This is a genomic window from Thiorhodococcus minor (genome assembly GCF_010820565.1).
Taxonomy (GTDB): domain Bacteria; phylum Pseudomonadota; class Gammaproteobacteria; order Chromatiales; family Chromatiaceae; genus Thiorhodococcus; species Thiorhodococcus minor.
This window is the reverse complement of the sequence record NZ_JAAIJQ010000029.1, coordinates 1-56580: the sequence shown is the minus strand read 5'-3', so window position 1 is coordinate 56580 and position 56580 is coordinate 1. Positions and strand designations below refer to the sequence as shown.

The following is a 56580-nucleotide window of genomic DNA, read 5'->3' as shown; positions in this document are numbered from 1 at the left end:
ACGCCAATCATGGCGGAATTCCGAGCGGCTCCAGGTAGACGACGCGAGGATCGATGGGAGGCATCGAGATGCACGTCCGCAAGACCTCCTGCAAGACCCCACTCAGAAGCATCGGCGACAGCCTGAGCGCGCGCGGCGTCAGCCGCCGCAGCTTTCTCAAGCTCTGCACCACCATGGCCTCGCTGCTGGCACTCCCGACGAGCGCCGTGCCGCGCATCGCGGCGGCGCTCGAGCAAGCCAAGCGCCCCTCCGTCATCTGGCTGTCCTTCCAAGAGTGCACCGGCTGTACCGAGTCACTGACCCGTAGCCACGCCCACCCCCTGGAAGACCTCATCCTCCACCTGATTTCACTCGACTATCACCACAAGCTGCAAGCAGCCTCGGGCGAGGCCGCCGAGGAAGCGCGGCTCGCGGCGATGGAGGACAACGCTGGCAACTATCTGGCGATCGTCGACGGCGCCGTGCCGGGTCCCTCTGCCAACCCCGGCTTTTCAACGGTCGCGGGGCACAGCAACGACCAAAGGCTCCTGGAAACGGTCGCGGACGCCGCCGGGGTCATTGCCGTCGGCACATGCGCTGCCTTTGGCGGCTTGCCGCAGGCGAGCCCGAATCCGACCGGTGCCTGCGCCGTCATGGATTTGGTGACCGACAAGCCCGTGGTCAATCTACCCGGCTGCCCGCCCATCCCCGCGGTCATCACGGGCGCTTTGGTCCATTACCTCGCCTACGGCGCCTTTCCCGAGCTGGACGACGAGGGCCGCCCGATCGCCTTCTACGGCGACTCGATCCATGACCACTGCAACCGCCGCGAGCACTTCGATCGTAGACGCTTCGCCAACAGCTTCGACGACGAGGGTGCCAAGGCCGGCTGGTGTCTCTGCAAGCTCGGCTGCCGTGGCCCGACGACGCACAATGCATGTGCGACGCTGCAATGGAACGACGGCACAAGCTGGCCGGTCGGCTCAGGGCACCCATGCCTCGGCTGCTCTGAGCCGGGCTTCTGGGATCGCGACCGCTTCTATGTCTCGCGCGGTGGATGCGCTCGACGGTGACGACTCGAGCGGATACCGCGCGGGGCTCGCCTTCGCGCGGCGAAGCGCGTGAGCGGCTAGCGTCAGATTCAGCGGAAGGCGGGTTGGCGGTTTCGTGAAATCCACCACGAAAGCATATTCGAGAATACTAACTTCCCGATCGAAGCTGAGCTGAATCAAGAAGGACCAGAGTCAAACGGCCTAGAATCCTCGAATCACAAGCGAGGCCCGCCATGCCAGAGTCTGACCGAGCGAAAGAGCAACCGAGCGCTGCCCAGGACTGCCAGGGCGCCCCACGCAGTTTCGGAAATGCCTTTCCGGTCCTCAATGAGATTCGTCACGCCCTTCAAAGATTCGTTCAGACCGGCGAGGAGACGCGCATCGACCTATCCGCGATGCCCTTCGGACCTGGTGATCTGGACCGCTTGACGGATTGGCTGGGCACGGGCGAGGTCCAGGCCAGGGTCGACGCCTTGGGACCCACTCGGGTCCAGGAGACCGCGATCGCCGGCGTCTGGCTGGTCGACTATCGCAATGCCGAGCAGCAACGGCTCACCCTGCACCTGGAGGTCGCGTCCGTCCCGGAGATCTTACGCCCGCAGCCGCAGGACCTCGCGGATGCGCTCACTCAGCTCGATGCCCGCCTGGAGCAAGCAACGGGCACCACGCCACTATCGTCCTGACACCCCCCATAGGAGGGCCCATGGCTACCCCAAAGCGCCCTGACAAGACCCTTGGCGAGAGCCTGCGAGCGCATGGCCTCTCGCGCCGCGGCTTCCTCAAGCTCTGTGCCGCAACAGCCTCCATGATGGCACTGCCCGCCAGCATGGTGCCCCGCATCGCGGCAGCGCTGGAGCAGGCCAAACGCCCCTCGGTCATCTGGCTGTCTTTTCAGGAGTGCACCGGCTGCACGGAGTCGTTGACGCGCAGTCACGCGCCGACCCTCGAGAATCTCATCCTTGACATGGTCTCCCTGGATTACCACCACACGCTCCAGGCGGCCTCGGGAGACGCCGCGGAGGCCGCCCGCATGACGGCCATGGAGGCCAATGCAGGTGAGTATCTGGTCGTCGTCGACGGCTCTATCCCTGGACCTGACGCCAACCCGGGTTTTTCGACCGTGGCTGGGCACAGCAACTACGACATCCTGATGGAGACGGTCGAGCATGCCGCCGCCGTCATCGCGGTCGGCACCTGCGCCGCCTTTGGCGGCTTGCCGCAGGCGAAGCCGAACCCAACAGGCGCCATGTCGGTCATGGACTTGGTCAAGGACAAGCCTGTGATCAATGTCTCCGGCTGCCCCCCGGTTCCCATGGTCATCACCGGGGTCCTCGCGCACTACCTGACCTTTGGAGCCTTGCCCGAGCTCGACGGCTATGGTCGGCCCATGGCCTTCTTCGGCCAGTCCATCCATGACCGCTGCTATCGCCGCCCCTTCTACGATAAGGGGCTATTCGCGGAGACCTTCGACGATCGCGGCGCCCAGGAAGGCTGGTGCCTCTACCGGCTCGGCTGCAAGGGGCCGACCACCTACAACGCCTGCGCGACCATGAAGTGGAATTCCGGCACCAGCTGGCCCATCGAAGCCGGGCACCCCTGCCTCGGCTGCTCGGAGCCGAGCTTCTGGGACGGCGGCAGCTTCTACGAGCCCGTCTCCGTGCCGCTCACGGCCAACGCGAGAACGCTGCTAACGGCTGGCGCCGCCGGCGCGGTCGTCGGCGGCACAGTTGCGGCAGTGGCGAAGCATCGCGTCAAGAAGGCGGACGCGAACCGACAGCCCGTTACCATCGAAGAGCTGGAGAAGAAGCTATGAGCGACGCGATGGACTTCCTGCTGTGGACCAAGGGTCCCATGTTCAACATTGCCATGGCCATCTTCGCCATCGGCCTCCTCGCCCGTCTGGTCGAGATCTTGGTGCTCGGCCGCTCGACCAATTACGCCGAGCCGCGCGCCAACGAGTGGATGCCGGGCTTCCGCACGGTGCTGACACGCACGGTCGCCGATCCGGGAACCTTCAAGCGGGCGCCCTTCAACGTGGTGGTCGGCTGGGTCTGGCACATCGGCTTCCTGATCGCGCTGCTGCTCTTCATCCCGCACATCGAGCTGATCAAGGGCGTGCTCGGGATCTCCTGGCCGGGACTCGCGAACCCAGTGGTCGACTTCTTCACGGCCGTGACCCTCTTGAGTCTGATCGCCACGCTCGTCCACCGTATGACCCACCCGGTCAAGCGGCGCATCAGCACGGTCGAGGACTATCTGGTCTGGACCATCGTCTTCCTGGTGGTGCTGACCGGCTATCTCGCCTACCACCGGCTGGTGAATCCCTACCCGCTCGCGCTCGGGATGCACATCCTCTGCGCTGAGATCTTTCTCATCATGCTGCCCTTCACCAAGCTGACGCATATCTTCACCGCCTTCATCGCCCGCTGGTACAACGGCGCCGCTTTCGGTCGCAAGGGGGTTCAGTCATGAGCGCACAAGAGAGCACATTGTCGTTGGAGCGCGGGCTCGCCGCCTTCCGCGCCGAGATCGACGCGCCGACCGCGGCCTTCTTCTCGAGCTGCGTCCATTGCGGAATCTGCGCCCAGTCCTGTCCCTTCTACCTCGAGACCGGGGATCCGAAATACACGCCCATCCTCAAGCTCGAGCCATTGCGGCGCGTCTGGGAGTCCGAATTCACCCTTTGGGGACGCATCAAGCGCCTGCTCGGTCTGGAGCAGAAGGTCACAGACGAGATGCTCGCCGAGTGGGAGGAGCTGCTCTATGACTCCTGCTCCATGTGCGGGCGCTGCTCCATGGTCTGCCCCGTCGGCAACGACCTGGCCTACATGATCCGCAAGACGCGCGAAGGCATGGTGCAGTCCGGCCATGCCCCGGAAGGCCTCATCAACGCCTCGATCCGCGCCATCACCACCGGCAGCCCCATGGGCCTGCAGTGGAAGACGCTGGCCGTACAGATCAAGCACGTCGAGACCAGCAGCGGCTTGGAGGTCCCGGTCGACAAGGCCGGCGCCGAGTACATGGTGCTGCTCTCCTCCATGGAGGTCATCAACTTCCCCGAGTATCTGGAGGCCATCACCAAGATCTTCCATCACGCGGGTGTGACCTGGACCCTCTCGACCGAATGCTTCGAGGCCACCAACGCCGGCATCCAGATCGGCAACAAGGACATTGCGGCCCAGCTGGTCGAGCGCGTCGTCGCCGCCGCCGAGAAGCTCAAGGTGCCCAAGGTCATCAGCCCCGAATGCGGGCACGCCTTCACCGCCATTCGCTGGGAAGGCCCCAACCTAATCGGCCGGCGCTATCCCTTCCGTGTCTTCCACATCGTCGAGGTATTGGAGGAGCTGCGTGCGACCGGACGCATCAAGACCGAGGGCAAAGAGATGGATCGGCTCTCGATGCACGACCCCTGCAACCTCGCCCGCAAGAGCGGCGTGATCCAACAGCAGCGCAACCTCATGGACCTGGTCGCGGACAACTTCGTCGACCTCGAGGAGCACGGCCGCTACCAGTGGTGCTGCGGCGCTGGCGGCGGCGTCAGCTCCAACGAGCGCGCGGAGCCGCTGAAGATGGCCGCCTTCAAGCGCAAGAAGGCACAGATCGAGCAGGTCGAGCCGGAGCGCATGGTGACCATGTGCGCCACCTGCAGGACGCAGCTCGAAGAAGGGCTGGAAGAGTTCAACATGGACATCCCGGTGGTCGGCCTGACCGAGATGATCGCGGATCATCTCGTCGAGAAGGAGCCGGCCCCCGAGGAAGATGCCAAGGCCTGACGCAAGACGGCCTTCACCGATTAAGGCGGGGTCGGCGCGCCGACTCCGCGCAGGAGATTCACGAACATGAGTGAGCGTCTAGTCGTCGACCCCATCACCCGCATCGAGGGGCACCTTCGCATCGAGGCCCAGATGGAGGGGGACCAGATCGCCCAAGCCTACAGCTCGGGCACCTCAGTACGCGGCATCGAAACCATCCTCAAAGGCCGCGATCCGCGTGACGCCTGGGCCTTCGCCCAGCGCATCTGCGGCGTCTGCACCCTGGTGCATGGCATTGCCTCGGTCCGCTCCGTGGAGGACGCCCTGCAGGTCGAGCTGCCGCTCAATGCACAGCTAATCCGCAACCTCATGATCGGCGCTCAATACGTGCACGATCATGTGATGCACTTCTACCACCTGCACGCACTGGACTGGGTCGACATCGTCAGCGCCCTGAGCGCGGACCCGGCGGCGACCTCTGAGCTGGCCCAGTCCATCAGCAGCTGGCCGAAGTCCTCGCCCGGCTACTTCTCGGACACCCAAAAGCGCATCGAGACCTTCGTCGAATCCGGGCAGCTCGGCATCTTCGCCAACGGCTACTGGGGCCATCCAGCCTACAAACTGCCGCCGGAGGCCAACCTCATGGCGGTGTCGCACTACCTCGAGGCGCTTGCCTGGCAGCGCGACGCGGCCCGGCTGCACGCCATCTTCGGCGGCAAAAACCCGCACCCCAACTTCCTGGTCGGGGGCGCGCCCTGCCCGATCGATCTGAATTCGGACTCCGCGATCAACGCCTCCAAGCTGGCGCAGGTGCAGGACATCATCCAGTCCATGCTCACCTTCGTGGATCAGGTCTATGTGCCAGATACCCTGGCCATCGCCGGCTTCTACAAGGATTGGAGCACGCGCGGCGAAGGGCTCGGCAATTTCCTCTGCTATGGTGACCTGCCCGGCGAGGGCGGCATCATGAATCCCGACAGCTTCCTCTTTCCGCGCGGCGTCATCCTCGACCGGGATCTCTCGAAGATCCACCCGGTGGACCTGCACGAGGACAGCGAGATCCGGGAGTTCGTCGCCCATTCCTGGTACGACTACAGCTCCGGCAACGACCAGGGTCTGCATCCCTACGCGGGCGAGACCAACCTGGAATACGACGGCAGAGGCGGCGTCAAGCCCCCCTATTCCCAGCTCGACGTCGCGGACGGCTACTCCTGGATGAAGGCGCCACGCTGGAATGGCAAACCTGTAGAAGTCGGCCCCCTCGCGCGCGTCCTCATGCTCTACGCGACAGGTCACGAGCAGACGCAGGATCTCGTCCAGATGACGCTCGACAAGCTCGACCTGCCCATCGAGGGGCTCTTCTCTACGCTTGGCCGGACGGCTGCCCGAACGCTCGAGACCAAGATCGTCGTCGATTCGATGCAGGGCTGGTATGACGCACTGGTCGCCAACATCGCGACCGGCGACACCAAGACCTTCAACGAAGCCTTATGGGATCCCTCCTCCTGGCCACGCGAGGCCAAGGGCGCGGGCTTCATGGAGGCACCTCGCGGCGCCTTGGGGCACTGGATCGTCATCAAGAATGGCCGCATCGGCAACTACCAGGCCGTGGTTCCCTCGACCTGGAATGCGGGGCCGCGAGACGCGCAGAGCCAGGCCGGCGCCTATGAGGCCGCCCTGCAGGACAATCACCAGCTCGCGGACGTCAAGCAGCCGGTCGAGATCCTGAGGACCATCCATTCGTTCGATCCCTGTATCGCCTGCGCGGTCCACCTGACGGATCCTGACTCGGGCGAGGACCTCGAGATCAAGATCACCTGAGCCGCACAGCGCGCTTCTTGTTCGGCGCCCTGGCAGGCACCGGACGAGAAGCGCCTCGGCACACTCGCCAAGCTATTCCGCGCACCCCTGCGGCTCGCCCGCCGCGGCGACGTCCATCAAGACCTCGACCCGCCCGTCGGATTTGATGCGGGAGATCGGCAGATCCTTCCCCGAGCGCCATTGCGCCAGGGCCTCCCGCTTACCTGCCCCTGAGACGAGGACGAGAACCTCATGACTGGAGGCAATGGCATCTGGGGTGAGCGAGACCCGATCCGGCGGCGGCTTGGGCGCATCATGCACGGGCATCGCCAAGACGCCCTCGGGGATCTCCTGTCCTGGAAAGAGGCTGGCCGTATGACCGTCCTCGCCAAGCCCCAGCAGCACCAGATCCAGGGGAAGCTGAGGCGCGATCAGCTCGGCGTAGGCTTCCGCCGCGGACTCAGCGCCCAGCTCGGCGGGAATGGGGTGAATGTTGGCTGCCGGAATGGAGACACGGCTCAGGAAATGCTGATCCGCGGCATGGCTGTTACGCTCCGGATCGCCTGGGGGAAGACAGCGCTCATCACCGAAGAAGATGTGCCATCTGTCCCAGTCTGACGTCGCGTCTACGAGTAAAGTGTAGGCATTCAGAGGGGTCCGACCGCCCGCCAGGACCAAGCGAAAACACCCACGCGTCGTGATCGCGCGCCGCGCGGATGTCAGGATTCGCTGCGCCGCGAGGCGGGCCAGCTGCCCCGAGGACTCGCAAAGGTGGAAATCGATCTGTGTGTCCGGCATCGCAAAATCCGCCTCATGATGTCCTAGAATCCCAACGGCTAGCAGCCTGGATCTCCAAGGGCTGCCCGCGATGCCAATGAGGTCCAGTGGCATCGCCTTCGCCCTCGGTCATCGAGCCGTTCAGTCGGGTGGACGAGCGAGAGCTTATTCCACCGAAGCCTGCGACGGCCTTGGCGGACAAGTGCAGCGCAGTCCACCCTACGCAAGACGGCTGACCGAAACAATGATCGACGCATGGCTTTCGTTTTCGCGGAATCCGAAGAGCCCGCGGGCCGCTTCTACCAGAGCGCGCGTGAAGAGTATTGCGGGATCCGAACGTCAGCGCTGCAAACCCGGCCGGCCATCTCCGGTCAGCCATTCAACACAATCATTGGAAGTGATGTGACCGATGAAGATACTCCTGGTCGACGATTCTAAATCCGCGCGCTATGCGCTAAGACTCCAGCTGCAGCGCCACGGCGTCGAGGTCGATACGGCCGAGTCTGCTGAGGCAGCCTTCGTGAAGCTCAAGGGCGCCTTGCCGGATGCCATCTTCATGGACCACATGATGCCCGGGCTCAACGGTTTCGAGGCCCTGGAGGTCATTCGCGAGGATACCCGCACTTCCAGCATCCCAATCATCATGTGCACCTCGCACGAAGAGCCTGAGTTCGTCGCCCAAGCCAAGAAGAAGGGGGTCTTCGGCATCCTGCCCAAATCCGCCGCGCCCGAGCTGCTGCCGGAAATGCTCGAAAAGCTGCAGGGCGCACTTGGCGTAAGCGCGCCCGAGCCTGCGGCACCTGCCGCCGGCAAGGCCGAGGTAGCGGCGGGACTCTCCGAGGAGGCCATTGTCCAAGTCGTCGATGGACGGCTCGAAGGCCGTCTGTCGAAGATCCTGCCGGCGCTCATCGAGGAGCTGCGCCGCGACCTGAGCGCAGGCATCCTCAAGGATGCGCACCACGCCATCGAAGAGCGCTTCGCCGCCGAGCAGGCCGCCAAGCGCAAGGCGGCGCCCCTGCCGACGATGGCGGACCTCCAGGCGATCTCCACGCGCATCGCCACCGAGACCGTGCCGGATCTCATCAAGCGCAGCCTCCAAGCCGAGCGCACGCAGATCATGGAGCTTGTCGACAAGCACCTCCGCGACGCACTCCCCAAGGCGGGAGGCGGCCACGCGGCCGAGCAAGCAGAGGAGATCGCAGCCAAGGCGGCAGCCATGGCCAGACGCGAGTCACAGGAAGCAGTCGATACGGCAATCGCCGCATCTCACGAGTCGGTCCAGGCGCTCGAAGTCTCACTGAAGAAGGCCAAGAGCACCATCTTCGGCCTCATCGCCTTGGCGGCCATCCTAGGCGTCGGCGCCGCTGGTGCTGTTTTCCTCGTGCTCAGCGGCGGCTAGCGCAAAAGACTGACGGGCGGGAAAAGCTCCTGCCCCAGCCCAGCCTTTCAGCGGACTGTCCTCGGGCTCCACCGGGGCCACAAGCGGCCCAGCGATGTCCCTGACATCGGCACACTAGAAAGAGAGGGCGCATGCGACTGCGCTCGGCGTCGCCAGCCAGCTCGCCGACCTATCCGCTCCAATCTCGCGCGGCCCCGCTTAGACACCTTCGCCCGATCTTTGCAGATAGGCACGGATCGGCGCTTGACGCGACACTTTGCAAAATCGACACTGATCGTGGCTCTTCGATCCCGCAATGCCGAGCGATCGCGCTAGGACAGGAGAGTCGAATCACAGCGAGCGATGCGCAGCCAACTCATCTGGAGGACACGACATGGCCGAGACCATGACCGAGATCATGAATCCAGGCACGGCGAGCAAAGAGCCGGGCTTTCCCCATGCGCCCCAGGACTGGAGCACCAGTGCCGCCGAGACGGCCGCCCAAGGAGATGGCATCAGCCTATCGGACGATCATTGGGAGACGCTCAAGGCACTCCAGGCCTACTTCGACCGCAAGGAGCAGCCCAATGTGCGGGAGCTGCACGACGCCTTGGACGAGGCCTTCCACGAAAGAGGCGGCATCAAGTACCTCTACGAGATCTTCCCCGGCGGCCCAGTGGCTCAAGGCTGTCGTTTCGCTGGACTGAAACCACCCGCGGGCGCCGTCGATCCCTCGTTCGGCAGCGTTCAGTAAGGATCCAACCAGAAAGAGCTGCCAGCCGCCAGCGATCAGCTTCCAGCTGCTGGCTTGCCGAGACGCTTGCTTCTTGGCGCCTGATCCCAGGGCGACCCCAGGCAAGCGACGCGGCCGGCCGCTGCCTGATTGCGAAAATGCTGATGGCTGGTCGCTGACAGCTCTTTTCGAGCTCGAGCTTGGAGAAGCAATGCAGGACTTCGAGGACTTCCACGATCAGGACAGGCTCCATGCGCTCACTGAGCTGGGTGACGAGGAATGCGTCGACATCGCGTTTACGAAGCCACTGGAGCCTCAGTCGCTAGAGCCGCAAATGCCGGAGCGCGACGAGGACGGATTCTTTCTCGATCGACGCCAGTTTCTCGAGGCGCTTGCGGCCACCTGCGCGGGCCTCTTGCTCGGCTCACCCAGCTACACGGCGGAGGCGTCCTCCAAACATCCGTTGCAGTACAAGGTGAACGACCTCGTCAAGGGGATGCGTCGGCAGGGACTCATCCTTCCCAGCGAGCGGACCTCATGGTCGGTCTACGACTTCACGACAGGTACCAAGCTCGTCTCGATCAACGAGTCCGTACCGCGACAGGCCGCCAGCATGATCAAGCCCTTCGTGGCACAGGCCTTTTTCTTTCAAGCCTCACATTCGCGCAAGGTACGCTATACGGCCGAGGTGAGACGCGTGATGGAGCGCATGATTCAGAAGAGCTCCAATCCCTCGACCAACCGGCTGATGGATATCGTCAGCCGAAACGGCTCCGGACGGGGACCGCGCGACGTCGAGGCCGTCTTGAAGAAATACGCGCCCGGCGTCTTCCAAGACACGCGCATCGTCGAGAAGATTCCGCGCGGAGGCGGCACCTATGCCAATAAGGCCTCGGCCCACGACTACAGCCGCTTCCTCTATGCGTTGAAGCACGGCAAGCTGCCCTACAGCAGCGAGATCAGACGCATCATGCGCCTGCCGAACCACGACCGCATCGTCGCCAAGGTCCCCAGCATGCCGGACAACATCCGAGTCTGCGACAAGACCGGCTCGACAGCGCGCCTCTGCGGCAACATGGGCATCATCGAGGCACGCGATAGGCGCGGCCGCATCCACGCCTATACGATGATCGGGATCATCGAGCGCAGGAGCAGGGCCAAGAACTACGGACGCTGGATCACGCGGCGCAGCGACGCCATCCGCAAGGTATCGAACCTTGTCTACCTGGAGATGAAGGATCGCCACAACCTGGTGTGAGCCAGGCAATCGATCCAAGCCAAGCGGTGCCCAGACCGAGCTCGGCTAGGCGGTCCCCTGTCCCAGCTGCTCCAGAAAACGCTTGACCAGTGTGAGCAGCTCGGCCGCCTCCGAGCGCCCTTGCCAAACGGCGAGAAGCTCCTTGCGACGGACCTCCATCACCTCGGGCGGATTTGAGAGATAGCCCATCGACCAGCTCCCGAAGAGGCGCTGCTTGATTGGCGCCACGCCAATCAAGACGCTGTCGTAGTGGCGCCGATCGTTGAGGATGTCGCCATAAAGCCGAAAGAGATCTTCTTGCTCGCCCTCCAGCACCTGGATGAAATGGCCGCCTCCACCACAGAGGACGCCAGTCACCTTCAGCTCCTTGTTCTTGCGTCGGGCGCTTTCCAGGATCTGCTTCAACTCATCTTCACCGACGCCACCGCTGACGCGGCTCACGTACATCATTCGGGTCAAATTTCTCATGCTCTCCGTCCGTCATGCCGAGGCTGCTTACCGGGAATCGACCTGTAACGGGAATCGATCTGTAATCCGTCCCTAGTCTAGGCGGCGATCATCGATTGACCCAACCTCCGGCTGTAGGGTGGACAAGCGCAGCGCAGTCCACCAACACAGGCGCGGGATTCGGCGGACTTCGCTCCCGCTCGTCCACCCTACGGGTCCAACTGACGATCGAGGCCCTAGTCTAGCAATGGTTGAGCACGCAGTCTGAGCACGCATGCGCGGCATGCCTTCGCCGGACGTCACCCAGCCCAGACGCGCGCGTTGCGGAAGAGCCGCATCCAAGGGCCGTCTTGACCCCAGTCCTGCGGATACCAGGAATTCTGGACGGCACGGAAGACGCGCTCGGGGTGCGGCATCATGATGGTCACGCGGCCATCCGTCGTCGTCAGACCGGCGATCCCACTGGGTGACCCATTCGGATTGGCGGGATATGACTCAGCCACGCGACCGTCGTTTTCGATATAGCGCACAACGACATGGGGCTCGGCCGCGAGGAGATGCTCGGTATCGCGGAATTCCGCGCGCCCCTCGCCGTGCGCAACGGCGATCGGGATGCGCGAGCCTGCCATCCCGTCCAGCAGCACCGAGCCCGCCTCCCCAACCTCCAGCATCAGCGTACGGGCCTCGAACTGCTCGGAGCGGTTGCGCACGAAGTGCGGCCAATGGTCGGCACCCGGAATCAGCTCTCTTAGGTTCGAGAGCATCTGGCAGCCGTTGCAGACGCCTAGCGCGAAGGTATCCGAGCGCTCGAAGAAGGCCTGAAACTGGTCCCGCGCCTTGGCGTTGAAGAGAATGGTCTTGGCCCAGCCCTCACCAGCGCCCAGCACGTCACCGTAGGAAAACCCGCCGCAAGCGACCAAGCCACGGAACTGGGCGAGGTCGACGCGCCCGGCGATGACGTCGGAGAGGTGGACATCCACGCAGGCGAAGCCGGCCGCGTGGAAGGCAGCCGCCATCTCGACCTGACCGTTGACGCCTTGATCCCGCAGAATGGCGATGGGCGGACGCGCCCCGCGCTCCACGTAGGGGGCGGCGATGTCGTCGTCAGGGTCGAAGGTCAGGACGGCACTCAAGCCCGGATCCGGACTGGCGATCCGGCTGAAGGCCTCTTGCGCGCACTCAGGATTGTCGCGCAGCGATTGCATCCAGAAGCTGGTCTCGGACCAGGCTTGCTGCAAGTCCACGCGACTCGCCTCGAACAACACCTTGCAGCGGCGGCAGATGCGGATCTCGTCGCTGTCGTCCAGCATGGCGATGACCGGGCTGAACTCGGCGAGTCCATAGTAATCCAGGATCCGCAGCACGATGTCCGTTTCGCTATGCCGAACCTGGATCACGGCACCGAGCTCCTCGCTAAAGAGCGCCGACATATCGTCCGGCCCCACGGCCGCTAGGTCGAGGTCCACGCCACAGCGTCCGGCAAAGGCCATCTCGCAGAGGGTCGCGATCAGCCCGCCGTCGGAGCGATCGTGATAGGCGAGGATGAGATCGTCCTCGCGCAGCTCCTGGATGGCCGCAAAAAAGCGCCTGAGCAGCTCCGAATCGTCCAAATCCGGGACCTCACCGCCGACTTGGTTGAAGACCTGTGCCAGGCAGGAGCCGCCCAAGCGATTCTGTCCGCGGCCCAAGTCGATGAGGATGAGATCGGTGTCGCCCTCGTCCGTTCGCAGCTGCGGCGTCAGCGTCCGCCGCACGTCCACCACAGGCGCAAAGGCGGAGACGATGAGTGACAAGGGCGCGGTCATCTCACGGCGATCGCCCTCGGCGCCCTGCCAAACCGTCTTCATGCTCATGGAGTCCTTGCCGACCGGAATGGCGATCCCGAGCGCCTCGCACAGCTCCATGCCGACGGTCCTTACGGTGTCATAGAGCCGGGCGTCCTCCCCAGGATGCCCTGCGGCCGCCATCCAGTTCGCCGATAGCTTGATGTCGCCCAAGTGCTCGATGCTGGCAGCCGCGATGTTGGTGATGGCTTCGGCCACGGCCATGCGGCCCGATGCCGGCGCATTCAGCAGCGCGATGGGTGTCCGCTCGCCCATCGCCATGGCCTCGCCGGTAAAACCGCGAAAATCGCTGACGGTCACCGCGCAATCCGCAACCGGGACCTGCCAAGGCCCCACCATCTGATCCCGCGCCACCTGTCCGGTGATGCTGCGGTCGCCAATGGTGATGAGAAAGCTCTTGTCCGCAACCGTCGGGAGCCGCAGGACGCGGTAGAGCGCCGCGCCAATGTCGATCTCGCTCGGGTCGAAGTCGTCGCGCGGCGGCTCCACCCGGGCCACATCACGCACCATCTTGGGCGGCTTGCCCAGCAGCAGCGAGAGCGGCATGTCGATGGGCCGATCCTGGAAATGCGCATCCTCCAGGCTCAGATGCGCCTCCTCGGTCGCCTGCCCGACGACGGCATAAGGACAGCGCTCACGCTCACAGATCGCCTTGAAGACATCGAGACGCTCGGCGGCAATGGCCAGGACATAGCGCTCCTGCGCCTCATTGCACCAGATCTCCATGGGCGACATGCCGGGCTCGTCATTCGGGATCTCGCGCAGCCCGAAACACCCACCGCGCCCGCCGTCATGCACCAGCTCTGGCAAGGCATTGGAGAGTCCGCCCGCACCCACGTCGTGGATGAAGAGGATGGGATTCTCCGTGCCGCGTGCCCAGCAGCGGTCGATGACCTCCTGACAGCGGCGCTGCATCTCGGGATTGGCGCGCTGCACCGAGGCGAAGTCCAGATCCTCCGCCGAGGTGCCGGACGTCATGCTCGAGGCCGCGCCACCACCGAGCCCGATGAGCATCGCCGGGCCACCCAGCACCACGAGTGGCGTGCCAGCTGGGAACTCGCCCTTCTCGACATGCTCCGCACGGATATTGCCGATGCCACCAGCCAGCATGATCGGCTTGTGATAGCCACGCAGCTCCGACGCCCCGCCGGCGCGGGGAATCTCCTGCTCATAGGTGCGGAAGTAGCCAGCCAGGTTGGGACGGCCGAACTCGTTGTTGAAAGCCGCGGCTCCGATCGGACCTTCCAGCATGATCTCCAGGGCCGAAACGATTCTGTCCGGTTTGCCATGGTCCTGCTCCCAGGGCTGCTCTGCCCCCGGGATGCGCAGGTTGGACACGGAGAAGCCACAGAGACCAGCCTTGGGCTTGGCCCCTTGCCCGGTGGCGCCCTCGTCGCGAATCTCCCCGCCCGAGCCCGTCGCGGCGCCCGGATCCGGCGCGATGGCGGTCGGATGGTTGTGCGTCTCGACCTTCATGAGGAGGTGAATCTCCTCCTCCGACTCGCAGTAGACACGGGTATCGGGACAGGGGATGAAGCGCCGGCCGTCCCACCCCTCGAGCACCGCGGCGTTGTCCTTGTAGGCCGACAGCACGCCCTTGGGGGCCTTCTCTGTCGTGTTGCGAATCATGCTGAACAGCGAGCGGTCTTGGCGCTCACCGTCGATGACCCAATCGGCATTGAAGATCTTGTGTCGACAGTGCTCGGAGTTGGCCTGGGCGAACATCATCAGCTCGACGTCCGTCGGGTTGCGGCCCAGGCCATTGAAGCTGTCGACCAGATAGTCGATCTCGTCGTCCGAGAGTGCCAGGCCGAGGTCCAGATTCGCCGCATCCAGCGCGGGACGTCCGCCTCTCAGCACATCCACACGCCCGAGGGGACGCGGCTCCGCCACATCGAACAGACGACTCGCGGATGCCATGTCGAAGAGCGCGACCTGCGTCATGCGATCATGCAGCAAGGCCGCGGCAGTCTCGAGCCCCTGCTCCGCGAGCACATCGCCGGACGTGGACAGATAGTAAGCGACCCCACGCTCGATCCGCCGCACGGCCATGAGTCCGCAGTTGTGCGCGATATCCGTTGCCTTGGATGACCAGGGCGAGATAGTCCCGGGCCGCGGCACGATCAGGATCAGCCTGCCTTCAGGCGCGTGCGCCGGCAGCGTCGGCCCATAACGCAGCAGACGCTCGAGCACGCCGCGCTCCTGCTCGCTCAGCTCGGCGGACAACTGAGCGAAATGGACGTATTCCGCATAGGGTTGGACCTGGGTCCCGGTCTGCTCCCTGAGACGATCGGCAAGCTTCTGGAGACGGAATTCGGAGATGGCGGGGGCGCCACGGAGGACCAACATGGGCGATTGCTCTAGGTGCTAGGGATGACGGGTACATCATAACTTGAGTGCGAGCATCGGGGCGCGCACCGGATACGTCGCGCAACCGGTGCGCGCCGGGACGCGCGGCACACTGGCCGCACTCAGCGGGCCTGACGCTGCCGCAATGCCTCGAAGAGGCAGACCCCGGCCGCGACCGAGACGTTCAGACTCTCGACCTTGCCGCACATGGGCAGCTTGACCAGGGCATCGCAGCGCGCGCGCGTCAACCGGCGCAGCCCGCTGCCCTCGCTACCCATGACCAGTCCCAAGGACCCGGTCAGGTCGGTCGCGAAGAGGGTCGCATCGGACTCGCCCGCGGTCCCGATCAGCCAGATGCCGCGCTCCTTGAGCGCGTCCATGGTCCTGGCCAGATTCGTCACCTGGATATAGGGCAGCGTCTCCGCCGCCCCGCTCGCAACCTTGCACACGACGGGCGTCAAGCCCACCGCATTGTCCTTGGGCGCGACGACGGCATGCACCCCGGCCGCATCCGCCGTTCGCAGGCAAGCACCAAGATTGTGTGGATCCTGAATCTCGTCCAGGAGCAGAAGGAAGGGCGGGACATCAAGGGTTTCGAGCAAGGCGAGGAGATCGCGCTCCGAGCGCGCGGCCGGCACGCTGACCCAGGCGATCGCCCCCTGATGCGACGCACCTTCCGCCACGCCGTCGAGCGCGTCGCGGTCCATCTGGCGGATCTTGACCCCGGCCGACTTCGCCAGCTCGGCGAGATCCCCGAGGCGGCGATCTCGCCGGCTGCGCTCCAGCCAGATCTCGCGCACGCCGTCCGCGCCATGCTTGAGCGCGGCGCGGACGCTGTGAATGCCCGCGACCGGCGTCTCATCCCGCATCGTCAAGACGCCGACTGGGATCCGCCAGAGCGGCGCTTGCGCTTGGAGCGGCTACGGCTCTTCTTCGCGGCGGCCGGCTTGGGAGACGCTGCCGGCGCCTCCTTCTTCGCATCCCGGCGCTTCCCGCGCCCGGCCGAGTCGGCTGGAACGAAGTCGATCTTGCGGTCGTCGAGATTCACCGCGGCGACCTGCACGCGCAGGCGGTCGCCGAGACGGTAGACCATGCCGGTCCGCTCACCATGCAGCCGATGCCCGATGGGGTCGAAATGGTAGAAGTCGTTGTCGAGCGCGGTGATGTGCACCAGGCCGTCGACATAGACCTCGTCGAGCTCGACGAAGATACCGAAGGAGTTGACGCTGGTGATGGTGCCGTCGAAGCTCTCGCCGAGCTTGTCCTGCATGAACTCGCACTTGAGCCAGTCCTCGGCATCGCGCGTGGCCTCGTCGGCACGGCGCTCAGTCCCCGAGCACTGCTCGGCGACCTGCTGCAGGTCCGTCTGGGACAGCTCGAGGTCAGCCGCCTTACCGCCCGCGATCAGGTGCTTGATGAGCCGGTGGACGATGAGGTCCGGGTAGCGGCGGATCGGCGAGGTGAAGTGGGTGTAAGCGTCGTAGGCCAGCCCGAAGTGGCCGGCATTGTCCGAGCTGTACATGGCCTGCTGCATGGAGCGCAGCAGAACCGTCTGTATCAAGCGCCGGTCGGGGCGGTCCTGGACCTGCGCGAGCAGCTCGGCATAGTCCGCCGCGGTCGGCTTGGCGCCGCCGGGGAGCTTCAGAGCCAGCTGCCCCAGGAACTCGCGCAGATCCGTCAGCTTCTCTTCGCTCGGGGTATCGTGGATGCGGTAGATCGCCGGAATCCGCTTGCGCTGGAAGAGCCGGGCCGCGGCAACATTGGCCGCCAGCATGCATTCCTCGATGAGACGGTGGGCATCGTTGCGCACCTGGGGAACGACCGCCTCGATCCGGCCCTGCTCGTTGAAGGCGAATTTCGTCTCGGTGGTATCGAAGTCGATTGCACCACGCTCGGCACGGCGCGCTTGCAGCACCTGAAACAGCTGATAGAGCTCGTGCAGGTGTGGCAGAACCTCGGCGAAGCGCTCGCAAAGCGGGGCATCGCCGTCGACCACCATGGCCGCAACCTGGTCGTAGGTTAGGCGCGCCTGAGAGCGCATCACCGCCTCAAAGAAGCGCGTGCGCGTGACCTTGCCTTCGAGGCTCACGTAGATCTCGGCCGTCATGCACAGCCGGTCGACCTGCGGATTCAGCGAGCAGAGCCCGTTGGACAGCACCTCGGGCAGCATGGGAATCACGCGATCGGGGAAATAGACCGAGTTGCCGCGCTTCTGGGCCTCGGCATCGAGGGCAGTGCCCGGACGCACGTAAGAAGACACGTCCGCGATACAGACCAGCAGCTTCCAGCCCTTGGGCTTGCGCTCGCAATAGACGGCGTCGTCGAAGTCCCGCGCATCGGCGCCATCGATGGTGACCAATGGCAGCTTGCGCAGATCGGTACGGCCTTCCTTCGCCGCTTCCGGCACCTCTGCGCCCAGACCGGCGATCTCGGTCTCGACCTCGGCGGGCCACTCTACTGGCAAGTCATGCGTGCGGATGGCGATGTCCGTCTCCATCCCAGGCGCCATGTGATCGCCGAGCACTTCCTGCACACGCCCGATCGGCTGGGTCCGGTGCGTCGGCTGATCCGTGATCTCGGCCATCACGATCTGACCTTGCTCGGCACCATTGATCCGATCGCTAGGGATGATGATGTCGTGGGTCAGGCGTTTGTTGTCCGGGGCGACGAAGCCGACGCCGCTCTCCTGATAGAGGCGGCCGACGACGCTGCGCGTGTTGCGCTCCAAGATCTCGACGACGGCCCCCTCCAGCCGCCCGCGGCGATCACGGCCGCTCACCCGAACGACGACCCGGTCGCCATGGAAGAGCGCGCGCATCTCCTTATGATAGAGATAGAGGTCGTCACCGCCTTCGTCCGGTCGCACGAAGCCGAAACCGTCCGGATGACCGATGACGCGCCCGGCGATGAGATCGCGCTTGTTGACTGGGCAGTAAGCCTGATTCCGATTACGGACCAACTGGCCGTCGCGAACCATGGCACCGAGACGGCGCTCGAGCGCGATGACATCCTGCTCTTCCTTGAGGGCGAGGACTTCGGCGAGCTCCTCGAACAAGAGTGGAGCACCCTGCGCCGTCAGTGTCTCCAGGATGAACTCCCGGCTGGGGATTGGGTTGGCGTACTTCTTCGCCTCGCGCTCGCGATGCGGATCCCGGGTCTTTCCTGGGGCTGATGGTCTGCGGCGTGCCACGTGATCTCGTTCTTTGATTGAAAGCCCTAGTGTAGCGTTGACAACCCCAACCTGTCTCGCTAACATTCGCGCTCCACTGGCGGAGGGCATCTTCCAAAGGGCTTTTCCCGCTGGTACTGCCGAGGTGGCGGAATTGGTAGACGCGCATGGTTCAGGTCCATGTGAACGAAAGTTCGTGGAGGTTCGAGTCCTCTTCTCGGCACCAGATTCCGAAGCGGTGGCGTCATTCCAGTCAGGAAACGGCACCGTTCAATAGCAAAGCGATCAAGGCCGACTGGGGGCTACCCGGTCGGCCTTTTTCTTTTCCCCAAGCCTGATTTGGCTCACACCGCAATGCCGCGGGAGACCCGACAGGGAAAACCACCACGCGCACCCTGGGGGAAAGCCCCGATTCGCGCTCGCTGGCGTCGATCATCGGCTCGGCCAGTTGTCGCCCAGGGTGGACAAAGGCAGAGACTGTGAGAGTCATCCAAGCGCACCGCGAAGATCGCAGATTGGTGTAGGTTGGGCCGACGCAGGAGACCCAACAATCAAAGCGTTAGGCTAGCCGCCATGTTGGGCTTCGTACCTCAGCCCAACCTACGCAGAATTTCTTCAAAGTCTCGCAGCTCAGTCCACCCTACCAGTCCAACGAACGACCAAGGCCCGCTCGCCCTGCCCGCCCAGCGCGTCGCCAAGCCCGCTTGAGCGCCGAGAGAAACGGGCCGGACCCTGCGCCACCCAGGGCGCTTGATTCCTACCGCTGACGCGCTAATGGCTGTCTTGACTCAGGAGGAGCGCCACGCGGCCAACAGCCAGACAAGCTATTGACCTCGGCAAAGCGGCAGCGGAGCACTCCGGGGTGCAGGGTGATTGCGCTTGTATTCGGCAATCCTCGGCCCGAGGCGCTCCTTTGGCCAGTATTTCGGAGCACCGATCTCCTTCAGACAGGACGCATTCCAATACAGTCCTTGCCGTGATGGCGATCGGCCACCAGCGATTGCGCGCGCCACGGCCTCGATGTCGGCTGCCTCGGGATAGATGTACAGGGTGGTCGGATTCGTTGCCGTGATCTCGACGATCTCCCGAGAGGCCGACGGCGACCAGCTGGTGCAGCCGCTGCTGCGCCCCCCAGAGTAGTCAACCAGTTTTCCCAGAGGCACGTACCCTTCGTCATTCGCATAGGGGCTGCCCGGGTCCCGCAGCAGACAGGCGCCCTTAATCAAGACCGCCGCGTGTCCGCCGATCGCGCGCTGCTCGGCGTTGGCCGTCTCGCCTTCGCCGTCGAACGGAAGGAAGGTGCGCACCAGCGGCGCTTTCCCTTTCCCCGAGAGGCGGTAATAGCCCTTGAAGGATGTCCTCGCCTCGCCGGTCACATAGACGCCACCGGCCGTCAGTCTCGAGCCTAAGGCATTGCTGAAATGCTTCGCACAGCGTCTGCCGTTATTGAAATCCCCGACACCCTTTAGACTGCGCCCCCCACCGTGCCCCGACGCGATCGCGCGAAACGATCGCTCTGCTTCACAGATGATGTAAAACCGCCGTCCCAGCCCACCCTTGCTTGCACCGTGGGGACGCGTCGCGTCCATGGCGAAGTAGCAGGGATTCCTGACAGCACCTTCCCTGACTTTGCGCAGGTAGAGCGCACGGGCCCTCTGCAAGACCGGAGCTGCGATCTGCCCCTCCCGCTCGCCAACATGGGCCTTCAGCCAAGTCGGGATGCCCGATCGCGTCTCAGCGGCAAAGGGTCGCGCCGAGGCGGTCAAGGCGATGACGGCGATGAAGAGACAAACCATCGTCAAAAGGCCGGATCTGAGTCGCATCGATCAATCCTCGTTCCACAGGGTTTTGCGATTGATTCAGGGCTCGACCCCGGCTTGGTGCCGCTATCTGCCCCTGGCTGTTTCGCGCTTCGGCTCGCGATGGGCGCGCGCGAGCGCGACGAAGGCGCTTAGGTCGTCTGTCTCGGCATCCGCCGCACGAATGCCGAGGAAGATCTGCTTGGCGATGCCCAGCGCCCCGAGCCGAACCGCCATGGGCGGGAGCTTAGCGGCAACTTCATCCACCAGCCAGCGCGGCAGGGCCGCGACACCGCATCCGCTTGCAACCATCCGCAGCATGATGTCGGTCGTCTCGATCGGCTTGTGGCGCTTGGGCCGGATCCCGGCGGGCAAGAGGAGCTGGATGTAGATCCCGAGCCTGTCGATGGCGACCGGATGGGTGATCAGGGTCTCGCGCGCGAGCTGCTCCGGCTGCACCAAGGGGGCCTTGCCCAAGGGGTGCCCTGGGCCGACCACCAGCACCTGCTCACCGTCGAGCACTGGCTCGAGCCTCAGCCCCGTCTCATAGAGTGGATCGGGCGTCACCAGCAGGTCGATCTCATGACCGAAGCGCGCACCGACCCCGCCGAACTGAAACTCTTGCCTGACATCCAGGTCCACCTCCGGCCAGGCCGCGAGATAGGGCGAGACCAGCTTGAGCAGCCATTGGCAGCAAGGGTGGCATTCGCTGCCCAAGCCGATGAAGGGCATGCGGACCGGCCCGGTCACCATCCTCAACGGGTCCTCCGCGCGCGACCACCAGCCGCGCGCGGCCTTCTGCCGGCAGCTGGCGTTGGCAATCAGCGAGGAAGTGCTGGATCTGGAGCACGCCGGCGTGCGCGCGCCCAGATCGCCGAGGCGGCGCTGCGCGAGGGCCTGCCGCTGCGCCAGTCGCAATGGGGCGATTGTCTCGACTGGGTCGTCGAGTCCTTCCGCATCAGCGCCATTCTCGATGCGGTCGAGCGGTGCCGACCCTGAGGTCAATCAGGCGGCTGTCGGCGCGTTTCCGCCTCCAGTCCGCCCCCTGAAGGTCAAGCCAGATCGAAGCGATCAGCGTTCATGACCTGAGTCCATGCGGCCACGAAGTCCTGGACGAACTTCTCCTGGCTGTCGTCCTGCGCATAGACCTCGGCGTAGGCGCGCAGGATGGCGTTGGAGCCGAAGACCAGGTCGACGCGGGTCGCCGTCCATTTGACCTCACCCGTCTGACGGTCACGGATCTCATAGAGGTTGCTCCCCGTCGGCACCCAGGTGTTGGCCATGTCCGTCAGGTTGACGAAGAAGTCGTTGGTCAGCGCCCCTTCGCGATCCGTGAAGACACCATGCTTGGAGCCACCGTGGTTGGTGCCCAAGACGCGCATGCCGCCGACCAGGACCGTCATCTCCGGGGCAGTCAGTCCCATGAGCTGCGTTCGATCGAGCATCAGCTCCTCGGCGCTGACGACATAGTCCTTCTTCAGCCAATTGCGGTAGCCGTCGTGGATGGGCTCCAGCGGCTCGAAGGACTCGCCATCCGTCATCTCCGCAGTCGCATCCCCACGTCCAGGCGCAAAGGGCACGCTGACGTCGATGCCCGCCGCCTTGGCCGCCTGCTCGATACCGACATTGCCGGCGAGGACGATCACATCGGCCAGGCTCGCACCGCTCTCGGCCGCGATCGGCTCGAGAGTCGCCAGGACCCTGGCCAGGCGCTCGGGCTCGTTGCCCTCCCAGTCCTTCTGGGGCTCCAGGCGGATACGCGCGCCATTGGCGCCACCGCGCATGTCCGAGCCACGGAAGGTCCGCGCGCTGTCCCAAGCGGTCGCGACCATGTCACTGACACTCAGGCCACTGGCCGCGATCTTTGCCTTGACGGCGTTGACGTCATAGTCCGCACGGCCAGTGGGGACCGGGTCCTGCCAGATCAGATCCTCTTGCGGCACCCAGGGCCCGATGTAGCGCGACTTCGGCCCCATGTCGCGGTGCGTCAGCTTGAACCAGGCCCGCGCGAACGCCTCCGAGAGGGCGTCGGGATCCCGGTAGAACCGCTCGGAGATCTTGCGATACTCAGGATCCATCTTCATGGCCATGTCGGCATCGGTCATGATCGGGTTGTAGCGGATCGACGGATCCTCAACGTCGACCGGCTTGTCTTCTTCCTTGATATCGACAGGCTCCCATTGCCAGGCGCCGGCCGGGCTCTTCCGCGATTCCCACTCGTGCTCGAGCAGCATGGCGAAGTAGCCGTTGTCCCACTGGGTGGGATGTGTCGTCCAGGCGCCTTCGATGCCGCTGGTCACGGCGTCACGCCCGATGCCGCGGGCGGTCTTGTTGATCCAGCCCAGGCCTTGATCCTCGACCTCGGCCGCCTCGGGATCCGGGCCGAGCAGGGCCGCATCACCATTGCCGTGGCACTTGCCCACCGTGTGTCCGCCGGCGGTCAGGGCAACGGTCTCCTCGTCGTTCATCGCCATGCGGGCGAAGGTCTCGCGCACGTCCTTCGCCGTGCGCAAAGGGTCCGGCTTGCCGTCGACACCCTCCGGGTTCACGTAGATCAGCCCCATCATCACCGCGGCCAGCGGATTCTCCAGATTCCGATCGCCGGAATAACGGCTGTTCGGGTCGTCGCTGGTCGCCAACCATTCCTTCTCCGAGCCCCAGTAGGTGTCCTTCTCCGGATGCCAGATGTCCTCGCGGCCGAAGGCAAAGCCAAAGGTCTTGAGCCCCATGGACTCATAGGCGACGGTGCCGGCCAGGATGATGAGGTCGGCCCAACTGATCTTGTTGCCGTACTTCTTCTTGATCGGCCACAACAGCCGCCGCGCCTTGTCCAGGTTGACATTGTCGGGCCAGCTGTTGAGCGGTGCGAAACGCTGATTGCCGGTGCCCGCGCCCCCACGGCCGTCGGCAATGCGGTAAGAGCCGGCCGCGTGCCAGGCCATGCGGATCATGAGGCCGCCGTAGTGGCCCCAGTCGGCCGGCCACCAGTCCTGGCTGTCGGTCATCAGGGCGTGCAGGTCCTTCTTGAGCGCCTCGACATCCAACCCCTTGACCGCGTCCCGATAGTCGAAGCTCGCCCCCATCGGATCGGTCTTGGTGTCGTGCTGATGCAGGATGTCGAGGCTCAGGGCGTTCGGCCACCAGTCCATCACCGAGGCCCCAGTGGCCGTGTTCCCACCATGCATTACCGGGCACTTGCCCGCAGTCGTCGTTGTCTTGTCCATTTCTCTCTCCTCGTGCCGCGTCATCGACTGACGCTATCCGGTCTCGAGTGCTCGTCGAGCCTGGTTTGAGAATAGGAATTGATGACGCTGACAGCCAATCGTTTGGGTGGATGCCGGTGATCGTGATAGCCAATCGATATAAAAAAAAAGATCGACATCGACAATCACAAGATTGTCGCGAGTCGGGAGTGCCGCGCAAGGGTGCTCCAGACTGATTGGGCGACCGACATCCTGCTCGACGGCTCAGGCGGGACAGGAGGACGGAGCAGGCAAGGCACTGGATGCCGGTGCCCGCGAAGGCAGCCGATTCTTCGGCATCAGGCGAGCGCCCTCCGTTCGATCGAGGTGCTCGACGAGACGAGGCCGAGCACTGTCGCCGCGCCTCAATCGCCACGCAGGGTCGGGATCCAAACCGTCCGGTCACGCAGACGTCTCACCCAGAGATCACGCCAACAACGCCAGAGGTCAGACAAGAGCCAGCGCAGGGCCTTGAGCTTCAAGTGGCAGATGACACAGGGCGCAGAGCCTTGCGGGTGCGCGCTGGCCGGACGCCCGATTGGCGGACTGGCCGGCAGCGGCCGCGCCCGCTCGGAGCGCTTCCTGGGCTCGGGCGACGCTGGGGAGAGCACCGCTCTCAACGCCTTTGAGATCTGCCTTTCCGAAAGCCCGGATGCACCTGGATGCCTCAAGGTGAGACTGCCGCAAGCGGCATTGACGCGGACGTCATCGACCCCCTCCAGCCCTCGCAGGGTCGCGGCGATCGGTGCCGCCAGCCTGGAATTCCTCATCACGGCAGGGATGCGCAGCCGGGTTCTCCCCGAAACCTGGTGGCAGACAGTAAACAAGCGCCTGTCCGCGAGCTGACCGCTTGAATGCAACATGGTCTCGCCTCTTCGACCGACCTGGATGGAAACAACCCCAGGAAAGATACGTGACTCAGGGAAAAATTGTAAATAGGAATTGTTACGATCTAAGCTGGAGCAGCCCAGACGAAACAAGAGCGCATGATAACGAGTTGCATTTGCAGGCCAGGCAGAAATAGAATGCGAACCAGTCGCATTAACAAGCCAATCCTGTGTCAACAGAGGGACGCCCATGAGCCACTCGATCCATCACCTTCCCGGACGCCTGCGGGTTCGCTCGACCGCCTTTCGCTGTCGGCCCGCGGAGGCACGCGCCGCACAGACGCAGCTGCTCGGGCTTGAGGGCATCCGCCAAGTCCGGCTCAACGGCCACGCCGGGAGTATCACCGTCCATTACGACCCGGAGCAGCTCTCGCATCTGGAGCTGCTGGCCGCGATGAAGGATCTCGGCTGCCCGGAGCCAGCGCGCAATGGCACGAGTCCCGCGATCGCCGGAAAGGCCGGCGCGATGTTCGGTAAAGCGCTCGTCGGGGCCGTCATCAATAAGGCCGTCGAGCGCTCCGCCTTCAAGCTGGTGGGCGCTTTGCTGTAGCAGACCGCGACGTTCTAATCAGACCCAGGCGGCGCTCGGCTGAACGCAGGCTCCGCCGCGACGGTTTGTCGACAAAGGGCCACCTCTTCAGCCGCGCCTTCGTGGGATCTTGTCGAGCGGATCCCGCCGGGGCAGCGGCACAAAAATCTTAAGAAACGTGGAGATATCGACATGAGTGAGCACCCAGGTGGCGCATCCGGCGCAGGGCCGAGCCCTGGCCCCCAGGGACCCGAGCCGTCACGCCATGCCGGAGACGATGCACAGGGGCCACGGGGCGCGGCCGACCGGCCAGGTACGGGCGGCTCGGCGGCGCCTGAGGGCATGATGCACGGCCAATCCTACGGCCACGGCGACCCTTGGAGTGGCCAGCACCCAGGCGCGAGCGCGGCTCATCCGGCCCACCCGGCCCACCCGGCCCACCCGGCGTTCGCTCAAGGTGCTCCCGCGCCTGTCGGCCCCTACGGCTCCGGACCTGGGCAGGCGACGCCTCCCGAGATGGGACCCTGGGCGGGACAGCCGCATTCCGCGCAGCCATACCCCCCGCAGGTCGCGCCGCCGGGCATGCATCCAGGGCAGGCGCCCTACTGGGCACCGCCCTACCCCTATCCGCCGCAGGCCTTTTACAGCGTGCCGCCCGCGCATGACGGAGGCGCTGGCCCGGGTCACAGGGGCGGCCAGGGGCCTGGCATGAGCGACCTCATGGAAGAGGTCTCCAATGGCGGCAACGGTCTCTCCACGCTCTCCAAGATGCTGAATTTCGACGATCCGGATTTCTGGAAGGGCGCGCTCGTCGGTGCCGCGGCCGTGCTGCTCCTATCCAGCGACTCGGTCCAGGGGCTGTTCGGCGGAGGCGGAGCGGGAAACGGTGACGGCAAGACGGAGCAGGCGACATGAGCAGTCCCTACCCAGCCGAAGGCGCCTTGACGCCATACAGCCCCGGCTATCCGGCACAGTCGGTCGGCGGGCTGGATTGTGCAGCCTTGATGCGCATGGCGACCATGGGCGCCATCGTCGGCGGCAGTGCCGCGGCGGCACAGCGGATCCGGCGTGCTCAGGCCGGCGCGCAGACCCCGACGGCCGCGCTCGCGCAGACCGGCAAGGCGGCGGTCACGGCGGGTCTCGCGACCGCGGCGGCTGGGGCCGTGGCCTCGAGCGTCGCCGAGCAGGGCGCGACGCGGCTCGGGCTGATGTTCCTCATCGGTACCGCCGTGGTCTACGGCCTCCAGAGCCGTCTCGGCAGCGAGGTGGACCATGAGTAGCGGGGCGCGCGGACAAGCCCACCGCCATGGTGTGACGAAGAACCTCGTCGAGGGCATTGGCGGCCTCCTGACCGGCGCGGCCCTGGTGCTCTTCTTGCGCGGGCTCATCAAAGGCCGTTCCGCAGCAAGCGCGCAGCCCCTTCCAAACGCATCCAAGACGCAAACAGATACGGGAGACTCAGCATGAGCCAGAACGATAATCAGCAGGGACCCTGGGCTGGCCAGTACACCAGGGGCGCCGCGCCCGGAGGCTATCTCGGCCAGGGTCAAGCTCAGGGCATGGGGCCAGCGCAACCTGGCATGCCCCATCACCTTGCCTATCAGCCTTACCAGCAGCCCAGCGGCTCGCTGCTCAACATGCCCAACGACAGATTCCTGAAAGGCATGCTAATCGGCGTCGCGGCCACCTATTTGCTGACCAACGAGCAGGTCCAGCGCACCGCCATCAAGGGGGTCGTCAAGGCTTGGTCGCTCTTCCAGGGCGGTATCGAAGAGGTGAAGGAGAAGTTCGGCGACGCCGCCGCGGAGCTACACCACAGCAGTCAGGAGAAAGGCGGATAAGCCGCCGCGCACCCTGAGCTCAAGAAGGCCGTTGAACCGCAAAGGGCACGAAGCGCGCAAAGGACCTCAGTGTGCTGCAGAGTCGCTCTTGCTCGCCCAGCAGATGAGCGCCATGCAGCGGACAAGCCCTATTCTTCATGGCCTTCACGCCTTTACGCCTCGAATTGCCGCTCTTGGGCTTACTGGCTTTCCAGGTGCCATGGTCTGGCTAGATCAAGACCCGCGGCTGGCCACTGATTTTGGAACAAGAGATGCCACCGCTGCCGTACCGCATCGTCCATGAGCTTCCCGGGCGGATCCGGGCCCGAATCCCACCACTCGCTCGAAGCGGAGTTGGAGAAATCCTCCACTCCTGGCTCGAGCGGCAGGATGGCGTCGAAGACGTCCGCATCAATCGCCACGCACGCACCCTGGTCATTCACTACGACCCGGGATTGGTCTCGCGCAAGGAGATTCTGGTGCGTCTGGTCGCCTTCCAGCCGCAGAGCCGCACGGAGCTGGATGCCCAGTCCGAGTCGAATGACGCGACAATCACGCCGCTGGTCAGGAATCTGCTCACGCTCCTGCTGCTGCCGCTGCTGCCGCGACCGGCCCAGCATGTGGTCACCTATCTGAACATCGGGACCAAGCTGCTAAGAGGCGCGGACACCCTCATTCATCAAGGCGTCAAGATCGAGGTCTTGGACGCCCTGGCGGTGGGGCTCTCGGCGGGGCGGGGCAAGCTCTACACGGCCAATGCCACCGACTTCCTGCTCACGCTTGGCGAGTACATGGAGGACCGCACACAGCAGCAGTCGGACCGCTCGCTCCGGCGCCTGCTGCGCCCCGTGCCCACGACCGCCTGGGTCGAGCGCGGCGGCGAGCTGATCCAGGTCCCTGGCGATCGGATAGGCACCGACGAGACGGTTGTGGTCGGCGTCGGCGAAACCATCCCGGTCGATGGCGTAGTCGTCGATGGCGTCGCCCTGGTCAATCAAGCCGCCGTCACGGGCGAAGACGTCCCCGTCGCCCGCGAGGCACACAAGCGCGTGGTCGCGGGATCCGTGCTCGTCGAGGGCCGTCTGCGCATCCGGGCCACCCGTGTCGGTGAAGACACCACGGCCGCGCGCGTCGCCCGCTTCATTCGGACTTCGCTCGATCAGCCCTCGGAGACACAGCGCTTGGCCGATACCCTCGCGGATCGGCGCGTCTATCTCACGCTCGGCGCCGCCGCAGCCGTCTACGCCCTGACCCGGGATCTGACGCGCGTGCAATCGGTGTTCTTGGTCGACTATTCCTGCGCGCTCAAGCTGGGCACGCCGGTCGCCTTCAAGTCCGGTCTCTATCAGGCCGCCAAGCACGGCATTCTCATCAAGGGCGGCGAGGCGATGGAGCGTTTGGCCGAGATCGATACCCTGGTCTTCGACAAGACGGGCACCCTGACCGAGACTGTGCTTGAGGTGACCGACGTGGTCGTGCTCGACCGCAAATGCGGACACTCCGAGGAGGGGCTGCTCGCGCTGGTCGCCTCCGTGGAAGAGCACGCGACCCATCCGCTGTCTCAGGCGGTCGTCGAGGCGGCGCGCGAGCGCGACCTGCAGCATATCTCCCACGGCGAGGTGGATTATCTGGTCGCGCACGGCCTCTCGGCCGAGATCCGGGGCGGCCGCATCATCGTCGGGAGCCGCCACTACCTCGAGGAGCACGAGGGCATCCGCTTCAGCGCCCACGCCGCGCGACAGGCTGCGCTCATCAACGACGGCAAGATTCTGCTCTACGTCGCCAGCGAGCGCGGTCCTATGGGACTCATCGCACTGCGCGACACGGTCCGCGCCGATGCGACCGCAACGCTTGGGAGGCTCCGTACGCTCGGCATCGACCGGCTGGTCATGATCTCCGGCGACCGCCGGGAGAAGGCGGAGGCGTTGGGCCGCGCGCTCAGGCTCGATGAGGTCCATGCCGAGGTCCAGCCTGAGGGGAAGGCCGCGCTCATCGAGGCACTGCAGCGGGAGGGCCGCCGGGTCGGCTTCGTCGGCGACGGTATCAACGACGGGCCGGCGCTGGTCGCCGCGGACCTCGGCATCGCCATGTCCGGCGGCGCCGACCTCGCCCGGGCGAGCGCCGATGTGGTGCTCACCGACGACCGCCTGCTCGCCGTCGCGGACGCCCGCGAGATCGCCCTTGGGACGCTCAGCGTCATCCGCACCAACTTCAACGCCACCGTCGGCATCAACACCGCCATCATGGCTGGTGCTCTGATGGGCCGGCTCTCGCCGGTCGCCAGCGCACTCCTGCACAATGGCACCACGCTGGCGGTGCTGGTCAAGGCGCTGCGCGGCGCGCGTCCGACGGGTACCGTGAAACTGGGTTGAGACGCCGGTCGTTGTCGCGCGTCTCGGCGACCGCCAACGCGAGGCTTTCCCTCAGCTTGAGGCCGACGGCTAGAAACCGACTGCTCCATTCAGGCGCATCGACGGATCAGATGGCGCAGCGCCCCCAGGGGCGTGCGCCCCCTCACCCGCTTAGACAACCTTCGCCTTGCGCTTGGGGCACTTCTTGCAGCGCTTCTGCTCGAGGTACTTCTTGCAGCACTTTTCGGATTTCTTGCTCATCGCGAACCCCGCATGGCAGGCGAGCTTGGCCTAGGCGGCCGTGGTGTCCTGTGCTTGCCCAATCTGCTTGGCGACATCCGCCAGCTCGTTGTCGATCAGCATCAAGGATTGGCCCTGATCGCCGAACAGACGCACACGGCCGAGGATGTCGTTGACGGTCGCCTCCTCCTCGATCTGCTCGGTGACGAACCAATGGAGGAAGATATTGGTCGCGTGGTCCTTCTCCGAGAGTGCATGGTCGACCAGGTCATTGATATTGGCCGTGACGCCGCGCTCGTGGCTCAGGGTGCGCTCGAACATCTCGATGACGCTCGGCTCGACCGCCTCGGGCGCGGCGACATCGCCAATCCGCACCACGGCATCCTGGTCGATGAGGTAGCGATACATCTTCATGGCATGCTCCAGCTCCTCGCCGTGCTTGGCGAAGAACCAGGCCGCCACGCCCCTCAGGCTCATGGCCTCCGCCTGTGCCGAGAGCGCGAGGTAGAAATTGGCGGAGTACATCTCGCGGTTGATTTGGGCGTTGATGCGGCTGGCCATCTCTTGGGAAATCATCGAGGCTTGCTCCTAGTCGTCTGGGGGGCTGATTTGCAATTGCTTGTTGAAACGAGATGATGCCATGAGGCCCATCGGGCAAGGGTGCGAGCCCGGAAGCAGGCGATCTCGAGCGCGCGCCCCTGCCCACTGCACCCAGTGGCGTGCGAGGCTCAGAAAACCGCGTGCTCGCCGCGCTCGACCGTCTCGGAGCCATCGACGAGCTGCCGGTAGTAGTCGAACAGGGTGTCCTGGCCGGTCTCGGGCGTGGCGTCGGCATCATAGCGATGGGTCTCGGGGTCGAGGACCAGCATGGATTCCGTTGCGTAATAGTGGCCGATCCGGGCCAGCTCGGCCTTGACGGCCAGACGCGGAATCACCTTCCCCAGCGCTGCCAGGACCGCCGCGATGCCGCTGATGAGCGCAACCGGCACCTGCTTGAAACGCGGCTCGCGGCCAAGCAGCTCGAACAGAAACTGCCCCTGCTCGAGCGGCGTGATGGCCGGGCCAGGTCCGCCGATCGGCAAGATCCTGTCCTGCAGCCCTGGGTCTTCCAGGCAATCCGCGAGATAAGCCGCCAGATCCGCGTCGCTGATCGGCTTGCAGGCGGTCAGGGTGCCGTCGCCGAACACCAGGTAGGGCTTCCCCTGCTGGACCCGCGCCACCTGGCCGGACAGCGATTTGAAGAAGGCGGTCGGACGGACGATCGAGTAGGTCAGTCCGGACGCCATCAATGCCTTCTCGAACGCGAGCTTGGCCTGTTGAAAGGCCAGTCGCGGCCGCTGTACGCAGATGGCCGACAACAGCACCATCTGGGTCGCGCCCGCGGCCTTCGCCTGCGCGAGCAGGCCCATGTGGGCCTGATGGTCGATCGCCCAGGCATCGCGCGGCTCGCCGGTCCGGGATGCGAGGCAGGACACCACCGCATCGAAGTGCTCGTTGCGGAAGCCATGCTCGGCAAGCGAGGCGGCATCGGTCACGTCGGCGAAGCGCACCTCGGCCCCCTGCAGAACGTCCAGCGGCCGCTCCTGCATCGACGCGCCGCGCGCTCCGGCTCTTGGACGGACGACGCAGACGACCTCATGACCGCGCGCCACCAGGGCAGCGACCGTGGCGCGACCAATGGTGCCAGTGCCCCCAACCATGAGGACGCGACGGGGCTGTTGAGTGTGACTCGCATTCATCGGTGAGTGCCCTTTGTGCTCCAAGCTCCAGCCCAACGTCTGGACATCGACAGCTTTGGTGGTCAGTGGTACGCAATCCATCAGGCGATCGGAATCGCCCAACGACCGCGCGGGCGGGCAAGAATACCAGAGTGCGGCGGGCTCAAGCTCGCGCGGAGGACCAGGACGGCCAAGGATCGCGAGCACGGCTCCAATGGGATTGCTCGGGGAGCGACACACCGGCTGCGAGCGGCCCCCTCGGGGAGGGCCGATCCTGGCAAGGTCGGACGCGGACCGAATCTTCTGGCTCGCTGGGCGGAGCCTGCTGACCTGGATCGCGGTCGCGCGCTCAAGCCCTCAGGGTTGCCGCCGGAGCGCCGTCGCGGTGCCGCGCGGCAAGCCAGCGCCAATGGGCGGCGAAGCGTCTCAGCGCGCATTGCTGCGCGGTGTTGCTCGAGACCTCCGGATGGAGATAGAGGGCTTCGAGATGACGGGCGACCGAGTCGGCCAGCTCCGAGGTACAGTGACTGGTGTAGAGCCGAATCAGCTCGCCCAGTCTCAGCTCGAGAACGGGTGGATCGAGGCGCTGGAGGTCGTCTGCCTTGAGCTGGTCGATGAGCTGCTGCATGCCGTGTATCTCCTATCTGGACTGAGGATGGATCTGGGTCACCTGGCTGGCGGTCGGAGCAGGCTCCGCAATGGGCTGACAAGGTCTCGCTGAATCGTCGACGACACTCGGTCATATGATAACGATTCTCATTCAAGATATGTCGAGAGCGGTCCGACGTCAAGGCCGATTCGTGGAGGCGTGCAGGAGGCGCCCCGCCTGACCTGTCCGGCACTAGCCGAGCCGGCTGGACTTGGACGACAAGCGGCTGTGGGTGCCTGAGCCGACACACACCAAGAGCAAGACTGGCCTGGAAGCGCCGTGGATTCGTCGTCGTGCCGTCCCAACTTGCCGAGTCGGAATTCCACTCGCTACCATGCGCGTCCCGCTCATCCGAGCAAGCGCGTACCCTCGCTTCAATGCACACCAAGCCGTCGAGACAGGATCGAACCGCCGCGAGCTGGGCCCTTGCCCTGGCTTGCGCCCTCCTGCTGCTCGCTCAGACGGCGCTCGCGCTTCACCAGATCGACCATTTTTCCCATCCCCACGAGGGCGTCTGCGAGCTGTGCGCCATTACCGCTGGGAGTGCGCCCCTACCGGCGCTCCCGCCGAGCCTGGCTGCAGCGCCCCGCGTCCTTGCGCCCAGATCCGGGCGTCCCGAAGTCCTGCTTCGCGACGACCGCGCGCATCGTCCCCACTTCGCCCGAGCTCCACCCAAACCGCTCCTGATTGTCTGACCAGCGCGCGCTTGCCTGAAACGGCGGCGCGCTCCCAACGCAATGAGGAGCTTCCACCATGCAGAAGACTGCATTGGCGGCCGCGATCGCGTCCGCCTTACTTGCCCCTGCGACCAGCATCGCAGCCACAGACCCCGAGATCGCTGAGCTGAAGGCCATGCTCAGCGCCATGAAGCAAGACTACGAGCAGCGCATCCAGTCGCTGGAGCGTCGCCTGGCCGAGGCCGAGCGCACAGCCTCGGCACCCCAAGAGAGCACCTGGACCGCCGATGAGGCGGCGTCCAAGCCGATGACCGCGCCGAGCGCTTCCCAACCCGTTGCCAGCACGCCGAGCACCACGGGGGGAGGCTTCGGTGCACTGACCTCTGGCAGCGCCTTCAATCCGCAGATCTCGGTCATCCTGGATGGCAACTACTACCACGACGGCATCGATGGGGCTGGCGCAGCCCTGGTCGGCGAGGCGCTGCAGCCCTCGGGCGGACACGCCCATGCGCACGGCGACGAGACGGAGCATGCGCACGGCCACGGCACCACAGAGAACGGCTTCAACTTCCGCGAGGCGGAGATCGCCTTCTCGGCCACCGTCGATCCCTATTTCGACGCCGCCGCCTATCTGGCGGTGACCGATGACGGTGACGTGCACCTGGAGGAGGCCTGGATGCAGACCCGCAATCTGCCCCAGGGGCTGCGGGTCAAGGCGGGCAAGTTCCTGAGCGATTTCGGCTACATCAACAAGCAGCACCCGCATCAGTGGGACTTCGTCGATCAAAACCTCGCGTATCTCAACCTGCTCGGAGACCACGGCCTGCAGGACACGGGCATTCAGCTCACCTGGCTGCCGCCGCTGCCGGTCTACACGCTGCTTGGCGTCGAGGCCTTGCAGGGCGACCAGGAGCTGTTCGGCACCACAGTGGATGACGCGGAGCAGGCCGAGCTGAGTCTGGGTGATACGCGGGACGGCCCGCGCCTCTGGACGGCCTTCGCCAAGGTCGCGCCGGACCTCGGCCAGAACCACGCGCTGCAATTCGGCCTCTCCTATGCCCACAACAGCCAGCACCAAGAGGTCCATAGCCACACGCATGAGGGCGAGGACGAGGTGCATGAGAACGGCTTGGCGGGGGACGCCGATCTCTGGGGTCTGGATGTCGTCTACAAGTACGACGGCGCTGGTCCCGATGGTCAGGGCGATGTGAAGTTTCAAACCGAGTATCTGCGCGCGATCAAGGATCTCGACGTCCACTCGAGCCCGCACGAGGAGATCGTCGGATCCAATCGCACCTTCACCACGGACGGGCTCTATGCCCAGGCCGTCTATGGCTTCGCGCCCAAGTGGACGGTCGGCCTGCGCTATGACGTTCTGGGTCTGACGAACGAGGTCAGCGGAGATGGCGACGCGAGCTACGGCTCCTCCGACCGCTGGACGCTGAACCTGACCTGGAGCCTGTCGGAGTTCTCGCAGCTGCGCGCCCAGTACGCGCGCAACGACATCCTCGTCGCCGAGAACGAGCGCGAGCGCTTCGACGCCTTCTACCTGCAGTTCCTCGTGAGTCTGGGCAGCCATGGCGCCCACAGCTTCTGAGGGGAGATCCAAGATGCTGAAACGACTGTCCTTCGTCCTCATGAGCTTGATCTGCCTCGGCAACGCCTCGGCCGCATCGCTCGACGTGGTCGCCACCAGTCCGAGCATGGGCGCCCTGGTGCGCGCAGTGGCGGGCGACCGCGCCGCCCTCAGGGTCCTCGCCGGACCTGACCGCGACTTGCATCAGTTGCAGGTGAAGCCCAGCATGATCCGTGCGCTGCGCTCGGCCGACCTGGTGGTCGCCATCGGCGCCGAGCTGGAGATCGGCTGGCTGCCGCCGGCCATTGCCAGCGCGGCGAATCCCAGCATCCAGCCAGGTCGCGCGGGCTATTTCGAGGCGGCGGCCCAGGTTCCGCTCTTGGATGCCGGCGGGCCGGCCGACCGCGCGCTCGGCGACGTCCACCCGGTCGGCAATCCGCACGTCGACATGGACCCGGCGCGGATGACAACCATCGCCCGCGCACTCGCCGAGCGCATGGCGCAGCTCGATCCCGGCGGGGCCGCTGCCTATCGCCGGGGAGCCGAGAGCTTCGCCAGCGCGGTTGAGCAACGCCTCCCCGGCTGGCGGGCGCGGCTCGCGAACGCCCATGGTGTCGTGCTCTATCACCGTGACGCCATCTATCTGCTCGAGCGCTTCGGCGTCCCACTGCTCGGCACCATCGAGGCCGTTCCCGGCGTGCCGCCAAGCGGGCGCTACCTGAGCGAGCTGACCGCCAAGCTCAGCGGGAAGGATGGCGTCATCATCTATGCCCCCTACCAAGCGCCCAAGGCCGCGAATAAGCTCGCGCGCGACCTCGGCTGGCAGGCAGTGCGCCTGAGCCTGGAGCCCCCGCTGAAGGCGGATGGCAACGGCTACCTGGCGCACCTGGACGCCTGGGTCGAGACGATCGCGTCCGGACGGTGAGCACAGCGGACGCGGATGTCCTGATCCGTCTCGAGGGTCTGACCGCCGGCTATCGCCGGCCGGTGGTCGGCCCGCTCTCCCTGTCGCTGCGGCGGGGCGAGCGGCTCGGCATCTGGGGTCCGAACGGGACGGGCAAGTCGACCCTGCTCAAGGCCATTGGCCACGCGGCCCAGGTCTTCGCCGGACGCATCGAGCGGGCGCCCGGCCTGCGCATCGCCTACCTGGATCAGCAGCCCCTGCGCCTTCCGGCCATGCCCATCACCGGGCGCGAGCTGTTGCGCGCCGCCGGCGCGACGACTCAGGGTGCGCCAAAGGCGCTCGCAGGCATCCTGCGGCAGCGGATCGACCGGCTCAGCGGCGGTCAGTATCAGCTGCTGTGGATCTGGTTTGCGCTCGCCACCGAGGCCGACCTGGTCTTGCTCGACGAGCCCACCAACAACCTGGATCCGGGCCGGCGCGAGCAGCTGGTCGAGATCCTGCAGACACGCCATTCGAGCCAGGCGCTGGCACTGGTCAGCCATGATCGGGAGCTCCTTCAGCAAACCTGCTCACACCTGCTCGATCTGGAAACGGGCGAGGTAAAGCATGCTTGATGCCTGGCTCGCATCCTTGAGCGACCCGCTGTTTCGCCTGCCGCTGCTGACCGGATTGCTGCTGGCCGCCCTGCTGCCGGTCATCGGCGCCCTGCTGATGCTGCGCGACGAATGGCTCGCGGCACTCGGGCTTTCGCACATCGCGGCCGCAAGCGCACTGCTGGGCAGCGCCTTGGGGCTTCCGACGCTGGTGGGCGGCACGGCGGGCGCGCTGGCCGGCGGCGCACTCAAAACGCGCTTCGAGGCGCGCGGCAACCTCGCCTATGCCTTCATGATCCTCGTGGGCTGGTCCGCGACCCTGCTGATCGGCGCCAATACCGAGCTGGGCGAGCGGCTCGCGCACGCCTTGGTCGAGGGGCAGCTCTATTTCGCGGGCGTCGCCGAGCTGGTCGCGGCCCTGGCCTTGATCGCCGCGGCGATCTGGATCCTGCCGCGCATCCTGCCGCAGCTTCTGCGCAGCCGCTTCTTTCCGCGCTTCGAGCAGGCCAACGCCTTGCCGGCCTGGCGCTGGCACCTCGCCATGGACCTGTTGGCCGCCGCCACGCTGGCGATCGGCACCCTCACCGTCGGCCTCATGGGTGCCTTCGCGCTCGTCCTGGTTCCAGCCTGGGTGATCTTTCGGGTCGCACCGAGCTGGCGCTGGACCCTGATCGGCTCCGGACTCGTCGGCATCAGCGCGCACCTCGTCGCCTTCGCGCTTGCACTCCAGCTCGACCAGCCCTTCGGGCCAATGCTCGTCGCCGTGCTCCTCGGCATCGCGGCAAGCATGCTGTTGCCCAAGGCTTGGCGGGGCTCGCCGCCGGCTTCATGACCCATTGCTGGCAGGCGCCGGCAGGCTCGCCAGCCTTCGCCCTGTCAGCTTCAGCCTCCAGACGCCCGCTCCTCCGAATCAGCCGGTCGGCGAGCGCATCATCGAGATAAGACGTCATCCAGATAAGACGTCGGCGAGCGGCTGACGGCGCTTTCCAGGCTCATCGATCACCCCTCCCGACCGCGCGAAACCATCGAGAACTCTCGATCGGGGCCGCCCTGCCCTAAAGCATCGACGAGAATCGATGCAAATGATCCAAACAATAGATTTTTTAACAGGCTCGCTTGCCCCGATACTCCTCTCGTCACAACGCGAAGGGCCCTGCGGCCCGGGAGGAGTCCATGACCTTGCTACCCGAGACCTTCGCCGCCGGCGCCGCGCTGGCTGCGCCTCTGCTGCTGTGGCTAGCCGCGGCGGTCCCCACAGACTGGGCGGACCGCTCCGGGCGGCGCACGGCGCGCGCCGCCAATCTTCTCGCTTGGCTCGCATTCGGCGCTGCCCTCGTGGCGCTCCTAGGCCAGGGTTTCGGCCCGGGCGAGACCTGGAATCTGCTTGCCATCCCCCTCCCTGGGGGAATCGGCGAATTCGCCATCGGCGTCTATGTGAACGCCGTGACGGTGATCATGCTGACCCTGGTCTCCCTGGTCGGCGCCGTGGTGTCGCGCTATGCGCGCAACTACATGGCGGGCGACCCCCACGAGGGCCGCTTCCACAAGTGGCTCTTGACAACCCTGGCCGCGATTCTGACGCTGATCGTCGCCAGCAACCTGCTGCTCTTCGCGCTGGCTTGGATGGCCACGAGCCTGGCCCTGCACCGCCTGCTGCTGTTCTACCCGGAGCGCCCGGCCGCGGTGATGGTCGCGCACAAGAAGTTCGTCTTCAGCCGGATCGGTGACGCCAGCCTTTTCGGTGCAACCCTCTTGATCGGCCTCTCGCTGCACACGCTCGATTTCGCCACCATCGCCGAGCGCATGGGCGAGCTTCAGGCGCCCCTTCCGGCCGCCCTTCAGCTCGCGGCCTGGCTGGTGGTGGTGAGCGCCATCCTCAAGTGCGCCCAGTTCCCCTTCCACGGCTGGATCCTGCAGGTCATGGAGGCGCCGACGCCTGTGTCCGCCCTGCTGCACGCAGGTATCGTCAACGCGGGCGCCTTCCTGGTGATCCGCATGAGCCCGATCATGTCGGTGTCCGGTCCCGCGCTCGATGCGCTGGCGGTGATCGGCCTGGTCACCCTGACCGTCGCCTCGCTGGTGATGCTGACCCAGACCAGCATCAAGGTTTCGCTGGCTTGGTCCACCTCGGCGCAGATGGGCTTCATGCTCATGGAGGCCGGGCTCGGGCTCTACAGCCTGGCGCTGCTGCACCTGGTGGCGCATTCGCTCTACAAGGCCCACGCCTTTCTCGCCTCCGGCAGCAGCGTCGACGGCTTCCGCGCCGCCGTGCCGCGCTTCGATAACGGCGGGAGCCCGCAGCCCTGGCAGTGGCTGGTGGCCTTCCAAGGGGCGCTCTTGATGGCCTTGGTCGTCGGCTTCGCCTTCGGGATCGACCCCGTCGCCCAGCCGGCGCTAGTCGTTACCGGCGCCATCGTGGCGGTCGCCGTCGCCCAGCTGATTCTGCAGGCACTCGCCTTGCGTAACGATTCGTCCCTGCTGATCCGGGCCACCATGATCGGTGCCGGCGTCTGTGTCGCCTACTTCGCGCTGCACGCGGGCTTCGAGCATGCCATCGCCGGGAGCGTGCGCCCCGTGGAAGACACCCGCGCCGCCCTCGATATGGCGCTCGCCGTCGCGATTCCGGCCGTCTTCGTCGCCCTGCTGCTCCTGCAGCACCTCTTCACCCGGCTCCAAGGTCCGATGCGCGAGGCGCTGCAGGTCCATCTCTACAACGGCCTCTATGTCGACATCCTGGTGACCCGGCTGATCGCCCGGCTGTGGCCCATCCGTCGTCCGACCCCGTCGGCGCTCTGATCCCGAGGAGGACATGCCATGAACATGAGAGACCTTCCCAAGACCGATGCGATGGAGCTCACCTCGGCGCGCGGGCCGCTGCTCGAGACGCCCGACTTCGCCGGCGACACGCAAGACCTGGATCGGCTGATCGAGACGGCCTGCAACCGCATCGCACCTGTGTGGCCGCTGGACCGCTTCGTCGCCGTCAATCCTTTCCACGGGCTGCGCGACAAATCCTTTCGCGAGGCGGCCGACCTGCTGGCATGCGTCGCCGACGCGCGGCTCTACATGCCACGCGCCTACTACCGTGAGCAGGTCGCCGCGGGACGCATCACCGACGCCGATCTGGCGCAGGCCGTCGCGCGCTGCGGCGAGGGGCTGGACGTCGCCACCCTGCGGGCCGCGCTGCGCGACGACTCGGGGCCGGCGAGCGCGGCCGTGCCCCTGCTGACGGCTGTGCTCGACGAGCAGGAGGCCGACGATTGGTCGAGCTTCGTCGTGGAGCGCATCGGCCACCACTGCGCGGCCTATTTCGACATGGGCCAGGCGACCTGGAAGAAGCCCTGGCAGGGGCGCTCGCTCTATGCCGCCTGGCGGAGCTTCGCGGCCCTGGACTACAGCGCCACCATGATGGGCGAGCCGGGCATCCGCGCCCGCGTCAAGGCGCTGCCCGAGTCGCCCTGGGACACCATCCGCGCGGCCATCGGCCGGCTCGGCATCCCCGAGGCCGGCGCGCTCGACTACATGCACGCGGCACTCCTGGACATTGGCGGCTGGGCCGCCTGGACCCGGCTGATCCGCTGGGAGCAGGAGCTGCAGGGCGGCAGCGACGACACCATCGTCGAGCTGCTCGCCATCCGCCTCGCCTGGGATGTCCTGGTCTACGAGCACAAGGTGACGCCACAGCTGCGCGCGCGCTGGCGCGCCGTCTGCGAAGCGCTCGGGCGCGGCGAGCACGCAGCCCCGGCGGCCCGCCACCAGATCGATCACCTGCTGCTCACGGCGCTAGAGCTCGGCTATCAGCGCGAGCTGGCCGCCAAGCTGGTCAAGGGATCGACAACCGGCGGGCGTCCCGCCAAGCGCCCCGTCGTGCAGGCGGCCTTCTGCATCGACGTGCGCTCTGAGGTCATGCGCCGCGCCTTGGAGACGGTCTGCCCAAGGGCGCAGACGCTCGGCTTCGCGGGCTTCTTCGGCGTGCCCATCGAGCATGTGCCCTTCGGCATGACAGAGGCGCGCGCGCACCTGCCCGTACTGCTCACCCCGAGCTATCGGGTCTGCACTGAGGTGCGCGGCGCCGACGCAACGGAGGCCGCCGCGGCCCGCGAGCAGCAGCGCTCGCGCCTCGGCATGGCCAAGGCCTGGAAGGCCTTCAAGATGGGCGCCTCCTCCTGCTTCTCCTTCGTCGAGGCGGCGGGCATCTTTCTCTACGCCCCCAAGCTGCTGGCGGACAGCCTGGGGATGGGCCGCCCCGTGCCGGCGCCGGACGATCTGCACCTGGACCCGACGCTGGAGCGGCGGGCGGCACCAACCCTGGAGCCCTCGGCCCAGGCGCCTTGCGCCGAGCATGCCCATGGCCATCACCACGGCACCCAGACGGCGGGCCGGCCGCTCGGCATCCCGGCCGAGGAGCGGGTCGGACTGGCCGAGGGCATCCTGCGCGCCATGTCCCTGACCGATGGCTTCGCGCGGCTGGTGCTCCTGGTCGGACACGGCAGCACCACGGTCAACAACCCCCACGCCAGCGGGCTCGACTGCGGCGCCTGCGCCGGCCAGACCGGCGAGGCCAGCGCCCGCATCGCCGCCGCGCTGATGAACGACGAGGCGGTGCGCCAGGGACTCGCAGAGCGCGGCATCCGCATCCCGCTCGACACCCACTTCCTGGCCGCCCAGCACGACACCTGCACCGACGACATCAGGCTCTTCGACGCCGACCGGCTTCCTGAGAGCTATGCCGAGGAGCTGGCCGAGCTGCGCAGCTGGCTCAAGCACGCGGGCGAGCTCACCCGTCTGCAGCGGGCCGCCCTGCTCGGCATCGACGCCGGCTCGCACAGCGCGGTGCAAGCGGCCGTGCGCCGGCGCAGCCGGGATTGGTCGCAGGTGCGCCCGGAGTGGGGGCTGACCGGCTGTGCCGCCTTCATCGCCGCGCCGCGTGCGCGCACCCGCGGGCTGGACCTCGGCGGGCGGACCTTCCTGCACGACTACGAGTGGCGCCAGGATGAGGGCTTCGGCGTGCTGGAGCTGATCATGACCGCGCCCATGATCGTCGCCGGCTGGATCAATCTGCAGTACTACGGCTCCACCACCGACAACCGCCGCTTCGGCAGTGGCAACAAGGTGCTGCACAACGTCGTGGGCGGCGCCCTGGGTGTCTTGGAAGGCAACGCCGGCGACCTGCGCGTGGGGCTGCCCATGCAGTCCCTGCACGACGGAAAGCGCTGGATGCATGAGCCCATGCGGCTGTCGGTGGTCCTGGAGGCCCCGCGCGAGCCGATCGACGCCATCATCGAGCGCCACGAGCTGGTGCGCCAGATGCTGGACAACGGCTGGCTGCACCTCTTCCGGCTCGACGACGCCGGCCTCGAGCAACGTCTCCCCGAGCGCGGCTGGGGAACGCCTGCCTACGACGCGGCTTAGCGCCTAGAGCGGCCCGACGCAGGGAGCGCCCGGGCCCTCTCGCTCAGAGTGATTTGCCGCACTGGGCGAGCCATGCCCGTCGACGCTGTTCGACTAATCCCCTGGCGCCCTTTCGCGCCGCAAGCGCCGGCTGCGCCTGAGCCGGAAGAGGGTCCAGACCGGGCCTGAGGCGGCGTAGGTCACCGCCATGGCGAAGAGCACCAGCGGCGGGTAGATGTAGACCACCGCGAAGCCGAGCATGACCGCCACCGCGAGCAGGAAGGGGACCCGCCCCTGCAGGTTGATCTGCTTGAAGCTCAGGTAGCGGAAATTGCTCACCATCAGCAAGCCGGCACTGGCCGTCAGGAAGGCGGCGAGCCAGGAGACGTCCGAGCCGTCGACGCCGAGGTCGTTCGCGGTCCAGATGCCGGTGGCGATGATGGCGGCGGCCGAGGGGCTGGCGAGACCCTGGAAGTAGCGCTTGTCGGCGATCCCGACCTGGGTATTGAAGCGCGCCAGTCGCAGCGCCGCGGCCGCGGTGAAGACGAAGGCCGCGAGCCAGCCGACCTTGCCCAGCTCACCCAGCGCCCAGTGATAGGCCACAAGGGCCGGCGCCACGCCAAAGGCCACCATGTCCGAGAGGCTATCGTACTCGGCACCGAAATCGCTCTGGGTGTGCGTCATGCGCGCGATGCGCCCGTCGAAGCCATCGAGCAGCATGGCGACCAGGATGCCGAGCGCCGCGGCCTCGAAACGATCCTGGGTCGCGGATAGCACGGCGTAGAAGCCCGCGAAGAGGGCCGCGGTCGTGAAGAGGTTCGGAAGCAGATAGATGCCGCGCGGCCTGCGCCGCGGCCGAAGCGTCTCGTCCATTATTTGTGGGCTCACCGGTGGATAGGAGCGAATGGCAGGCGAGAGTATAGCCGGGGAGCATCTGCGGCAGAAAGAAATGCGAGCCAGCACTTGCAACTCGACACGCCCGCCCGCAGTGCTGCGGACATGGACACGCACCTGTCATCGATTTACGTCATAGTGTCTATAGCTTGACTGGCACCCCGACCCTTCTGGTTAACCGAGCCTGCCGCATCACCAGAGCCGAGCGCCGCCGCGCGCCTCCGACCACCACCGCCTGGGAGGTGATATGACACTGCAGCACGCCAGACCGCCGATGCCCACTGACGACAAGCGCTGGAAACTGGTCAACGCCACCATGCGCCGCAACGGATATGCGGATCACGCCCTGATCGAGACCCTGCACAGCGTACAGAACGCCTTCGGCTATCTCGAGGAGACCTCGCTGCGCTTCGTCGCCGCGTCCCTGGATCTGCCGCTCAGCAAGGTCTTCGGCGTCGCGACCTTCTATCACATCTTCATGCTCAAGCCGAAGGGCCGCCACGCCTGCGTGGTCTGCACCGGAACGGCCTGCTACATCAAAGGAGCTGGAGCACTCTTGGAGGGGATCGAAGAGCGCTACGGCGTCAATTCCGGAGAGACCACGGAGGACGACAAGCTCTCGGTGCTCACGGCGCGCTGCGTCGGTGCCTGCGGACTCGCGCCGGCCGTCGTGCTGGACGGCGATGTCGTCGGCAAGCTCGGCTCGGACACCCTGGTCGCCAAGCTCGAGGAGCTGGACTGATATGCATCTGGAAGAATTGGCCGAGAAGGCCGCCGAATTCAAAGCCGAGGATGCCCACGTCGAGCACGAGGTGCGCGTCTGCATGGCCGCCAGCTGTCAGTCCTCCGGCGCGGCCCAGGTGATGGATGCGTTGGACAAGGCCAAGGGCGACGGCCAGCCCGCCTGCAAGGTCAAAGGGGTCGGATGCATGGGGCTCTGCTCAGCTGGGCCCTTGGTCGCCGTGGCCGACAAGGAGGCCGACCTTGCCGGCTCCGTGCTCTACCGCGACGTCGCGCCGGAGGACGCCGCCGACATCCTGGGCAGTGTCGGCGGGTCCCCCGTGGAGCGGCTGCGCTGCCCGACGGACCAGCCCTTCTTCGCGCGTCAGCGCAAGATCGTGCTGGAAAACTCCGGCATCATCGATCCCAACAGCTTCAAGGGCTATGTGGCGGCCGGCGGCTATGCGTCGCTGGTTCAGGCGCTCTCCGAAATGACCCCGGCCGACGTCCTGCGCGAGATCACCGCCAGCGGGCTGCGCGGTCGCGGCGGCGGCGGTTATCCGACGGGGCTCAAGTGGTCGACCGTCGCCAAGATGCCGGGCGAGCAGAAGTACGTCATCTGCAACGCGGACGAGGGCGACCCAGGTGCCTTCATGGACCGCGCCGTGCTGGAGTCGGACCCCCATCGCGTTCTGGAAGGCATGGCCATCGCCGCCTATGCCGTCGGTGCCAGCAAGGCCTACATCTATGTCCGGGCCGAATACCCGCTCGCGGTCGAGCGCCTGCAGAACGCGATCCGCAAGGCCAAGCGCGCCGGCTTTCTGGGCAACAAAATCGCCGACACCCAGTTCAGCTTCGAGGTCGAGATCCGGCTCGGCGCAGGTGCCTTCGTCTGCGGTGAGGAGACCGCCCTCATGGCCTCGATCGAAGGGCTGCGCGGACAACCGAGGCCGCGACCGCCCTACCCGGCCGAGTCCGGCCTCTGGGGCTGCCCGACCCTCATCAACAACGTCGAGAGCTTCGCCAACATCGCGCCCATCGTTCGCGAGGGCGGCGACTGGTTCGCCTCCATCGGCACCGAAAAGTCCAAGGGCACCAAGGTCTTCGCACTCGCGGGCAAGATCGCCAACACGGGTCTGATCGAGGTACCCATGGGCACGACCTTGAGGGACATCATCGAGGTCATCGGCGGCGGTATCCCGGACGGCAAGACCTTCAAGGCGGTCCAGACCGGCGGCCCCTCCGGCGGCTGCATCCCAGAGGCCCACCTGGACATGCCCGTCGACTACGACAGCCTCAAGACGCTCGGCACCATGATGGGCTCCGGCGGCATGATCGTGATGGACGAGACCTCCTCCATGGTCGACGTGGCGCGCTACTTCATGGAGTTCTGCATGACGGAGTCCTGCGGCAAGTGCGTGCCCTGCCGCACCGGGACCTACCAGATGCACGGCATCCTCGACAAGCTCACCAAGTCTCAGGCGAGCCGTGACGACCTGGCACTTTTGGAAGATCTGTGCGAGGTCGTCCAGGCCACCAGTCTCTGCGGTCTCGGACAGACGGCGCCCAATCCCGTGCTCAGCACCCTGCGCTACTTCCGCCAGGAGTATGAGGAAAAGCTGCAGGGGGAGACCGGAGCATGACGTGGCATCGCCCAGACCATCTGTTGACCCGAGATTCGGCAATTGGAACCGCTAAGGCGCGAAGGACACGAAGAAAAACAGAGACTTGCTGTGCGGCGTCGCTTCAGCCTCTGGCTGAGCATCGCTTCGCAGAAAAGCTATTGAAATCCTTTGCGCTCTTTGTGCCCTTTGCGGTTCAACTGATCTTTTTAGGTTGACCGATTCGGCGGGCTTTAAACCCAGCTTCGCCCCTTTCGCCGCCAGGCCCTGACGACTCTCCGGAGGGACCATGCCCCTACCAGTCACGCCGCCAAACATCCGTGTCGTCACCCTCAAGATCGACGACCAAGACCTCTCGGCTCGAGAGGACGAGACCATCATCGAGGTCTGCCGGGAGAACGCCATCCCCATCCCCAGCCTCTGCTACCTCGACGGCCTCTCGGTCTGGGGCGGCTGCCGGCTCTGCATGGTCGAGATCGCCGGCCAAGGCCGGCTCGCCGCGGCCTGCTCGACGCGGGTCACCGAGGGGATGGAGGTCCGGACCAGCACCGAGCGGCTCCAGCGCTACCGCCGCACCATCGTCGAGATGCTCTTCGCCGAGCGCAATCACGTCTGCTCCGTCTGCGTCTCCAACGGGCACTGCGAGCTGCAGACCATGGGGCAGAGCTGCGGGGTCGACCACGTCAGGGTGCCGTACCGGCAGACGCCCTACCCGGTCGACAGCTCGCACGAGATGTTCCGGCTCGACCACAACAGATGCATCCTCTGCACCCGCTGCGTTCGCGTCTGCGACGAGATCGAGGGGGCGCACACCTGGGATGTCATGGGGCGCGGCAGCGACTGCCGCGTGATCACGGACCTGGCGCTCCCCTGGGGCGAGAGCGAGACCTGCACCAGCTGCGGCAAGTGCGTGCAGGTCTGCCCGACCGGCGCCTTGGTCAAGCAGGGCACTTCCGCCGGGGAAATGGTCAAAGACCAGCACTTCCTCCCGATTCTCGCGCGCCGGAGACACGCCCGATGAGCACGCCGATGAAGACCACCGTCGCGACCACCTGGCTGGACGGCTGCTCCGGGTGCCACATGTCCTTCCTGGATATGGACGAGCGTCTGGTCGATCTCGCCCAGCGCGTCGATATCGTCTACAGCCCCCTGGTCGACACCAAGACGCTGCCCGATCAGGTCGACGTCGGCATCCTCGAAGGCTCGATCAGCTCGGACGAGGATCTCGAGAAGGCCAAGGCCTTTCGCAAGCACTGCAAACTGCTGATCAGCCTGGGCGACTGCGCGGTCAACGGCAATGTCCCGGCCATCCGCAACCACTTCAAGCTCGACGACGTCATGGACCGCGCCTATCGCGAGAACGTCAGCCTTCAGCCCCAGATCCCAACCCGCAGCGTGCCGACCTTGCTGGAGACGGTGAGGCCGATCCACGCTGAGGTGAAAGTCGACGTCTTCGTGCCCGGCTGCCCGCCCCACGCGGACGCCATTTGGTACGTGCTGAGCGAGCTGATCGCGGGCCGCACGCCGGACCCAAGCAAGGTGACCCGCTTCGGCGCCTAGGGCCCTCCAATCACCCGATACCGTCAGGAATCCACTATGAGCGAAGTCACTCCCGAGACCGGCGTCATCGTCGCGCTGCTCGACCGCATGCGCACGCAGCGCCTGCCGCGTGCGCTCGATCTCAAGGAAAAGGTGGACCGAGGCGAGCGCCTGGACAGCTTCGATATCCACTTCCTTCAGGAGGTCTTCGAGGACGCCCGGGAGCAGCAGCCGCATTGGGGTGAGCATCCGGAGCTGCAGGAGATCATCGCCAAGCTCATCCACCTCTATCACGAGATCACGGCCAAGGCCTTGGAGAACGAGGAGCAAACCACCTCGACCTGAGCGTTATCGGAAATTCAGACAGTTTGAACCGCAAAGGCGCGAAGGGCGCAAAGGAATTCAATGCGTCACGGAGTGGATCTTACCCACCCAGTGGGTGACAGAGATGCATCGAGAAAACCTTTGTTTTACTTAGCGTCCTTTGCGCCTTTGCGGTTCGATTTGCCGAATCTTGGCTTTTCGTCACTGGCCATTTGCACAAGGGGATCGCCGCCATGAGCCGCACAGTTACCATCGAGCCGGTCACCCGCATCGAAGGGCATGCCCGCATCACCTTGCAGCTTGGGGATAGCGGACAGGTCGAAGATGCCAAGTTCCATCTGACCCAGTTCCGCGGCTTCGAGAAGTTTTGCGAAGGGCGCCCCTACCGCGAGATGCCCGCGCTCACCGCGCGCACCTGCGGCATCTGTCCGGTCAGCCACATCATCGCCTCCAACAAGGCCTGCGACCATCTGCTCTCGGTCAGCATTCCGCCAACGGCCGAGAAGCTGCGGCGGATCATGAATCTGGCGCAGCTCACCCAGTCGCACGCCCTGTCCTTCTTTCACCTGTCCTCGCCGGATCTGCTCATGGGCTGGGACGCCGATCCCGTGTCCCGCAACATCTTCGGCGTCATGCGCCAGCACCCCGACCTGGCGAAGGACGGCATCCGGCTGCGCCAGATCGGCCAGACCATCATCGAGACCCTGGGCGGCAAGAAGATCCACCCGACCTGGGTCGTCCCCGGCGGCGTTAGCGAGCCGCTGACCCAGGAGAAGCGCGACGCCATCCTCAAGCTGCTGCCCGAGGCGCTCGAGATCGCCAAGCGCACCTACGCCTTCTTCAAGACGCTGGTGCCCAAATTCAAGGATGAGGCCGACCACTTCGGGACCATGCCGACGCTCTTCCTGAGTTTGGTCACGCCCAAGGGCAACCTGGAGCACTATGACGGCGTGCTGCGCGTCAAGGACGCCCAAGGCAACATCCTGGAAGACATGGTGCCGCCCTGGGAGTACGAGCGGCTCATCGGCGAGGCGGTCGAAGACTTCAGCTACATGAAGTTTCCCTATTACAAGGCCCAGGGCTATCCCAAGGGCATCTACCGCGTCGGCCCCCTGGCCAGGCTCAACAACGCCAACGCCTGCGGGACGCCCTATGCGGATGTCGCCTTGGCCGAGTTCCACATGCTGCAGGACTCCGCACCCGTCGCCAGCAGCTTCCACTACCACTACGCCCGGCTGGTCGAGATCATCTACGCCATCGAGATGATGGAGCGTCTGCTCAACGACCCGACCATCCTGGACAGCCGCGTCCGGGCACGCGCACGCAGCAACCGCTATGAGGGGATCGGCGTCGCCGAGGCCCCGCGCGGGACTCTGATGCACCACTACCGCATCGACGACGACGGCCTCATCACCTGGGTCGACCTCATCATCGCCACCGGCCACAACAACCTGGCGATGAATCAATCCATCCGCCAGGTCGCCGATACCTATGTCGACGGCAACAATCTTCAGGAAGGCATGCTGAATCGCGTGGAAGCGGTCATCCGCTGCTATGACCCCTGTCTGTCCTGCGCCTCGCACGCCTTCGGTCAGATGCCCCTGAGCATCGAGCTGAAGGACCCTGCCGGACATGTCGTCGACACCCTGAAGCGCGGCTGAGGTGCAGACGTGAAGACGCTGATCGTCGGATACGGCAGCCCCATCCGGGGGGATGATGCCCTGGGCCCGCTCGCGGCCGATCGGCTCGCCGCCTTGGACTTAGGCGACGGCATCGAGGTCGCATCCCGGCACGTGCTCACGGCCGAGATGGTCGCGGACCTGGCGGACAAGGCGCTGGTGATCTTCCTCGACGCGGCCGTGGATATCGCGCCCGGAGAGGTGCGCTGCCAGGCCCTCGAGCCGGACGAGCACGCGGTCTCCACCATGGCGCACTTCCTCGATCCGCGCGAGCTGCTGGCCTGGTGCGAAACGCTCTATCAGCGCGTGCCCGAGACCTATCTGGTCACGGGCGGCGGAGATTCCTTCGATTACGCGAGCTATGAGCTGACGCCGGCCGCCGAGCAGGCGATCGAGAGGATGCTGGCGTGCGTCGGGAGACTCCTCGAGCAAGGCCGGGCCGCATCCCATGGGCAGATAAGCTCGAGTGGCTCGCACCTGCGCGCGTAGCGGCAACGCCAAAGGAAGTGGAACCGTGCTAGCCTTGGCAAGGGTTGCCACACTGCGAAGCACCGACCATGGCCACCATGAACATCTCCCTGCCCGACGACTTGCGCGACTTCGTGAATCGCAAAGTCGCCACACACAGCTACTCCAGCACCAGCGAGTATCTCCGCGAGCTGATTCGGCGTGAGCGCGATATCGAGATGCTGCGCGAAAAGTTGCTGGCGGGGCGCGACTCCGGACCCGCGGCGCCGATCGACGACGCCTGGCTCGCCCGATTGCGGGCAAGCGCCTCTGGCGAGATCGCGGAGTGACCGGCAGGCCCCTGCTCCTTCGACCGCTTGCACAAGCCGACATCGACGACATCCTTGCCTACTGCCGCGCCGAAGGTGGCCCCAGCCTCGCAACAGCCTTCGCCAAGCAGCTCGAGGCTGCGTTACACACCCTCGCGACGCACGCAGCCATCGGCTCCCGCCGCTATGCCGATTTGCTCGGGATCCCCGGCCTGCGCAGTTGGCCGATCAAGAGATCCGCGTACCTGATTTTCTACGTCGACGAGAAGGAAAAGATCGACATTTGGCGCATCTTGCATGGTCGACGCGACCTTGCGGCGCTGTTGGGGAATGACGATCCTGAAGAGGGGGATCTCGAAGAGACCTCAGTGTCCGAGTAGCCAGATCGAACCGTCGGCAATCTTCCTGCTCGCGTAGGCGCCCGCTTGCGGGCGACTCGGGTCGTTTCCGCACCGCCACCGCCAAAATCGGGAACGAATTTGTGGACGGCTTCTTGGTGCAATTCAAGCCCCACGCCGAGCCCGATCAGCCGGCGGAGAAGTGATCGTAGCCGGTCATTCCTGTCTCGAGGAGATCGCCGCTTGGCAATCGGCAGCGCAGGCCGGAGACCTTTGAGAGGGTGCCGATTGCCGTCACCTGGCAGCCCGCGGCCTGGGCGATGGCCTCGACGCGCGCCGCATCGGCCTCGGCCGCACAAAAGCACAGCTCATAGTCGTCACCCGAGGAGAGCGGCAGCGACCAGTCGCCGGCCCTCTGCACGACATCGGCAACCATCGGGCTCAGCGGCAAGCGCGCCAGCTCCAGCTCAGCGCCAACGCCGGATGCCTGGAGGACATGCCCCAGATCGGCCGCCAGCCCGTCCGAGAGATCGATCATGGCTGTCGCGAGCCCGCGCAGACCTCGGCCGAGCCGCACCCTCGGCTCTGGGCATTCGAGCCGACCACGCAGCGCCTCGTCGACGTCGGCGCCGTCCAGAATCTGCCTCAGCGCCAGCCCAGCATCGCCCAGCGTGCCGCTGACAAAGACGCGATCGCCTGGGCGCGCGCCGGAGCGCCGAATCGCCCCGCCAGGCGGAACGAGCCCATGCACCTGGACGCTGACGCTCAGCGGGCCCCGCGTGGTGTCACCCCCGACCAGCCGCACCCCGTGGGCAGCGGAGAGGCGCGCAAAGCCCCGACTGAAGGAGCGGAGCCAGTCTTCGTCGACCGCTGGCAGCGTCAAGGCCAGAGTGGACCAGGCCGGCTCTGCGCCCATGGCCGCAAGATCGCTCAGGCCGACCGCGAGCGACTTGTGTCCAAGACGCTCGGGATCGCAATCGGGAAAGAAGTGGACCCCGGAAACCAGGGTGTCGATGCTGACGGCCAGCGCCTGGCCGGGCGGGATCTCGAGCAAGGCGCAGTCGTCGCCGACGCCCAGCGCGGCATCGGGCCGCACCGGGCCGATGTCCGCGAAATAGCGTCGAATCAGATCGAACTCGGACACGCGCTCAGGCCCGGATCAGCTAGACGCGGCGGCCCATGTCCCCTGAGCGTCGGCGGGCGATCTTGTCGAGCACGCCGTTGACGTACCTGTGGCCCTCGTGCGCGCCCAGCAGCTTGGTCAGCTCCACGGCCTCGTTGATGGCGACGCGATCGGGGATATTGTCGGCGAAGAGGATCTCGTAGGCACCCAGGCGCAGGATCGCCAGCTCGACCGGGTCGACCTGGCTGATCGGCCGGTCCAGGAACTGGTCCAGCTTGGCGTCGATCTCCTCGATGTGCTCGGGGACGCCGGACATGAGCTCGTCGAGCAGCTCGAGATTGAAGTTGAAACGCTCCTTGGCGTCCAGCAGCTCGTCCTCGTCGACGCCGTTGAGCGATGCCGCGACGGCCTGCAGCCAGTCCGGATCGTCGAGCAGGTTGCGCTTGATCTGAGCCGGGTCTTCGCCGGTGAGACGCCACTGGTAGAGTGCCAGCGCCGCATAACGGCGCGATTGACTGCGCGGACTTATCATTTCAGTCGATCTGCCTCAGCAGGTCCACCATTTCCAGCGCGGACATAGCGGCCTCGGCGCCCTTGTTGCCTGCCTTGGTGCCGGAGCGCTCGATGGCTTGCTCGATGGTATCCACGGTCAGCACGCCAAAGGCGACGGGCAGACCGTATTTGAGACTGACCTGGGCCATGCCCTTCACGCACTCGCCGGCCACGTACTCGAAATGCGGCGTGCCGCCACGGATGACCGCGCCCAGGGCGATGATGGCGTCATAGCCGCCCTTCTTGGCGATGCGCTCGATGGCCACGGGCATCTCGAAGGCGCCCGGCACACGCACGACCGTCAGCGCCGAGGCATCCGCGCCGTGGCGCACCAGCGTATCGATGGCACCCTTCTCCAGGGCCTCCACCACGAAGCTATTCCAGCGCGAGACGACCAGGCAGAAACGCGCGTTGTCGGCGCGCATTGCGCCTTCGATGGTCTTGATTGTCATAGGTCTACCAAGGTCAGTGTCGATCAAGCCTCAGGCTTGGATTTGATCTCACGAATGTATCAACAGCTGTCAGGCTCGGGCGCCTTTCGCCCCAGCGCCCGCACCGCCGAAACAGCCCCGCGAGACTTCAGCTTGGCCTGCCGCCAGTGTACTCGACGACTTCCAAATCGAATCCGGAAATGGCGTGCATGGCCTTGGGCGCACTCATGACGCGCATCTTGCGCACCCCCAGGTCGGCGAGGATCTGGGCGCCGATGCCATAGGTGCGGAGCTGATTGCCGTCCTGACGGCGCACCGGCACCTCGTCCTCGCTGTCATGGAGCTGGAAGTCCTTGAGCCGTGCGAGGAGATCCCGCGAGCTATCGCGGTTACGCAGCACCACGATGACCCCCTCGCCCTCCTCCGCGACCTTGCGCATGACGTCCTGCAGCGGCCAGCCGCAAGCATTGTGAGTGGTGCCGAAGAGGTCGCAGAGACTGTTCTGCAGATGCACCCGCACCAGGGTGGGACGCTCCGGGGTGATGTCTCCCAGGGTGAGGGCCAGATGGATCTCGTTGTCGATGCTGTCGCGATAGGCCACGAGATTGAAATCACCATGTACGGTCGGCAGCTCGCAGGTGCATTCGCGCAGCACGGACTTTTCGTTGCGCACGCGGTAGTGAATCAAATCCGCGATGGTCCCGATCTTGATATCGTGCTGGCGTGCGAACTCTTCGAGATCCGGGCGGCGTGCCATGGAGCCATCTTCGTTCATGATCTCGACGATCGCCGACGACGGCGTGAAGCCCGCCATGCGTGCCAGGTCGCAGCCGGCCTCCGTATGCCCGGCGCGCACCAGCACGCCGCCCGGCTGGGCCATGATGGGGAAGATGTGGCCCGGCATGACGATGTCTTTCGGCCCCGCGTCTCCCGCAACCGCAGCCTTGATGGTGGTGGCACGGTCGGCGGCCGAAATGCCTGTGGTAACCCCGCGTGCGGCCTCGATGGAGACCGTGAAGGCGGTGGAGTGCGCGGCCTGGTTGTCGCTGACCATCAAGGGAAGCCGCAGCCGCTCGCAGCGCTCCTTCGTCAGGGTCAGGCAGATGAGGCCGCGACCATACTTGGCCATGAAGTTGATCGCCTCGGGCGTCACGCAATCCGCCGCCATGAGCAGATCGCCTTCGTTCTCGCGATCCTCGTCGTCCATGATGATGACCATCTTGCCTTGGCGCAGGTCTTCGATGATCTCTTCAGTGCTGTTGAGCCCGGGACTGGTCATAGAAAAAGCAACTTTGTCGAACAGAAAGATTGGCCGCGCGACCGACGTGGGCCGGTCTACTTCACGAAGCCGTGCTCGGCGAGAAATTCCAGGGTCACCCCGGACGCCTTTGGATTGGCCGCCTGCTCGCCGAGCAGCAGGCGCTCCAGATAGCGTGCGATCAAGTCCACCTCCAGGTTGACGCGCGTCCCCGGCTGATAGTCGCCGATGATGGTCTCCTGGATGGTGTGCGGCACGATGTTCAGCTCGAAGACCGCACCTTCCACCGCATTGACGGTGAGACTGGTCCCATCGACGCAGATGGAGCCCTTGTGCGCGATATAGCGCGCTAGCTCCTCCGGCGCCTGGATGCGCAGCCGCCAGGAGCGCGCATCCTCATGACGCTCGAGCAGCGTCCCAACCCCATCGACGTGACCACTCACCAGATGGCCGCCGAGCGGCGTCGAGAGCGTCAGCGCCTTTTCCAGGTTGACCCGGCTGCCCGTGCCAAAACCGCCCAAGGTCGTCAGGGAGAGGGTCTCGCGCGAGACATCCGCCGCGAAGCCCTGCCCCGTCAGCTCGACGGCCGTCAGACAGACCCCGTTGACCGCGATGCTGTCGCCGAGCACGACCTCGTCGAGCGCGAGCTTACCGGTGGCGATCGACAGCCGCACGTCGCCGCCGCGCGGCTCGAGCCGCTGAATCTGACCAACGGCCTGGATAATGCCTGTAAACATGGTCTTACGCTTCCTATTCGAGCCCATCAGCCGCAGTAGAGTGGACAACCGCAGCGCAGTCCACCAGCTTGCCTGAAAACGCCCCGCGAGGCCCGCGGCCACAAGGGCATCCGCAGAGGCTCGCGCCGAGCACCAGGCACCTGTCCGCTCACCCCAAGCATGGACGCACCCTGATCCGCAGGTCTGGACCAACACGCCGAACATCCTGGATGTCCAAGGCAACGCGGTCCGCCATGGCCTCGACCCAAGGCAGATCGAACAGCCCTTGCGCCGACTCGCCCATGAGGTGCGGCGCCAGATAGAGGATGATCTCGTCCACCAGACCGGCGCTCACCGCGGCGCCCGCGAGCGTCGGCCCCGTCTCGAGCAAGACCTCGTTGACCGCGCGCTTCGCCAGGGTTTCCATGAGCGCTGTGAGATCCACGCGCCCCAGATGCTGCGGACAGACGACCACCTGAGCCCCGGCGGCCTCGAGCGCGGCGATGCGCTCGGGAAGGTGCTCCACACCGGCGACCAGCGTCTCGCCGGGCAGTCCCAGCATGCGCGCCGTCGTCGGCATGCGCCAGAAGCTATCCGCGACGACGCGCAGCGGCTGACGGATCTCGTCCGCCGATCCCATGCCCTCGAGCTCGCTGGCATCCAGGCGGACATTGAGGCTAGGGTCGTCGGCCAAGACGGTGCCGATTCCGGTCAGGATCGCGGAGCTTCGCGCGCGCAAGCGATGCACGTCGCGCCGCGCCGCCTCCGAGCTGATCCACTGGCTCTCGCCGCTCGCCATGGCGGTACGGCCGTCAAGACTCGCCGCCAGCTTGCAGCGCACATAGGGCCGGCCCTGCGCCATGCGCTTGACGAAACCGGGATTCAGCGCGCGCGCCTCGGCCTCGCGGACGCCGGTCTCCGTCGCGATGCCAGCCGCGCGCAGCTGTGCGATACCTTGACCGGCGACCAGGGGATTGGGGTCGACCATGGCGCAGACGACGCGCGCCACGCCCGCCTCGATCAGTCCGTCCGTGCAAGGCGGTGTGCGGCCGTGATGGCAGCAGGGCTCCAGCGTGACATAGGCCGTCGCCCCGCGCGCCCGGTCACCCGCGGTGACCAGGGCGAATCGCTCGGCATGGGGCTCGCCCGCGCGCCTGTGCCAGCCTTCGCCGACGATCACGCCGTCGCGCACCAGCACGCAGCCCACGCGCGGATTGGGATCCGTGGTCAGACGACCACGCTCCGCCAGCTGAATCGCCCTTGCCATGTAACCCAGGTCCGCTCCCTGCTCGGACCCGGCGCACCGGGCCGCCATCAGGGCTTGGGCTCCAGATCCTCGAGCAGGTCGAGCTGCTGACGGGTCTCCTCGGGCGTGGGCTGGCGCTTGAGCCGCTCGATCTCCTCGCGGAAGGCCTCGACGTCCTCGAAATGCCGGTAGACGGAGGCGAAGCGCACATAGGCGACCTGATCGAGCTGACGCAGCTCGTCCATCACCATCTCGCCGACGCGCAGCGCGGGGACCTCGCTCTCGCCAGAGGACATGAGACGCCGCTGGATGCGCGCCATCGCCGTATCCACCTGCTCCGTGCCGACCGGCCGCTTTTCGAGCGCCCGCATCAGGCCGGAACGGAGCTTGCGGCCATCGAAGGGCACGCGGCTGCCGTCACGCTTGATGATACGCGGCAGATTCAGCTCGGCGGATTCATAGGTGGTGAAGCGCTCGCTGCAGACGACGCACTTGCGCCGCCGCCGCACCTGATCGCCCTCGCCGGAGAGGCGGGAATCGACCACCTTGGTATCCTGAGCACCGCAGAATGGACAGCGCATGGGTTGAGTGGACAGTTGTCAGTGGACAGTCGTCAGCGCGACGCGATGAAACCTGGACGCAAAGCCCAGGATCCCGCGTCTGCCGAAAGCTAGCGCCCGTAAACCGGGAACCGCTTGCAGAGGTCCAGAACCTTGGCCTTGACGTCGGCAATGACCGCGGCGTCGCCACGCCCGTCGATGACATCGCACATCCAGCCCGCCAGGTCGCGGACCTCGTCGATGCCGAAACCGCGCGTGGTGATCGCCGGCGTGCCGACGCGGATGCCGCTGGTCACGAAGGGCGACTGCGGATCATTTGGCACGGCGTTCTTGTTCACCGTGATGTTGGAGACACCCAGCCAGGCGTCCACGTCCTTTCCGGTCAGCCCCTGATCGATGAAGCTCACCAGGAAGAGGTGATCGTCGGTCCCGCCGGAAACGACGTCGTAGCCGCGCGCGATGAAGACCTCGGCCATCGCCTGGGCATTGCGCACCACCTGCTCCTGATAGCTCTTGAACTCCGGCTCCAACGCCTCCTTCAAGGCCACGGCCTTGGCCGCGATCACGTGCATCAGCGGACCGCCCTGGATGCCGGGGAAGACGACGGAGTTGAGCTTCTTCTCGATCTCGGGATTGGCCTTGGCCAGGATCAGACCGCCACGCGGACCGCGCAGGGTCTTGTGGGTGGTCGTGGTGGTGACATCCGCGATCTGGACCGGGCTCGGGTAGACACCGGCCGCAATCAGACCGGCCACGTGGGCCATGTCCACCAATAGATAGGCGCCGACGGCGTCCGCGATGTCGCGGAAGCGCTGCCAGTCGACCACGCGGGAGTAGGCGGAGAAACCGGCAACGATCATGCGCGGCTTGTGCTCCTTGGCCAGACGCTCGACCTCGTCGTAGTCGATCTCGCCGGTCTCAGGATTCAGTCCGTATTGGACCGCGTTGTAGATCTTGCCGGAGAAATTTGGCTTGGCGCCATGGGTCAGGTGGCCGCCGTGGGCCAGGCTCATGCCGAGCACGGTGTCGCCGGGCTGGCACAGGGCCATGTAGACGGCGGCGTTGGCCTGAGATCCGGAATGCGGCTGGACGTTGGCGTAGTCGGCACCGAAGAGCTGCTTGGCGCGGTCGATGGCCAGCTGCTCGGCGACGTCGACGTACTCGCAGCCACCATAGTAGCGCTTGCTCGGGTAGCCCTCGGCGTACTTGTTGGTCAGCACCCCGCCCTGCGCCTGCATCACGCGCGGGCTCGCGTAGTTCTCGGAGGCGATGAGCTCGACATGCTCTTCCTGCCGATGCTCCTCGTCCTGGATAGCCGCCCACAGCTCTGGGTCGTAGTCGCTGATCTGCATGGTTTTGTCGAACATGGTGCTCACCCCCGGCGATGCAAAGCAGGGCAGTATAACGAGTTTTCCCGATTTCGTCGCGGTCTGCGGACGAGACGCGAAGGGCAAGAGTGCGACCTCCCCAGGCCACACCCTCTCCTCGCCTCCGTTCTCCAGTTGTCTCGGCAGAAGCGCCTTGTTGGACTAATCCGATCCTGGCACGACCTCGCCGGCCGCGAGGATAGGGGCATGCCGTATAGAGAGGGGATTGTATCGGTGGGCCATGGATGGCGTGGGAGCGCCGGTGCCACCCGGTCGGTGGCGAGGAACGTCGCGGAGGCAGAAACCGGGCATCAGAAGAACTCCCATCGTGCCGCGAAGACCTGTACTGAGGAGATCTTAGCCCAATTCCCTGGCGTTGAGGGCGAGCTGTCAGGTCTGACACCTTCCCCCGATGGGGGTGGCGTGCTCAGGCCTATTCGCTGACGGAGAGTAAGCCGGGTCCTTGCCGCCGTTTAGGCCGAAGTTGGTGTTCTCTGTTTGCCGCCTGGTTTCCCGGCGGT

The 56580-nt window shown here is 65.7% G+C and carries 51 protein-coding genes, 1 tRNA gene and 2 pseudogenes (1 of these 54 only partly in view); 33 read left to right on the top strand and 21 right to left on the bottom strand.

All coding sequences use genetic code 11. From position 1 onward, the window contains the following. The 7 genes from G3446_RS11570 to G3446_RS11540 form a co-directional block, all read left to right on the top strand. Window positions 1–38: the 3' portion of a HyaD/HybD family hydrogenase maturation endopeptidase gene (locus G3446_RS11570; RefSeq protein WP_164452989.1), read on the top strand. 484 nt of this gene lie to the left of the window's left edge; 38 of the gene's 522 nt are visible here — the last part of the coding sequence; its start codon lies off the left edge, out of view; it ends in the stop codon at window positions 36–38. A gap of 30 nt (window positions 39–68) precedes the next feature. Next, window positions 69–1052 carry a hydrogenase small subunit gene (locus G3446_RS11565; protein ID WP_164452988.1) on the top strand — a complete coding sequence of 328 codons (984 nt, stop codon included), beginning with the start codon at window positions 69–71 and terminating at the stop codon, window positions 1050–1052. A 212-nt stretch (window positions 1053–1264) separates the two neighbouring features. Beyond that, window positions 1265–1714, top strand: a complete 450-nt coding sequence (locus tag G3446_RS11560; protein WP_164452987.1) for a hydrogenase expression/formation protein — start codon at window positions 1265–1267, stop codon at window positions 1712–1714. Window positions 1715–1734: 20 nt separating this feature from the next. Next, window positions 1735–2844 (top strand): hydrogenase small subunit, encoded by a 1110-nt coding sequence (locus tag G3446_RS11555; protein WP_164452986.1) that lies wholly within the window; start codon window positions 1735–1737, stop codon window positions 2842–2844. Beyond that, complete coding sequence (locus G3446_RS11550) at window positions 2841–3503, top strand: hypothetical protein (protein WP_164452985.1); 663 nt, start codon at window positions 2841–2843, stop codon at window positions 3501–3503. The genes G3446_RS11555 and G3446_RS11550 overlap by 4 nt, the downstream gene beginning before the upstream one ends. Beyond that, entirely contained in the window at window positions 3500–4804 is a 1305-nt protein-coding gene (locus tag G3446_RS11545) for a (Fe-S)-binding protein (RefSeq protein ID WP_164452984.1), read from the top strand. The genes G3446_RS11550 and G3446_RS11545 overlap by 4 nt, the downstream gene beginning before the upstream one ends. 66 nt (window positions 4805–4870) lie before the next feature. Continuing rightward, a complete protein-coding gene (locus tag G3446_RS11540) occupies window positions 4871–6604 on the top strand; it encodes a nickel-dependent hydrogenase large subunit (RefSeq protein WP_164452983.1) in 1734 nt (577 codons plus the stop codon). Between the two features lie 72 nt (window positions 6605–6676). Here the strand turns inward: G3446_RS11540 and pgl are convergent, their stop codons facing one another. Further along, window positions 6677–7381, bottom strand: coding sequence for a 6-phosphogluconolactonase (gene pgl / locus G3446_RS11535; protein WP_164452982.1), 705 nt, complete (start codon window positions 7379–7381; stop codon window positions 6677–6679). A 388-nt stretch (window positions 7382–7769) separates the two neighbouring features. On the opposite strand from pgl, the gene G3446_RS11530 reads away from it, so the two are divergent. The 3 genes from G3446_RS11530 (at window position 7770) to G3446_RS11520 (ending at window position 10729) form a co-directional block, all read left to right on the top strand. Beyond that, window positions 7770–8759 (top strand): response regulator, encoded by a 990-nt coding sequence (locus tag G3446_RS11530; protein ID WP_164452981.1) that lies wholly within the window; start codon window positions 7770–7772, stop codon window positions 8757–8759. 373 nt (window positions 8760–9132) lie between these two features. Further along, complete coding sequence (locus G3446_RS11525; RefSeq protein WP_164452980.1) at window positions 9133–9492, top strand: TusE/DsrC/DsvC family sulfur relay protein; 360 nt, start codon at window positions 9133–9135, stop codon at window positions 9490–9492. Between the two features lie 190 nt (window positions 9493–9682). Beyond that, window positions 9683–10729 carry a serine hydrolase gene (locus G3446_RS11520; RefSeq protein ID WP_245232460.1) on the top strand — a complete coding sequence of 349 codons (1047 nt, stop codon included), beginning with the start codon at window positions 9683–9685 and terminating at the stop codon, window positions 10727–10729. A gap of 45 nt (window positions 10730–10774) precedes the next feature. Here G3446_RS11520 and G3446_RS11515 read toward each other — a convergent pair whose 3' ends face one another. From G3446_RS11515 to rnr, 4 genes are all read right to left on the bottom strand, one after another. Next, window positions 10775–11197: a BLUF domain-containing protein gene (locus G3446_RS11515; RefSeq protein WP_164452979.1), complete on the bottom strand. Its 423-nt coding sequence runs from the start codon at window positions 11195–11197 to the stop codon at window positions 10775–10777. Between the two features lie 278 nt (window positions 11198–11475). Beyond that, window positions 11476–15369, bottom strand: a complete 3894-nt coding sequence (gene purL, locus G3446_RS11510) for a phosphoribosylformylglycinamidine synthase (protein ID WP_164452978.1) — start codon at window positions 15367–15369, stop codon at window positions 11476–11478. A 122-nt stretch (window positions 15370–15491) separates the two neighbouring features. Continuing rightward, complete coding sequence (rlmB, locus tag G3446_RS11505) at window positions 15492–16238, bottom strand: 23S rRNA (guanosine(2251)-2'-O)-methyltransferase RlmB (protein ID WP_164452977.1); 747 nt, start codon at window positions 16236–16238, stop codon at window positions 15492–15494. 2 nt (window positions 16239–16240) lie between these two features. After that, entirely contained in the window at window positions 16241–18559 is a 2319-nt protein-coding gene (gene rnr, locus G3446_RS11500) for a ribonuclease R (protein WP_164452976.1), read from the bottom strand. A 118-nt stretch (window positions 18560–18677) separates the two neighbouring features. Between rnr and G3446_RS11495 the strand changes: the two genes are divergently transcribed. Continuing rightward, window positions 18678–18764: transfer RNA gene (locus tag G3446_RS11495), tRNA-Leu, on the top strand. Window positions 18765–19362: 598 nt separating this feature from the next. Here the strand turns inward: G3446_RS11495 and G3446_RS11490 are convergent. Beyond that, window positions 19363–20127, bottom strand: coding sequence for a hypothetical protein (locus G3446_RS11490; RefSeq protein WP_209262362.1), 765 nt, complete (start codon window positions 20125–20127; stop codon window positions 19363–19365). A 297-nt stretch (window positions 20128–20424) separates the two neighbouring features. After that, window positions 20425–21054, bottom strand: a pseudogene (locus G3446_RS11485) (LysR substrate-binding domain-containing protein); the annotation flags it as partial. 4 nt (window positions 21055–21058) lie between these two features. On the opposite strand from G3446_RS11485, the pseudogene G3446_RS29150 reads away from it, so the two are divergent. Continuing rightward, window positions 21059–21136 (top strand): annotated as a pseudogene (locus G3446_RS29150) (hypothetical protein); the annotation flags it as partial. Further along, window positions 21136–21336 carry a hypothetical protein gene (locus G3446_RS29145; RefSeq protein ID WP_425338393.1) on the top strand — a complete coding sequence of 67 codons (201 nt, stop codon included), beginning with the start codon at window positions 21136–21138 and terminating at the stop codon, window positions 21334–21336. The pseudogene G3446_RS29150 and the gene G3446_RS29145, both read left to right, overlap by 1 nt. 53 nt (window positions 21337–21389) lie before the next feature. Here G3446_RS29145 and katG read toward each other — a convergent pair whose 3' ends face one another. Both katG and G3446_RS29140 read right to left on the bottom strand, forming a co-directional pair. Next, the gene (gene katG, locus G3446_RS11475) at window positions 21390–23561 is read right to left on the bottom strand and encodes a catalase/peroxidase HPI (RefSeq protein ID WP_164452973.1); all 2172 of its coding nucleotides are present in this window, start codon (window positions 23559–23561) and stop codon (window positions 21390–21392) included. 383 nt (window positions 23562–23944) lie between these two features. Continuing rightward, on the bottom strand, window positions 23945–24349 hold the full coding sequence (locus G3446_RS29140) for a hypothetical protein (protein WP_425338392.1): 405 nt from the start codon (window positions 24347–24349) through the stop codon (window positions 23945–23947). Window positions 24350–24656: 307 nt separating this feature from the next. Here G3446_RS29140 and G3446_RS11465 point away from each other — a divergent pair, with 307 nt between their 5' ends. From G3446_RS11465 to G3446_RS11445, 5 genes are all read left to right on the top strand, one after another. After that, window positions 24657–25016: an HMA2 domain-containing protein gene (locus G3446_RS11465; RefSeq protein ID WP_164452971.1), complete on the top strand. Its 360-nt coding sequence runs from the start codon at window positions 24657–24659 to the stop codon at window positions 25014–25016. Window positions 25017–25187: 171 nt separating this feature from the next. Further along, window positions 25188–25910, top strand: a complete 723-nt coding sequence (locus G3446_RS11460; protein WP_164452970.1) for a hypothetical protein — start codon at window positions 25188–25190, stop codon at window positions 25908–25910. After that, window positions 25907–26275: a magnetosome protein MamC family protein gene (locus G3446_RS11455; RefSeq protein WP_164452969.1), complete on the top strand. Its 369-nt coding sequence runs from the start codon at window positions 25907–25909 to the stop codon at window positions 26273–26275. The genes G3446_RS11460 and G3446_RS11455 overlap by 4 nt, the downstream gene beginning before the upstream one ends. 183 nt (window positions 26276–26458) lie before the next feature. Next, window positions 26459–26836 (top strand): hypothetical protein, encoded by a 378-nt coding sequence (locus tag G3446_RS11450; RefSeq protein ID WP_164452968.1) that lies wholly within the window; start codon window positions 26459–26461, stop codon window positions 26834–26836. A 251-nt stretch (window positions 26837–27087) separates the two neighbouring features. Continuing rightward, window positions 27088–29187, top strand: a complete 2100-nt coding sequence (locus tag G3446_RS11445; RefSeq protein ID WP_164452967.1) for a heavy metal translocating P-type ATPase — start codon at window positions 27088–27090, stop codon at window positions 29185–29187. A gap of 270 nt (window positions 29188–29457) precedes the next feature. Here G3446_RS11445 and G3446_RS11440 read toward each other — a convergent pair whose 3' ends face one another. The 3 genes from G3446_RS11440 to G3446_RS11430 all read right to left on the bottom strand — a co-directional run bounded on the left by G3446_RS11440 (window position 29458) and on the right by G3446_RS11430 (window position 31752). Further along, entirely contained in the window at window positions 29458–29982 is a 525-nt protein-coding gene (locus G3446_RS11440; RefSeq protein ID WP_164452966.1) for a ferritin, read from the bottom strand. A gap of 152 nt (window positions 29983–30134) precedes the next feature. Continuing rightward, window positions 30135–31145, bottom strand: coding sequence for an NAD(P)H-binding protein (locus tag G3446_RS11435; RefSeq protein WP_164452965.1), 1011 nt, complete (start codon window positions 31143–31145; stop codon window positions 30135–30137). A 328-nt stretch (window positions 31146–31473) separates the two neighbouring features. Beyond that, complete coding sequence (locus G3446_RS11430; protein ID WP_164452964.1) at window positions 31474–31752, bottom strand: ATP dependent RNA helicase; 279 nt, start codon at window positions 31750–31752, stop codon at window positions 31474–31476. A gap of 774 nt (window positions 31753–32526) precedes the next feature. Between G3446_RS11430 and G3446_RS11425 the strand changes: the two genes are divergently transcribed. The 6 genes from G3446_RS11425 to G3446_RS11400 all read left to right on the top strand — a co-directional run bounded on the left by G3446_RS11425 (window position 32527) and on the right by G3446_RS11400 (window position 40935). Then, window positions 32527–34047: a TonB-dependent receptor gene (locus tag G3446_RS11425; protein WP_164452963.1), complete on the top strand. Its 1521-nt coding sequence runs from the start codon at window positions 32527–32529 to the stop codon at window positions 34045–34047. A 13-nt stretch (window positions 34048–34060) separates the two neighbouring features. Beyond that, window positions 34061–34951: a metal ABC transporter substrate-binding protein gene (locus G3446_RS11420; protein ID WP_164452962.1), complete on the top strand. Its 891-nt coding sequence runs from the start codon at window positions 34061–34063 to the stop codon at window positions 34949–34951. Beyond that, window positions 34948–35544 carry an ATP-binding cassette domain-containing protein gene (locus G3446_RS11415; RefSeq protein WP_164452961.1) on the top strand — a complete coding sequence of 199 codons (597 nt, stop codon included), beginning with the start codon at window positions 34948–34950 and terminating at the stop codon, window positions 35542–35544. The genes G3446_RS11420 and G3446_RS11415 overlap by 4 nt, the downstream gene beginning before the upstream one ends. Further along, entirely contained in the window at window positions 35537–36355 is an 819-nt protein-coding gene (locus G3446_RS11410; RefSeq protein ID WP_164452960.1) for a metal ABC transporter permease, read from the top strand. Before G3446_RS11415 ends, G3446_RS11410 begins: the two co-directional genes overlap by 8 nt. 341 nt (window positions 36356–36696) lie before the next feature. Continuing rightward, a complete protein-coding gene (locus tag G3446_RS11405) occupies window positions 36697–38319 on the top strand; it encodes an NADH-quinone oxidoreductase subunit L (protein WP_164452959.1) in 1623 nt (540 codons plus the stop codon). A gap of 18 nt (window positions 38320–38337) precedes the next feature. Beyond that, window positions 38338–40935, top strand: a complete 2598-nt coding sequence (locus G3446_RS11400; protein WP_164452958.1) for a YbcC family protein — start codon at window positions 38338–38340, stop codon at window positions 40933–40935. 93 nt (window positions 40936–41028) lie between these two features. Here G3446_RS11400 and pssA read toward each other — a convergent pair whose 3' ends face one another. Next, complete coding sequence (pssA, locus tag G3446_RS11395) at window positions 41029–41787, bottom strand: CDP-diacylglycerol--serine O-phosphatidyltransferase (RefSeq protein WP_164452957.1); 759 nt, start codon at window positions 41785–41787, stop codon at window positions 41029–41031. 268 nt (window positions 41788–42055) lie between these two features. Here pssA and hoxE point away from each other — a divergent pair, with 268 nt between their 5' ends. The 9 genes from hoxE to G3446_RS11350 all read left to right on the top strand — a co-directional run bounded on the left by hoxE (window position 42056) and on the right by G3446_RS11350 (window position 48848). Beyond that, on the top strand, window positions 42056–42550 hold the full coding sequence (hoxE, locus tag G3446_RS11390) for a bidirectional hydrogenase complex protein HoxE (RefSeq protein ID WP_164452956.1): 495 nt from the start codon (window positions 42056–42058) through the stop codon (window positions 42548–42550). A 1-nt stretch (window position 42551) separates the two neighbouring features. Beyond that, the gene (gene nuoF, locus G3446_RS11385) at window positions 42552–44171 is read left to right on the top strand and encodes an NADH-quinone oxidoreductase subunit NuoF (protein WP_164452955.1); all 1620 of its coding nucleotides are present in this window, start codon (window positions 42552–42554) and stop codon (window positions 44169–44171) included. A 268-nt stretch (window positions 44172–44439) separates the two neighbouring features. After that, window positions 44440–45171: a bidirectional hydrogenase complex protein HoxU gene (gene hoxU / locus G3446_RS11380; RefSeq protein ID WP_209262361.1), complete on the top strand. Its 732-nt coding sequence runs from the start codon at window positions 44440–44442 to the stop codon at window positions 45169–45171. After that, window positions 45168–45710: an NADH-quinone oxidoreductase subunit B family protein gene (locus G3446_RS11375; protein WP_164452954.1), complete on the top strand. Its 543-nt coding sequence runs from the start codon at window positions 45168–45170 to the stop codon at window positions 45708–45710. The genes hoxU and G3446_RS11375 overlap by 4 nt, the downstream gene beginning before the upstream one ends. A 36-nt stretch (window positions 45711–45746) precedes the next feature. Next, on the top strand, window positions 45747–46034 hold the full coding sequence (locus G3446_RS11370) for a hypothetical protein (RefSeq protein WP_164452953.1): 288 nt from the start codon (window positions 45747–45749) through the stop codon (window positions 46032–46034). A 212-nt stretch (window positions 46035–46246) separates the two neighbouring features. Beyond that, window positions 46247–47674 carry a Ni/Fe hydrogenase subunit alpha gene (locus G3446_RS11365; RefSeq protein WP_164452952.1) on the top strand — a complete coding sequence of 476 codons (1428 nt, stop codon included), beginning with the start codon at window positions 46247–46249 and terminating at the stop codon, window positions 47672–47674. 9 nt (window positions 47675–47683) lie between these two features. Continuing rightward, complete coding sequence (locus G3446_RS11360) at window positions 47684–48181, top strand: hydrogenase maturation protease (protein WP_164452951.1); 498 nt, start codon at window positions 47684–47686, stop codon at window positions 48179–48181. Between the two features lie 68 nt (window positions 48182–48249). After that, complete coding sequence (locus G3446_RS11355) at window positions 48250–48489, top strand: type II toxin-antitoxin system ParD family antitoxin (RefSeq protein WP_164452950.1); 240 nt, start codon at window positions 48250–48252, stop codon at window positions 48487–48489. Beyond that, window positions 48486–48848 carry a type II toxin-antitoxin system RelE/ParE family toxin gene (locus G3446_RS11350; RefSeq protein WP_164452949.1) on the top strand — a complete coding sequence of 121 codons (363 nt, stop codon included), beginning with the start codon at window positions 48486–48488 and terminating at the stop codon, window positions 48846–48848. Before G3446_RS11355 ends, G3446_RS11350 begins: the two co-directional genes overlap by 4 nt. 145 nt (window positions 48849–48993) lie before the next feature. Here the strand turns inward: G3446_RS11350 and thiL are convergent, their stop codons facing one another. The 8 genes from thiL to glyA form a co-directional block, all read right to left on the bottom strand. Then, window positions 48994–49950 carry a thiamine-phosphate kinase gene (gene thiL / locus G3446_RS11345; protein ID WP_164452948.1) on the bottom strand — a complete coding sequence of 319 codons (957 nt, stop codon included), beginning with the start codon at window positions 49948–49950 and terminating at the stop codon, window positions 48994–48996. Window positions 49951–49969: 19 nt separating this feature from the next. Next, window positions 49970–50461: a transcription antitermination factor NusB gene (gene nusB, locus G3446_RS11340; RefSeq protein ID WP_164452947.1), complete on the bottom strand. Its 492-nt coding sequence runs from the start codon at window positions 50459–50461 to the stop codon at window positions 49970–49972. Between the two features lies 1 nt (window position 50462). Further along, window positions 50463–50933: a 6,7-dimethyl-8-ribityllumazine synthase gene (gene ribH / locus G3446_RS11335; RefSeq protein ID WP_164452946.1), complete on the bottom strand. Its 471-nt coding sequence runs from the start codon at window positions 50931–50933 to the stop codon at window positions 50463–50465. Between the two features lie 127 nt (window positions 50934–51060). Continuing rightward, window positions 51061–52191 (bottom strand): bifunctional 3,4-dihydroxy-2-butanone-4-phosphate synthase/GTP cyclohydrolase II, encoded by a 1131-nt coding sequence (gene ribBA / locus G3446_RS11330; RefSeq protein ID WP_164452945.1) that lies wholly within the window; start codon window positions 52189–52191, stop codon window positions 51061–51063. Window positions 52192–52247: 56 nt separating this feature from the next. After that, complete coding sequence (locus G3446_RS11325; RefSeq protein ID WP_164452944.1) at window positions 52248–52907, bottom strand: riboflavin synthase; 660 nt, start codon at window positions 52905–52907, stop codon at window positions 52248–52250. A gap of 148 nt (window positions 52908–53055) precedes the next feature. Continuing rightward, window positions 53056–54153, bottom strand: coding sequence for a bifunctional diaminohydroxyphosphoribosylaminopyrimidine deaminase/5-amino-6-(5-phosphoribosylamino)uracil reductase RibD (ribD, locus tag G3446_RS11320; RefSeq protein WP_164452943.1), 1098 nt, complete (start codon window positions 54151–54153; stop codon window positions 53056–53058). A 47-nt stretch (window positions 54154–54200) separates the two neighbouring features. Further along, a complete protein-coding gene (gene nrdR / locus G3446_RS11315; protein ID WP_164452942.1) occupies window positions 54201–54713 on the bottom strand; it encodes a transcriptional regulator NrdR in 513 nt (170 codons plus the stop codon). A gap of 89 nt (window positions 54714–54802) precedes the next feature. Next, window positions 54803–56059, bottom strand: a complete 1257-nt coding sequence (glyA, locus tag G3446_RS11310; RefSeq protein ID WP_164452941.1) for a serine hydroxymethyltransferase — start codon at window positions 56057–56059, stop codon at window positions 54803–54805. Window positions 56060–56580 lie beyond the last annotated feature (521 nt).

What these genes read in the sequence shown, in the direction of transcription:
- G3446_RS11565 (WP_164452988.1), top strand. Translation starts at nt 69, where the DNA reads ATGCACGTCCGCAAGACCTCCTGCAAGACCCCACTCAGAAGCATCGGC.
- G3446_RS11560 (WP_164452987.1), top strand. Translation starts at nt 1,265, where the DNA reads ATGCCAGAGTCTGACCGAGCGAAAGAGCAACCGAGCGCTGCCCAGGAC.
- G3446_RS11555 (WP_164452986.1), top strand. Translation starts at nt 1,735, where the DNA reads ATGGCTACCCCAAAGCGCCCTGACAAGACCCTTGGCGAGAGCCTGCGA.
- G3446_RS11550 (WP_164452985.1), top strand. Translation starts at nt 2,841, where the DNA reads ATGAGCGACGCGATGGACTTCCTGCTGTGGACCAAGGGTCCCATGTTC.
- G3446_RS11545 (WP_164452984.1), top strand. Translation starts at nt 3,500, where the DNA reads ATGAGCGCACAAGAGAGCACATTGTCGTTGGAGCGCGGGCTCGCCGCC.
- G3446_RS11540 (WP_164452983.1), top strand. Translation starts at nt 4,871, where the DNA reads ATGAGTGAGCGTCTAGTCGTCGACCCCATCACCCGCATCGAGGGGCAC.
- pgl (WP_164452982.1), bottom strand. Translation starts at nt 7,381, where the DNA reads ATGCCGGACACACAGATCGATTTCCACCTTTGCGAGTCCTCGGGGCAG.
- G3446_RS11530 (WP_164452981.1), top strand. Translation starts at nt 7,770, where the DNA reads ATGAAGATACTCCTGGTCGACGATTCTAAATCCGCGCGCTATGCGCTA.
- G3446_RS11525 (WP_164452980.1), top strand. Translation starts at nt 9,133, where the DNA reads ATGGCCGAGACCATGACCGAGATCATGAATCCAGGCACGGCGAGCAAA.
- G3446_RS11520 (WP_245232460.1), top strand. Translation starts at nt 9,683, where the DNA reads ATGCAGGACTTCGAGGACTTCCACGATCAGGACAGGCTCCATGCGCTC.
- G3446_RS11515 (WP_164452979.1), bottom strand. Translation starts at nt 11,197, where the DNA reads ATGAGAAATTTGACCCGAATGATGTACGTGAGCCGCGTCAGCGGTGGC.
- purL (WP_164452978.1), bottom strand. Translation starts at nt 15,369, where the DNA reads ATGTTGGTCCTCCGTGGCGCCCCCGCCATCTCCGAATTCCGTCTCCAG.
- rlmB (WP_164452977.1), bottom strand. Translation starts at nt 16,238, where the DNA reads ATGCGGGATGAGACGCCGGTCGCGGGCATTCACAGCGTCCGCGCCGCG.
- G3446_RS11490 (WP_209262362.1), bottom strand. Translation starts at nt 20,127, where the DNA reads ATGGACGCGACGCGTCCCCACGGTGCAAGCAAGGGTGGGCTGGGACGG.
- katG (WP_164452973.1), bottom strand. Translation starts at nt 23,561, where the DNA reads ATGGACAAGACAACGACGACTGCGGGCAAGTGCCCGGTAATGCATGGT.
- G3446_RS29140 (WP_425338392.1), bottom strand. Translation starts at nt 24,349, where the DNA reads ATGAGGAATTCCAGGCTGGCGGCACCGATCGCCGCGACCCTGCGAGGG.
- G3446_RS11465 (WP_164452971.1), top strand. Translation starts at nt 24,657, where the DNA reads ATGAGCCACTCGATCCATCACCTTCCCGGACGCCTGCGGGTTCGCTCG.
- G3446_RS11460 (WP_164452970.1), top strand. Translation starts at nt 25,188, where the DNA reads ATGAGTGAGCACCCAGGTGGCGCATCCGGCGCAGGGCCGAGCCCTGGC.
- G3446_RS11455 (WP_164452969.1), top strand. Translation starts at nt 25,907, where the DNA reads ATGAGCAGTCCCTACCCAGCCGAAGGCGCCTTGACGCCATACAGCCCC.
- G3446_RS11450 (WP_164452968.1), top strand. Translation starts at nt 26,459, where the DNA reads ATGAGCCAGAACGATAATCAGCAGGGACCCTGGGCTGGCCAGTACACC.
- G3446_RS11445 (WP_164452967.1), top strand. Translation starts at nt 27,088, where the DNA reads ATGCCACCGCTGCCGTACCGCATCGTCCATGAGCTTCCCGGGCGGATC.
- G3446_RS11440 (WP_164452966.1), bottom strand. Translation starts at nt 29,982, where the DNA reads ATGATTTCCCAAGAGATGGCCAGCCGCATCAACGCCCAAATCAACCGC.
- G3446_RS11435 (WP_164452965.1), bottom strand. Translation starts at nt 31,145, where the DNA reads ATGAATGCGAGTCACACTCAACAGCCCCGTCGCGTCCTCATGGTTGGG.
- G3446_RS11430 (WP_164452964.1), bottom strand. Translation starts at nt 31,752, where the DNA reads ATGCAGCAGCTCATCGACCAGCTCAAGGCAGACGACCTCCAGCGCCTC.
- G3446_RS11425 (WP_164452963.1), top strand. Translation starts at nt 32,527, where the DNA reads ATGCAGAAGACTGCATTGGCGGCCGCGATCGCGTCCGCCTTACTTGCC.
- G3446_RS11420 (WP_164452962.1), top strand. Translation starts at nt 34,061, where the DNA reads ATGCTGAAACGACTGTCCTTCGTCCTCATGAGCTTGATCTGCCTCGGC.
- G3446_RS11410 (WP_164452960.1), top strand. Translation starts at nt 35,537, where the DNA reads ATGCTTGATGCCTGGCTCGCATCCTTGAGCGACCCGCTGTTTCGCCTG.
- G3446_RS11405 (WP_164452959.1), top strand. Translation starts at nt 36,697, where the DNA reads ATGACCTTGCTACCCGAGACCTTCGCCGCCGGCGCCGCGCTGGCTGCG.
- G3446_RS11400 (WP_164452958.1), top strand. Translation starts at nt 38,338, where the DNA reads ATGAACATGAGAGACCTTCCCAAGACCGATGCGATGGAGCTCACCTCG.
- pssA (WP_164452957.1), bottom strand. Translation starts at nt 41,787, where the DNA reads ATGGACGAGACGCTTCGGCCGCGGCGCAGGCCGCGCGGCATCTATCTG.
- hoxE (WP_164452956.1), top strand. Translation starts at nt 42,056, where the DNA reads ATGACACTGCAGCACGCCAGACCGCCGATGCCCACTGACGACAAGCGC.
- nuoF (WP_164452955.1), top strand. Translation starts at nt 42,552, where the DNA reads ATGCATCTGGAAGAATTGGCCGAGAAGGCCGCCGAATTCAAAGCCGAG.
- hoxU (WP_209262361.1), top strand. Translation starts at nt 44,440, where the DNA reads ATGCCCCTACCAGTCACGCCGCCAAACATCCGTGTCGTCACCCTCAAG.
- G3446_RS11375 (WP_164452954.1), top strand. Translation starts at nt 45,168, where the DNA reads ATGAGCACGCCGATGAAGACCACCGTCGCGACCACCTGGCTGGACGGC.
- G3446_RS11370 (WP_164452953.1), top strand. Translation starts at nt 45,747, where the DNA reads ATGAGCGAAGTCACTCCCGAGACCGGCGTCATCGTCGCGCTGCTCGAC.
- G3446_RS11365 (WP_164452952.1), top strand. Translation starts at nt 46,247, where the DNA reads ATGAGCCGCACAGTTACCATCGAGCCGGTCACCCGCATCGAAGGGCAT.
- G3446_RS11355 (WP_164452950.1), top strand. Translation starts at nt 48,250, where the DNA reads ATGGCCACCATGAACATCTCCCTGCCCGACGACTTGCGCGACTTCGTG.
- nusB (WP_164452947.1), bottom strand. Translation starts at nt 50,461, where the DNA reads ATGATAAGTCCGCGCAGTCAATCGCGCCGTTATGCGGCGCTGGCACTC.
- ribH (WP_164452946.1), bottom strand. Translation starts at nt 50,933, where the DNA reads ATGACAATCAAGACCATCGAAGGCGCAATGCGCGCCGACAACGCGCGT.
- ribBA (WP_164452945.1), bottom strand. Translation starts at nt 52,191, where the DNA reads ATGACCAGTCCCGGGCTCAACAGCACTGAAGAGATCATCGAAGACCTG.
- G3446_RS11325 (WP_164452944.1), bottom strand. Translation starts at nt 52,907, where the DNA reads ATGTTTACAGGCATTATCCAGGCCGTTGGTCAGATTCAGCGGCTCGAG.
- ribD (WP_164452943.1), bottom strand. Translation starts at nt 54,153, where the DNA reads ATGGCAAGGGCGATTCAGCTGGCGGAGCGTGGTCGTCTGACCACGGAT.
- nrdR (WP_164452942.1), bottom strand. Translation starts at nt 54,713, where the DNA reads ATGCGCTGTCCATTCTGCGGTGCTCAGGATACCAAGGTGGTCGATTCC.
- glyA (WP_164452941.1), bottom strand. Translation starts at nt 56,059, where the DNA reads ATGTTCGACAAAACCATGCAGATCAGCGACTACGACCCAGAGCTGTGG.